This is a genomic window from Dulcicalothrix desertica PCC 7102 (genome assembly GCF_003991905.1).
Taxonomy (GTDB): domain Bacteria; phylum Cyanobacteriota; class Cyanobacteriia; order Cyanobacteriales; family Nostocaceae; genus Dulcicalothrix; species Dulcicalothrix desertica.
The window spans coordinates 46,329-103,999 of the sequence record NZ_RSCL01000019.1 but is presented as its reverse complement, the minus strand read 5'-3'; the positions used below and the strand labels follow the sequence as shown (position 1 = coordinate 103,999).

50 protein-coding genes and 7 pseudogenes (1 of these 57 only partly in view) are annotated in these 57,671 nt (G+C 38.0%); 16 read left to right on the top strand and 41 right to left on the bottom strand.

Annotation, left to right across the window (positions count from 1 at the left end):
• From DSM106972_RS33820 to DSM106972_RS33805, 4 genes are all read right to left on the bottom strand, one after another.
• Positions 1-1,593: the 5' portion of an efflux RND transporter permease subunit gene (locus DSM106972_RS33820; protein ID WP_127084809.1), read on the bottom strand. Its footprint begins 1,572 nt before the window's first position; only the first 1,593 of its 3,165 coding nucleotides appear in the window; its start codon is at positions 1,591-1,593; its stop codon lies beyond the left edge, outside the window.
• A gap of 85 nt (positions 1,594-1,678) precedes the next feature.
• The gene (locus DSM106972_RS33815) at positions 1,679-3,358 is read right to left on the bottom strand and encodes an efflux RND transporter periplasmic adaptor subunit (protein ID WP_127084808.1); all 1,680 of its coding nucleotides are present in this window, start codon (positions 3,356-3,358) and stop codon (positions 1,679-1,681) included.
• Between the two features lie 178 nt (positions 3,359-3,536).
• Entirely contained in the window at positions 3,537-5,471 is a 1,935-nt protein-coding gene (locus tag DSM106972_RS33810; RefSeq protein WP_127084807.1) for an efflux RND transporter periplasmic adaptor subunit, read from the bottom strand.
• Positions 5,472-5,689: 218 nt separating this feature from the next.
• Positions 5,690-6,415: a DUF305 domain-containing protein gene (locus DSM106972_RS33805; protein WP_127084806.1), complete on the bottom strand. Its 726-nt coding sequence runs from the start codon at positions 6,413-6,415 to the stop codon at positions 5,690-5,692.
• 278 nt (positions 6,416-6,693) lie between these two features.
• Between DSM106972_RS33805 and DSM106972_RS33800 the strand changes: the two genes are divergently transcribed.
• Positions 6,694-7,596: a polysaccharide deacetylase family protein gene (locus DSM106972_RS33800; RefSeq protein WP_127084805.1), complete on the top strand. Its 903-nt coding sequence runs from the start codon at positions 6,694-6,696 to the stop codon at positions 7,594-7,596.
• Positions 7,597-7,643: 47 nt separating this feature from the next.
• Here the strand turns inward: DSM106972_RS33800 and DSM106972_RS54080 are convergent.
• From DSM106972_RS54080 to DSM106972_RS33780, 4 genes and pseudogenes are all read right to left on the bottom strand, one after another.
• Positions 7,644-7,802, bottom strand: a pseudogene (locus DSM106972_RS54080) (glycoside hydrolase family 24 protein); the annotation flags it as partial.
• Between the two features lie 141 nt (positions 7,803-7,943).
• The gene (locus tag DSM106972_RS33790) at positions 7,944-9,254 is read right to left on the bottom strand and encodes a multicopper oxidase family protein (protein WP_127084804.1); all 1,311 of its coding nucleotides are present in this window, start codon (positions 9,252-9,254) and stop codon (positions 7,944-7,946) included.
• Positions 9,255-9,256: 2 nt separating this feature from the next.
• Positions 9,257-10,261 (bottom strand): DUF4396 domain-containing protein, encoded by a 1,005-nt coding sequence (locus DSM106972_RS33785; protein WP_127084803.1) that lies wholly within the window; start codon positions 10,259-10,261, stop codon positions 9,257-9,259.
• Between the two features lie 53 nt (positions 10,262-10,314).
• On the bottom strand, positions 10,315-11,013 hold the full coding sequence (locus DSM106972_RS33780; RefSeq protein WP_127084802.1) for a glycoside hydrolase family 24 protein: 699 nt from the start codon (positions 11,011-11,013) through the stop codon (positions 10,315-10,317).
• A gap of 336 nt (positions 11,014-11,349) precedes the next feature.
• On the opposite strand from DSM106972_RS33780, the gene DSM106972_RS33775 reads away from it, so the two are divergent.
• The 4 genes and pseudogenes from DSM106972_RS33775 to DSM106972_RS33760 all read left to right on the top strand — a co-directional run.
• Positions 11,350-12,600: a DUF305 domain-containing protein gene (locus DSM106972_RS33775; RefSeq protein WP_127084801.1), complete on the top strand. Its 1,251-nt coding sequence runs from the start codon at positions 11,350-11,352 to the stop codon at positions 12,598-12,600.
• A 10-nt stretch (positions 12,601-12,610) separates the two neighbouring features.
• Complete coding sequence (gene fldA, locus DSM106972_RS33770; protein WP_127084800.1) at positions 12,611-13,120, top strand: flavodoxin FldA; 510 nt, start codon at positions 12,611-12,613, stop codon at positions 13,118-13,120.
• An 18-nt stretch (positions 13,121-13,138) separates the two neighbouring features.
• Positions 13,139-13,336: a hypothetical protein gene (locus DSM106972_RS54075; RefSeq protein WP_127084799.1), complete on the top strand. Its 198-nt coding sequence runs from the start codon at positions 13,139-13,141 to the stop codon at positions 13,334-13,336.
• Positions 13,337-13,567: 231 nt separating this feature from the next.
• Positions 13,568-13,705, top strand: a pseudogene (locus tag DSM106972_RS33760) (transposase family protein); the annotation flags it as partial.
• A gap of 299 nt (positions 13,706-14,004) precedes the next feature.
• Here the strand turns inward: DSM106972_RS33760 and DSM106972_RS33755 are convergent.
• From DSM106972_RS33755 to DSM106972_RS33745, 3 genes and pseudogenes are all read right to left on the bottom strand, one after another.
• Complete coding sequence (locus DSM106972_RS33755; protein WP_233787936.1) at positions 14,005-14,604, bottom strand: oxidoreductase dimerization domain-containing protein; 600 nt, start codon at positions 14,602-14,604, stop codon at positions 14,005-14,007.
• A gap of 324 nt (positions 14,605-14,928) precedes the next feature.
• Positions 14,929-15,996, bottom strand: a pseudogene (locus tag DSM106972_RS33750) (ISKra4 family transposase).
• A 524-nt stretch (positions 15,997-16,520) separates the two neighbouring features.
• Positions 16,521-17,396 (bottom strand): FAD-dependent oxidoreductase, encoded by an 876-nt coding sequence (locus DSM106972_RS33745; protein ID WP_201800824.1) that lies wholly within the window; start codon positions 17,394-17,396, stop codon positions 16,521-16,523.
• Between the two features lie 280 nt (positions 17,397-17,676).
• Here DSM106972_RS33745 and DSM106972_RS33740 point away from each other — a divergent pair, with 280 nt between their 5' ends.
• A complete protein-coding gene (locus DSM106972_RS33740; RefSeq protein WP_127084797.1) occupies positions 17,677-18,030 on the top strand; it encodes a four-helix bundle copper-binding protein in 354 nt (117 codons plus the stop codon).
• A gap of 120 nt (positions 18,031-18,150) precedes the next feature.
• On the opposite strand, the gene DSM106972_RS33735 is transcribed toward DSM106972_RS33740, so the two are convergent.
• From DSM106972_RS33735 to DSM106972_RS33715, 7 genes are all read right to left on the bottom strand, one after another.
• The gene (locus tag DSM106972_RS33735) at positions 18,151-18,645 is read right to left on the bottom strand and encodes a DUF2808 domain-containing protein (protein ID WP_127084796.1); all 495 of its coding nucleotides are present in this window, start codon (positions 18,643-18,645) and stop codon (positions 18,151-18,153) included.
• Between the two features lie 78 nt (positions 18,646-18,723).
• Positions 18,724-19,188 (bottom strand): DUF2808 domain-containing protein, encoded by a 465-nt coding sequence (locus tag DSM106972_RS33730; protein WP_411675359.1) that lies wholly within the window; start codon positions 19,186-19,188, stop codon positions 18,724-18,726.
• Positions 19,189-19,367: 179 nt separating this feature from the next.
• Positions 19,368-19,643 carry a hypothetical protein gene (locus DSM106972_RS54070; RefSeq protein ID WP_233787935.1) on the bottom strand — a complete coding sequence of 92 codons (276 nt, stop codon included), beginning with the start codon at positions 19,641-19,643 and terminating at the stop codon, positions 19,368-19,370.
• Positions 19,610-19,762, bottom strand: coding sequence for a hypothetical protein (locus DSM106972_RS51690; RefSeq protein ID WP_158632925.1), 153 nt, complete (start codon positions 19,760-19,762; stop codon positions 19,610-19,612). Before DSM106972_RS51690 ends, DSM106972_RS54070 begins: the two co-directional genes overlap by 34 nt.
• A 2-nt stretch (positions 19,763-19,764) precedes the next feature.
• Positions 19,765-19,977, bottom strand: a complete 213-nt coding sequence (locus DSM106972_RS55515; RefSeq protein ID WP_325052241.1) for an alpha/beta fold hydrolase — start codon at positions 19,975-19,977, stop codon at positions 19,765-19,767.
• Positions 19,978-20,154: 177 nt separating this feature from the next.
• Positions 20,155-20,598 carry an alpha/beta hydrolase family protein gene (locus tag DSM106972_RS55510; protein ID WP_325052239.1) on the bottom strand — a complete coding sequence of 148 codons (444 nt, stop codon included), beginning with the start codon at positions 20,596-20,598 and terminating at the stop codon, positions 20,155-20,157.
• Positions 20,599-20,713: 115 nt separating this feature from the next.
• Complete coding sequence (locus DSM106972_RS33715; RefSeq protein WP_127084794.1) at positions 20,714-21,406, bottom strand: phosphatase PAP2 family protein; 693 nt, start codon at positions 21,404-21,406, stop codon at positions 20,714-20,716.
• A gap of 1,013 nt (positions 21,407-22,419) precedes the next feature.
• Here DSM106972_RS33715 and DSM106972_RS33710 point away from each other — a divergent pair.
• Positions 22,420-24,075: an IS1634 family transposase gene (locus tag DSM106972_RS33710; protein ID WP_127084793.1), complete on the top strand. Its 1,656-nt coding sequence runs from the start codon at positions 22,420-22,422 to the stop codon at positions 24,073-24,075.
• A gap of 370 nt (positions 24,076-24,445) precedes the next feature.
• Here the strand turns inward: DSM106972_RS33710 and DSM106972_RS33705 are convergent, their stop codons facing one another.
• The 8 genes and pseudogenes from DSM106972_RS33705 to rppA (DSM106972_RS33665) form a co-directional block, all read right to left on the bottom strand.
• Positions 24,446-24,916, bottom strand: a complete 471-nt coding sequence (locus DSM106972_RS33705) for a DUF2808 domain-containing protein (protein WP_127084792.1) — start codon at positions 24,914-24,916, stop codon at positions 24,446-24,448.
• Between the two features lie 292 nt (positions 24,917-25,208).
• Positions 25,209-26,531 (bottom strand): annotated as a pseudogene (locus DSM106972_RS33700) (TolC family protein); the annotation flags it as partial.
• A 188-nt stretch (positions 26,532-26,719) separates the two neighbouring features.
• Complete coding sequence (locus tag DSM106972_RS33695) at positions 26,720-29,584, bottom strand: cation-translocating P-type ATPase (RefSeq protein WP_127084790.1); 2,865 nt, start codon at positions 29,582-29,584, stop codon at positions 26,720-26,722.
• Between the two features lie 448 nt (positions 29,585-30,032).
• Positions 30,033-32,223: pseudogene (locus DSM106972_RS33685) on the bottom strand (efflux RND transporter permease subunit).
• Positions 32,204-32,425, bottom strand: a complete 222-nt coding sequence (locus DSM106972_RS33680) for a hypothetical protein (RefSeq protein WP_127084789.1) — start codon at positions 32,423-32,425, stop codon at positions 32,204-32,206. Before DSM106972_RS33680 ends, DSM106972_RS33685 begins: the two are co-directional and overlap by 20 nt.
• A 98-nt stretch (positions 32,426-32,523) precedes the next feature.
• Positions 32,524-33,282: a two-component system response regulator RppA gene (gene rppA / locus DSM106972_RS33675; protein ID WP_127084788.1), complete on the bottom strand. Its 759-nt coding sequence runs from the start codon at positions 33,280-33,282 to the stop codon at positions 32,524-32,526.
• A 106-nt stretch (positions 33,283-33,388) separates the two neighbouring features.
• The gene (gene rppB / locus DSM106972_RS33670; RefSeq protein ID WP_127084787.1) at positions 33,389-34,768 is read right to left on the bottom strand and encodes a two-component system sensor histidine kinase RppB; all 1,380 of its coding nucleotides are present in this window, start codon (positions 34,766-34,768) and stop codon (positions 33,389-33,391) included.
• Entirely contained in the window at positions 34,758-35,459 is a 702-nt protein-coding gene (gene rppA / locus DSM106972_RS33665) for a two-component system response regulator RppA (RefSeq protein WP_127084786.1), read from the bottom strand. Before rppA (DSM106972_RS33665) ends, rppB begins: the two co-directional genes overlap by 11 nt.
• A 325-nt stretch (positions 35,460-35,784) precedes the next feature.
• Between rppA (DSM106972_RS33665) and DSM106972_RS33660 the strand changes: the two genes are divergently transcribed.
• Complete coding sequence (locus DSM106972_RS33660) at positions 35,785-36,267, top strand: DUF2808 domain-containing protein (protein ID WP_127084785.1); 483 nt, start codon at positions 35,785-35,787, stop codon at positions 36,265-36,267.
• An 88-nt stretch (positions 36,268-36,355) separates the two neighbouring features.
• Here DSM106972_RS33660 and DSM106972_RS33655 read toward each other — a convergent pair whose 3' ends face one another.
• Together DSM106972_RS33655 and DSM106972_RS55940 are read right to left on the bottom strand one after the other, a co-directional pair.
• A complete protein-coding gene (locus DSM106972_RS33655) occupies positions 36,356-37,033 on the bottom strand; it encodes a tetratricopeptide repeat protein (protein ID WP_127084784.1) in 678 nt (225 codons plus the stop codon).
• Positions 37,034-37,333: 300 nt separating this feature from the next.
• Positions 37,334-37,540: a hypothetical protein gene (locus DSM106972_RS55940; protein ID WP_411675358.1), complete on the bottom strand. Its 207-nt coding sequence runs from the start codon at positions 37,538-37,540 to the stop codon at positions 37,334-37,336.
• A 137-nt stretch (positions 37,541-37,677) separates the two neighbouring features.
• On the opposite strand from DSM106972_RS55940, the gene DSM106972_RS33645 reads away from it, so the two are divergent.
• Positions 37,678-40,188, top strand: a complete 2,511-nt coding sequence (locus DSM106972_RS33645; protein WP_127084783.1) for a heavy metal translocating P-type ATPase — start codon at positions 37,678-37,680, stop codon at positions 40,186-40,188.
• Positions 40,189-40,469: 281 nt separating this feature from the next.
• On the opposite strand, the gene DSM106972_RS54065 is transcribed toward DSM106972_RS33645, so the two are convergent.
• Positions 40,470-40,619, bottom strand: a complete 150-nt coding sequence (locus DSM106972_RS54065) for a hypothetical protein (protein WP_233787934.1) — start codon at positions 40,617-40,619, stop codon at positions 40,470-40,472.
• Positions 40,620-40,946: 327 nt separating this feature from the next.
• On the opposite strand from DSM106972_RS54065, the pseudogene DSM106972_RS33635 reads away from it, so the two are divergent.
• From DSM106972_RS33635 to DSM106972_RS33625, 3 genes and pseudogenes are all read left to right on the top strand, one after another.
• Positions 40,947-41,325 (top strand): annotated as a pseudogene (locus tag DSM106972_RS33635) (phage terminase large subunit family protein); the annotation flags it as partial.
• 49 nt (positions 41,326-41,374) lie between these two features.
• Positions 41,375-41,791 carry a hypothetical protein gene (locus tag DSM106972_RS33630; RefSeq protein ID WP_233787933.1) on the top strand — a complete coding sequence of 139 codons (417 nt, stop codon included), beginning with the start codon at positions 41,375-41,377 and terminating at the stop codon, positions 41,789-41,791.
• A gap of 19 nt (positions 41,792-41,810) precedes the next feature.
• Entirely contained in the window at positions 41,811-42,098 is a 288-nt protein-coding gene (locus DSM106972_RS33625; protein WP_233787932.1) for a hypothetical protein, read from the top strand.
• A gap of 5 nt (positions 42,099-42,103) precedes the next feature.
• On the opposite strand, the gene DSM106972_RS33620 is transcribed toward DSM106972_RS33625, so the two are convergent.
• From DSM106972_RS33620 to DSM106972_RS33605, 5 genes are all read right to left on the bottom strand, one after another.
• Entirely contained in the window at positions 42,104-42,319 is a 216-nt protein-coding gene (locus tag DSM106972_RS33620) for a ParA family protein (protein WP_233787931.1), read from the bottom strand.
• On the bottom strand, positions 42,234-42,695 hold the full coding sequence (locus tag DSM106972_RS54060; RefSeq protein WP_233787930.1) for a hypothetical protein: 462 nt from the start codon (positions 42,693-42,695) through the stop codon (positions 42,234-42,236). Before DSM106972_RS54060 ends, DSM106972_RS33620 begins: the two co-directional genes overlap by 86 nt.
• Before the next feature lie 41 nt (positions 42,696-42,736).
• Positions 42,737-43,162: a HEAT repeat domain-containing protein gene (locus tag DSM106972_RS33615; RefSeq protein ID WP_127084781.1), complete on the bottom strand. Its 426-nt coding sequence runs from the start codon at positions 43,160-43,162 to the stop codon at positions 42,737-42,739.
• On the bottom strand, positions 43,147-43,455 hold the full coding sequence (locus DSM106972_RS33610; RefSeq protein ID WP_127084780.1) for a hypothetical protein: 309 nt from the start codon (positions 43,453-43,455) through the stop codon (positions 43,147-43,149). The genes DSM106972_RS33615 and DSM106972_RS33610 overlap by 16 nt, the downstream gene beginning before the upstream one ends.
• A gap of 655 nt (positions 43,456-44,110) precedes the next feature.
• On the bottom strand, positions 44,111-44,320 hold the full coding sequence (locus DSM106972_RS33605; RefSeq protein ID WP_127084779.1) for a type II toxin-antitoxin system HicB family antitoxin: 210 nt from the start codon (positions 44,318-44,320) through the stop codon (positions 44,111-44,113).
• Between the two features lie 717 nt (positions 44,321-45,037).
• Here DSM106972_RS33605 and DSM106972_RS33600 point away from each other — a divergent pair.
• Entirely contained in the window at positions 45,038-46,210 is a 1,173-nt protein-coding gene (locus tag DSM106972_RS33600; protein WP_127084778.1) for a site-specific integrase, read from the top strand.
• A gap of 417 nt (positions 46,211-46,627) precedes the next feature.
• Positions 46,628-46,800 (top strand): annotated as a pseudogene (locus tag DSM106972_RS52760) (IS1 family transposase); the annotation flags it as partial.
• A 24-nt stretch (positions 46,801-46,824) separates the two neighbouring features.
• Here DSM106972_RS52760 and DSM106972_RS33590 read toward each other — a convergent pair.
• From DSM106972_RS33590 to DSM106972_RS33570, 5 genes are all read right to left on the bottom strand, one after another.
• Positions 46,825-47,226, bottom strand: a complete 402-nt coding sequence (locus DSM106972_RS33590) for a hypothetical protein (RefSeq protein WP_127084777.1) — start codon at positions 47,224-47,226, stop codon at positions 46,825-46,827.
• A gap of 550 nt (positions 47,227-47,776) precedes the next feature.
• Positions 47,777-48,433, bottom strand: coding sequence for a tetratricopeptide repeat protein (locus DSM106972_RS33585; protein WP_127084776.1), 657 nt, complete (start codon positions 48,431-48,433; stop codon positions 47,777-47,779).
• A 205-nt stretch (positions 48,434-48,638) separates the two neighbouring features.
• Entirely contained in the window at positions 48,639-49,553 is a 915-nt protein-coding gene (locus DSM106972_RS33580) for a hypothetical protein (RefSeq protein WP_127084775.1), read from the bottom strand.
• A gap of 136 nt (positions 49,554-49,689) precedes the next feature.
• A complete protein-coding gene (locus DSM106972_RS33575) occupies positions 49,690-50,874 on the bottom strand; it encodes a S1C family serine protease (protein ID WP_158632924.1) in 1,185 nt (394 codons plus the stop codon).
• A 263-nt stretch (positions 50,875-51,137) separates the two neighbouring features.
• Positions 51,138-52,445 carry an AAA-like domain-containing protein gene (locus DSM106972_RS33570; protein WP_127084773.1) on the bottom strand — a complete coding sequence of 436 codons (1,308 nt, stop codon included), beginning with the start codon at positions 52,443-52,445 and terminating at the stop codon, positions 51,138-51,140.
• 259 nt (positions 52,446-52,704) lie between these two features.
• Here DSM106972_RS33570 and DSM106972_RS33565 point away from each other — a divergent pair, with 259 nt between their 5' ends.
• Positions 52,705-53,112 (top strand): AAA-like domain-containing protein, encoded by a 408-nt coding sequence (locus tag DSM106972_RS33565; protein WP_127084772.1) that lies wholly within the window; start codon positions 52,705-52,707, stop codon positions 53,110-53,112.
• A 350-nt stretch (positions 53,113-53,462) separates the two neighbouring features.
• Here DSM106972_RS33565 and grrM read toward each other — a convergent pair whose 3' ends face one another.
• Together grrM and grrA are read right to left on the bottom strand one after the other, a co-directional pair.
• Positions 53,463-54,641, bottom strand: coding sequence for a cyclophane-forming radical SAM/SPASM peptide maturase GrrM/OscB (grrM, locus tag DSM106972_RS33560; RefSeq protein WP_127084771.1), 1,179 nt, complete (start codon positions 54,639-54,641; stop codon positions 53,463-53,465).
• A 323-nt stretch (positions 54,642-54,964) separates the two neighbouring features.
• Complete coding sequence (grrA, locus tag DSM106972_RS33555; protein WP_127084770.1) at positions 54,965-55,303, bottom strand: GrrA/OscA1 family cyclophane-containing rSAM-modified RiPP; 339 nt, start codon at positions 55,301-55,303, stop codon at positions 54,965-54,967.
• A 448-nt stretch (positions 55,304-55,751) separates the two neighbouring features.
• Here grrA and DSM106972_RS52755 point away from each other — a divergent pair.
• Positions 55,752-57,671, top strand: a 1,920-nt coding sequence (locus tag DSM106972_RS52755) for a WD40 repeat domain-containing protein (protein ID WP_201800823.1), incomplete at its 3' end; no start/stop codon positions are given.

Genomic DNA, 57,671 nt, shown 5'->3' with positions numbered 1-57,671 from the left:
TTTACATAATCTTGCCAACCAAGGTTCTCGCTTTGTTACCTTGACATTTGGTAATAAAATTGCACATAAAGCTGGGGAAACTAATAATGATTCTAAACTAGAAATGACTACTATCACCAAGTAAGAAATACCCATTGGGGTAAATATTCGACCTTCGATGCCTGGTAAAGTGAATATTGGCGAGAAAACAATAATCCCGATAATCGTGGCACCAATTAAGGAATCGCGTACTTCTTGAGAACCTTCAAAAATGATTTCGAGTGGTGGTAATGGGTTAGAAGCAGTTTTATTTTCCCGTAGTCGGCGATATGTATTTTCACCGTAAACAATAGCATCATCAATCGCAGTACCAATTGCTACTGCCAAACCACCTAAAGTCATAGTATTGAGTCCAATACCTAACCATGAAAGTGCTAATAAACCGAACAGTAATGTTAAGAAAAAATCTAATAAACAGACTGTAAGAGTACGCCAATTCATCAGAAAAGGAATTAGAATTACTGCTGCGATAATACTACCTTGAATTAACGATGAACGAACGTTGTCAACTGAGGATTCAATATAACTATCTTGACGGAACGTCGTAGTAACTTTAATATATGAGGGTAATCCCGCTTTTATTCCCTTCATTGCTGTTTCTATGGATCGGGAAACAGTAGGAGTATCAACTAGCGGCTGTTTATTAACCATTAAAATAATTGCTGGTTTGCCGTTAAAACTACCATCACCGCGTTTAATGGCGCCTCCAATTTGTACATCAGCAACATCCTGTAGTCTAACAGGAACTCCATTGCGTGAAGTAATAGTTGATTTTTTCAAATCTTCAATAGATTCAATTCGTCCAATTCCACGAATTAACCTTTCTGTATCTGGTGTAATTAAATAACCGCCAGGTGCATTAACATTGGCGGCTTTTGCAGCATTAGTCACTTGCTCTAAAGAAACATTAAAAGCTGCTAACTTCGCTGGGTCAACTAATACTTGATATTGACGAGTATCTCCACCAAAAACTATTACCTGACTCACACCTGGAACTGCTAAAAGGCGATTTGTAACCTGCCAATCAACAATTCGCTTCACCTCCATTAAAGAAGTGCTGAGTGCTGAGTTCTGAGTGCTGAGTGTAGTGTTACTTGATTTGTTCTCGTCTTCGACAGTGAAGGCATATTGAACAACTAAACCTACAGGTGAGGTAGTCGGGGAAATTTGGGGTATTTCTACTCCAGGTGGTAATTTACTTGTAGCTTGTTGTAGCCTTTCGGTAACTAGTTGACGTGCCTGATAAATTTCTGTACCCCAATTAAATATTACCCTGACCGCAGAAATTCCCGCCGCACTCGATGAGCGAACTGCCGTTACTCCTGGTGTACCATTAATTGCACTCTCAATTGGTAAAGTAACTAAAGATTCTACTTCTTCCGGCGCCAGTCCAGGTGCTTCGGTTTGAATTTCCACTTGCGGGGGAGCAAACGGTGGTAGCACATCTAACGGCATCTGGGGTATGACGTAAAATGTCCACAATGAAACAACAATTGTAGCCAAAACAACGAGCCACCGTCGGTCAATCACCCACCTTACAATGTTACTAAGCATTTTATATTTTCGATTTTAGATTTGAAATTATAAATATCCGTGAAATCCGTGTCATCCCTTAAATCCATAATCCGATTTTGGATTACTATAACTTTTGGTCTGATTTATCAGAACTGGAAACAGAATGTGATGTGCTTGGTTGCTTGTGGTTATCGATATAAGGCTCAGTAGAGTAAGTAAAACCATCGTATTCAGGATGACCAACTGCTGCTATTGGTTTACGCATTCGACGACTCGACCAAAGACCACCCGCTGCAAAAGCACCAGCAATAACAACTACTCCTCCTACTCCCAACAGCCATAAAGGTATTGGTGCATTTGTTTTTATTTGGGTTGCTTGGATATTAGCTTCTTCTGTATGGTTATCCTCGGATGCTGCTTTCCCACCACCCCGTAGAGATTGTGCATAGAGTTGCGGCGCCCGTTGTGTAACGACTACATCGCCATCGAACAAACCACTTTTAATGGACACCATATCACCAGAAGTTTGACCTAAATTTACTTCCGTAGCTTGAAAGGCATTCCCATTTTGTACGTAGACTAACTTTTTCCCGTTTGCATCAACTATTGATGCTGCGGGTATTGCAATTACAGGCGCCGATGTTTTGTCTGTTAGTACATCAAGTTCGGCAAACATTCCTGGTTTCAGTTGCCCACCAGAGTTTTCGACTTCGGCTTGAACTGCAACGACTCGTGTTTCACCCTGTACGGATGTACCTACACGCGAAATTCTTCCAGAAAAGGTACGGTCTGGTAAACTAGAGACTTTTAAACTGACTCTTTGACCAACTTTTACTTTGTCTAAATCTTTTTCATAAATATTTGCCGTAGCAAAAACTCGACTATCATTAGTAATCGTCATTAATCTGCCACCCGCATCGTTAAAGGTTTGACCGAGTGTAACTTCGCGGTCAGCAACTCTACCTGAAATAGGCGCCGTCACTGTTACCAAACCCTTTGAGTTAGGAGCGTTACCAATTTGTTGCAGTCGAGTATTGTAAGTGCTATCACTGAGGCGCAATCGTTCCTGTGCTACCTGCACTGCTGATTGCCCGCGTTTCATTTGAGCTTCGGCTTCGATAACATCACGCTTACTACTAGCAGTAGTTAATTTAGCGCGTGCTTCTGCCAACTGAGTTTGAGATTCTAAAGCATTACGACGAGGTAAGGCGCCTGCATTCGCTAACTGGTTATCTTTACTAGATTTTTCGGCAGCAAATGATACCTGGCTTTGTGCAGTAGCAATTTCAGCGTTAGCTATTTGTACATAGCGTTGATAATTTTGTTGAGCTAATTTTAAATCTGTTTGTGCTTGTTGTAATGATGCTGTTGCGTCTGCACGTTTTTCTTGGGATTCAACGCGCAATGTCACCAAATCAGGACTTGTTACTACAGCAACAGGTTGACCTTTTGTAACAGTGGCGCCGGGTTCCACTAACAACTCAACTACTTTGGCGCCTGTTATTGGGGTAGTGACCTCTACTTTTTGGTTAGGTAACGTTTCAATTTGTCCAGTAGTCTTTATACCTACAGCTAGAGGTTGACGCTTGACTGTTTCAGTTTTAATACCAAGTCGGTTGGCAGTTTCGGCATCAACTTGTACTGAACTGGGTGTTCCTCCAGCGTCGCTTCCACTTTTAAATTCGTCACCATGACCGCCATGAGCTAAAACAAGTGTTGGACTTGCTAGTAACAACATACAACTAAGCGTGCCAGAAAGACAATGAATTGCTTTTTTTGGTTGGTTACGGTTAGACAGTCCCATCGCTTGTCAATCTCCTTTAGCTATCAGGTTCGGTTTACACTTTTGGCAAAGTTCGCAGTACACTTCGCATCAAAGAGTTTTTGAATGTTGCGAAATTGTACCACCTACTTTATAGTTTTACAGATGTGTATGAAATTAGGATGAAATTTAGAGCGAGGAGCATTTGCTCTGAGACTTACTAATCACGCTTATCAATAGTTACTGGTGTAGGAGACATACTAACCTGCTGCTTGTTATCCAAATAAAGCTCCGTTTCAGTTTCAAATCCTACAGACTCCTCAGAAGCACCGACTACTGCTAAACTGGAACGTTTACGACGATTTAGCCAGAAATTCCCACCCACAATACCTAAAGCAGTTATTATCGACCCTGCCCCTGCTGTCATTAACAGTAAGGGTACGGGTAAACTATTAGTTTTAATCTCTGTAGCGTCCGTATGGGGAGTAGCTTCTTCTTTATTTTCTCCTTCTTGAGCGCTTCCTCCACGTAAAGACTGTGCGTAAAGCTGTGGTGCGCGCTGGGTGACAATCATGTCACCGTCGAATAAACCACTTTTTATCTCAACCATATCGCCACTAGTTTGTCCAAGAGTGACTTCTGTAGCCTGGAAAGCATTTCCATTTTGGACGTAGACTGTTTTTTTGCCATTAACATCAACAATAGCAGAAGTTGGAATTGCTACAATATCTGTCGAGGTTTTGTCTGTAAGTACTTCCAACTCAGCAAACATTCCGGGTTTGAGTTGACCGCTTGTATTGTTGATTTGGGCTTGTACGGGCACAACTCGCGTTTCTCCCTCTACCACCGAACCAATGCGAGTAATTTTACCTTCAAAAGTGTTATTAGGGAGTGAAGCAACTTTTACCCTTACCTGTTGACCGTTTTTAACTTTGTCTAAATCTTTTTCATAAATGTTCGCCGTAGCAAAAACTTGATTATCATTGATAATCGTCATCAATCTGCCGCCTGCGTCTTGTAGCGATTGACCAATGTTAACTTCACGGTCTGTAACAGTGCCACTTATAGGAGCGGTTATTGTTACCAATCCTTTTGCATTCGCAGTAGTTCCCAATTGCTGTAACCTAGTATTATAAGTAGTATTACTCAAATTGATACGTGAATTTGCTACCGTCACATCAGATTGGGCGCGTTTTAGTTGTGCTTGTGCTTCTAAAACATCCCGGCGGGCAATCGCTCTCTTAAGTTGAGTTTGTGCTTCAGCTACGCGCGATTGAGAATCTCGTAATTCCCGTAATGGCAATTCAACTTCAGCCCTTTTAACTTCAGATTCGGCTTGAACAACTTCTGGACGGTTTGAAGCTCTAGCGAGTTCGGCTTTTGCCCTTTCCAATTTTGCTTGAGACTCTAGCATTTGTCGTCTTGGTAAGGCGCCTTTTTCTACTAGTTCCTGATCTCGGTCATATTGTTCTTGGGCAACTGCTACTTCTGTATTAGCTTGTGCTACGTTAGCATTTGCTATCTGCTGCTGACGTTTAAGGTTTTCTTGGGCAACTTTTAAAACTCCGCGTTGGTTTACCAGTGCCAAGTCGCGATTATATTGTGCTTGGGCTGCGGCTAATTGGCTACGTGCTTGTGCTATCTCAGCATCAGATATTTTTTCCTGACGGTCTAAATTTTCTTGCGCTAGTTTTAAATCGGCTTGTGCCTTTTGCAATTGTGCTTGTGCATCAGCTTGTTTTTCTTGAGAACCGACGCGTAACTCCACCAACTCAGGTGAAGAGACTACCGCCACTGGTTGACCCTTTTTAATTTTACTACCTGGTTTTACTAATAGTTCAACTACTTTACTCGTTAGCGGCGCAGTCACCTCAACTTTTTGGTCAGGCAAAGTCTCTATTTGCCCTGTACTTTTGATACCTATATTCAACCGCTGCTTTTTTGCAGGCTCAACTTTAATACCTAGCCGATTCGCCGTATCAGCATCAACTTGAATTGAGCCTGTAGTTTGAGCATCGCCTCCGCTTTTAAATTCGTTTCCATGCCCACCATGTGCCAGTACTACTGCGGGAGATGCAAGCAATGATAGGCTCAGAAGGGTGCTAGAAATATAACGAATTGCTGTAGATTGCTGAAAGCTGTAGGATTTAAGCATAATAGTCAATAATTTTATCTAAAGAAAACAATTATACTGATATTTGTCACGCAAGATGCAATGCCCGTTTCTTGTGCCTTTTTATGCACCTAATTACCAGTTTGACAGCATAAAATGAAATTAGGATGAAATCGAGGGTAAACGTTCGCAGAATTTTAATCGAACGCTACTCTCGATAGTCAAATTGCTATCAATTGCCTTTCCTTAAGTATCCTAGATTACTTTTTATACCAAGCTTGGCGCCACTGTTTCATTTGACTAATTTCTGCTTGTTGTGAGGAAATAATTTCAGCTGCGAGTTTCTTTATTTCCGGACGCTTCGATTTAGCGGCAGCATCTTTACCCATTGTTAAGGCGCCTTCGTGGTGAGGAATCATCGCATTAATAAAGCGCAAGTCAAACTCGTTGTCTGCGGTGCCTAAGTCCATGTTCATCATCATCGCTTGCATTTGCTCTGCGGGCATTTCTACAGTTTTGTTAAGCTTTGTATCGTAAGCTACTGGCTTACTTCCAGCTTTAGGATACCAAGCTTGGCGCCACTGCTTAAGTTCAGCAATTTCTTTGTTTTGAGCCTTAATTATATCGTTAGCCAGCTTTTTAATTTCTGGACGCTTTGATTTTTCCAGTGCTTGCTTCGCCATCATCACGGCGCCTTCGTGGTGCGGAATCATTGAGTCAATAAATCGCAAATCGAAATTTGCATCGGCTGGACCTAAATCCATTGACATGCTATGGTTCATGCCGCCATGATTCATACCATCATGATTCATGCCACCTTGAGCCATCTGCTTATCGGTAGTTTCAGTTGCAGGAGTGGAATTATCTGATTGAACCTCGTTTTGGGATGCAGTTGTGGAACAAGCAGCCAAGGCGCCACTAGCGAGAGTTGCCGTAGCAATCAGGCTGAATGTAAAGAATTTATTTTTGAGATTAGAGAGTTGCATAGATTATGATTTATGATTTCTAAATTAGATTGTAAAATCTCCAGTTGGGTGGAGAGTCAACCTGTAGAATGATTTAATTTGGATTGCGCCCACCTTATTACCTAGTTTCGCAGCCAAATATGAAATCAGGATGAAATTAGAAGCTATCTCAGGTAACACGGCATTATTGCTGTAATCAAAGTTTGTTTTTTTCTACTTGACTAGTTCGACTGATAAGGATACTGTTGTGGGCGCCACATATTTTAAACATTTGTCTTTCAGGTTAAAGGAAGGTTAATATGGCAAATCGGAGTTTACTTCTGAGTGCAGGTATAATATTTATCCCTGTAGCCGCTTTACTAGGAAGCCTTGGTATTGGTCACATTTTACTAAAAGGTACTGATAAACATCAGATACAAAGCAAATATACGGCAGTACTGAGTGCCCAAGCTGCGTCAAAGAAGCAAAGTTTAGCGTTGGAAGTCAAGCCTGTTGCACCAACACCAGTTATTTTCTCGGTGCCTGAAGAGTTTCGGGGTACAGTGACTAGTCAAATACAGCCACGAGTAGAAGATAAAGTTATTGCCCTAACTTTTGATGATGGTCCTGCACCGAAGTACACGCAACAAATATTAGAAATTCTTAAACAAGAAAATATCAAGGCAACGTTTTTCTGTGTTGGGGAGATGGTGCATTATTTTCCCCAACTAGCCAAGCAAGAAGTAGCAGAAGGCCATGTAATAGGTAACCATACTTGGCATCACTGGCTGCAAAAAATGAACTCCCAAGTAGCAGCAAACGAAATTGAATCGACGGCAACAGCTATTTTTGAAGCGACGGGAGTTAAAACATCTTTATTTCGTCCACCTTACGGCGCCCTCAATAATGGTGTAGCTGATTATGCGAAAAAGAATAATTACGCCGTTTTGATGTGGTCAGATGACTCTCAAGATTACCGTCGTCCTTCAGTAGCGCGCGTTGTAAATAATGTACTTCGGGAAGCAAAACCAGGGGGCATGGTGCTGATGCACGATGGTGGTGGAAATCGCACGCAGACAGTTGCAGCTTTGCCAAAAATTATTGCTAATCTTAAGCAGCAGGGATATCGTTTTGTAACTGTACCACAATTATTAGCAATACAAGCACAAAAAGCAACGTTGACAACAGTAACGCCGTCGCATCAACCGAACCAAGGTACATAGCAGGTTATAAATTACTTTGGCTCGTGGAATGCTTTTACATCCGGCATTCATTTTATTTTTGCTGACATCAATTCTTCAGTTAGCACTTTTTTATAAATCTTAGATAATTTAGGTGTAACTGAATTATTTTCTATACCGTATCCCAAACTTGTCCAAGTACCAGACAAAATCTGCAAAACTTGGTTTAGTTTTCCTTGTTTAAGTAAATTTTACTTTTGGTTATGAATTTAATGAGTCTAAAGGTGTCCGCGATGGTAAATTTGTTGAATTTTTGAAAAACTCTGCCAAATATACTCATATTGAAGTCAAAAATGTCTTTTTGTAATAGTATTTGCAGTTTTGTAAACTTAGGTAACGTTAATTACCATCATTAAGCCACCACCACCTTGCACTTCAACGTTGTCGTTAGTCGTATGGTGAGGAATATGGCAGTGTAGCAACCACTTTCCCTTTTGCCGTGCCGTCCAGATTACGTCGTAGCGTTCCCCAGGCGCCACATTGATCGTGTCTTTTTCAATTTGGGCAGCAGCAGGTACTGCATTACCATCAGTTTCAACAATTTTAAATGGACCACCGTGAATATGCATCGGATGTATAAAGGCATTATTCGAGCCAATGAAGCGAAAGCAGATCTTCTCGCCGACTTTCGCGTTTATTATTTCGGTAGAGGGATAAGCTTTACCGTTAATTGTGAATAAGTTCGGTAGTAGCCCTTCCATTGGCATTGCTGGGAAAGTGTAGCCTTGTTTGAAAGTCCACTCCTGAAGCTGGACTACAACATCTTTATTATAGGCAGGGATATTAGTTTTATCCTTCGGGTCGATAATCAACGCGCCATACATCCCTAAAGTCTGCTGACGATCTACGTCTTTATGTGAGTGATAAAAGTATGTACCCCGTTGCTTTGCCGTAAACTCGTAGTTATAACTTGCACCAGGTTCAATAGGTTTTTGGGTAACATCGGCTGGACCATCCATTTTGTTCGGTAAAATCATGCCATGCCAATGTACAGTAGTGGCATCAGGTAAATTGTTCTTAACCACAATCCGAACCTGATCTCCCTCAGTGATTCGAATACGCGGCCCTGGTATTTGACGGTTGAAGGCATAAGCAGCTACCTGTTTATCTGGTAAGATATTCCATTTGATCAAAGAGGCTTCAAGGTTGAAGACTTTCACACCGTTCTCTATTTTGGGTGTCAGGACTTGATCACCCACGGCTTGGGATGGAGCAGTATAGGTAATTTTTGTGAGATCCACTGCCGACATGTCTTCCATCGCTTCCTGACTCATATCTGAGGTCATAATCATACCGGGTGGCATAACTAAACCGTTCATTTGAGTAACACTACTCATAGGCGCCGATGGTAACGATGAAACTGTTGCAGGGGCTTTAGCTTTAGTTCCACTCATATTCATTCCAGGCATTGAGTCGTTGTTGCCCATATTCATCTCAGGCATTGACCCATTGCCCATATTCCTGGCGCCCATCGTGAAGTCGCCGTATAATGCAGCAATTAGCACACCAGCAGCTAGTGCCAGTAGTGTTAAAAGCGTTACGGCCACAAGTTGCGCTCGCGTGGCTTTGGGTTTCATATCCATGCCTTCGTGAGGTTTAGTGCCGTGAGCATTCAGATTCTTGTTCTTATGGGTTTTCATACTTACATTCCTTTCATATTTTGCATATCAACATCAGAATCTATTTCTTGAACGTTCTTATGTGTAGAAGCGTTTGGGGCAATTATTTCACCAGATGTCTTTGCAATTCGTTCTGCTTCCATAGCTAGGCTGTGTCCACCTCTACCCAAAGCACGCACAGTGCCCATGCCATGCTTGAAACCTTTTGCTACGAGCCACATATTGACTGGAAAAGCGACGACCATACCTACTAGTGTTGCAAAAGACATCACGCCCCAGAAGCGGATCGAAGTTGCCTCCATTGCAGTTGTATCACTGCTCATTAGGATTACCATCACTGGGATCATTCCAGCCATCACACTATTCATTGATAACCATTCGGGTATAAATGAGCGCTTTATGGCTGTAAAATACGATCCGCCGAGCATATCTTTCATAAACAAAGCTTGGAAAATAAGTAGCCCAAAAGCAAAGCCAAAAAGGTATTCCGAGATTATATCGAGCCACATTGGTAAACCAAGGGTCGTAGTGATTACCGCTGCTACAATGATGCCAGTTGCATCGCCCGCCAAACAATGAATAGTTGAACCCAAAGTCTGCTTCCACAAGGGTTTGATAAACTCTTCGTGCTGACCTGGTGCTGGCTCTTTACATGATAGAATATAGAGCGCGGCACCAATTAATCCGGTGTAAAGTGTCACCAGTAGCCAACCCCACTTCATAACTGTTAGCTCGGGGTTGTTTGTCAACGCATCCCAAGCTACGTAAACCACAGATAAAGCTGTTAAAACGAACCAGATAACCAGGATATTGTCAAGCCAAGTCCAGGTTTTGCTCTGGGTCATGCTCATATTAGACATATTCGCATTAGGAGAAGGCTGTGGCTGGATAACTGGTTGCGTAGTCGAACTATGCTGTATTTGCTGAACAACTGGCAAATTTTGACTTAACGTCAGCTTAGGCGTAATGAAAACCAATAAGACTGTTATCAAAAACGAAACCATCCATAAAACTGATTTTGGGCGCATATTTACCTTCACATTATATTTTTTGAGAGTAAACAGTTTTAAGTCATGAGCAGCTAATTTGAAGAAGATGAATTTGTTTGAGCCAATTCTTGGGCTAATACTTTTTGATAAACCTGTGATAGTAAAGGTGTAATTGAATTATTTTCCTTGCCGTATCCTAAGCTTGTCCAAGTACCAGACAAAATCTTTAAAACCTGATTTAGCTTTCCCTGTTTGAGTAAAAGTGCTATGTCTACTTTCCAAGCATCACGGTCATTGAGCCAAGCGTATACAACTTTATCTTGAGCTTGTGGTGTAAAAATAGTGTGGTTTATACTTAAATTTTTTGGCAATTTACTGTGATATTTTTCAGATTTTTCTTGCCAAGTTACGGTTAAAATTTGATACCTTCCAGCGGCTGTGCTACATTCTCCTTGATGTAAACCGGAAACAATCTTGACGCATTTGTTGGGGTGACGGCTGAAATCAGAAAAATGCTCACCACCATAGATTTGGGTGTAAGGATTAATGTCTTGGGACTCACTAGCTGAAATAGTTCGCATTAACGCTCTAATATAAGGGTCGCCTCCTTTCATAACTAAAAGAGGAGTGTATTCATTAATACCCTTTGTCTGACGATGGTTTAGTCCATGCCAAATAATAATTACTAAAATTAGACAGAATACTCCAATAATTATTGCCTGCCATTTAACTTTGGTTAAGCTTTTAATTCGTAGTATTATAGCTAACTTTAGTAAATTTTCAAAGTTCATATAACTTTATTTAGAGTATTTTTTTTACTAACTATATATAGTCTTTCATATTTTTATGAAATTAAAGTGAAATATTTGTGTAATAGGCTTTTAAATTAGCTATGCATATTAAAATGAAATTAAGATGAAATTTTTGTATGTCGTTAGAAGTAAATTCTTATCACTCCATTAGAGAGATGTAGATACATTTACAACCTTTTATGTTGAATGCTCAGAAGCTTTCGATGAAATTTTTACAGCAATAATGTAAGTTGCTTAAGTAAATCAATTTTGATTGGCAACGCTTTGCTTGCTGTAAGCCTAATTATTCCAAATTAAAAATGAGAGGATGAACCGATGTCAAACAGCGATACCATAAGACAGAGTTTGAGCCTAAATCCTACTTGGTCAAGCTCTCAGTCTATTTTTGAAGAACTTAACTTTAATATAAAGTCATCACTTCCAAGTTTTACGCTAACTGCCAATGAACGCTCCGCGCGTTTTGATGTACGTTTTCTACAAGAAACGATAGGACACCACATGATGGCTGTAGATATGGCTAAGTTGAGTGTGGACAAAGCAGTTAATCAGGACTTGCGCGACCTTAGCCAAAATATTATTACTACTCAAAGCCAAGAAATTGAAACGATGCAATCCTGGCTAAAAGACTGGTATGGCTTAAGTTATGAACCTGAAATGAAACCAGGTGATCAGCGAATGCTAGATCAAATGGCAAAGTTGAATGGCGCCGATTTTGAGATCGATTTTATGCAGGAGATGACCGACCATCACAAGTCAATGCTAAGTGACGCTGTTCCTTGTGTAAGTCGTGCTGGACATACTGAATTATCTGATTTATGCCAAAACATAGCTAAAACCCAAAGCAGTGAAATTAACCAGATGCAAACATGGTTGAGCGAGCGATATGGCATAACTGATGATAACAGTATAATGGGTATGTCAATTTCTGGCACTACGGATTATAGAAATAATTACAGTAATAATTATGGTCAAATTGTCAACGGGGGTTTTGAAAACGGCGATTTTACTGGATGGTCAGCAACTGGAAAGGCTATGCTTGAAACCTCCAACTTTGGTAGTGAACCATCCGAAGGAAAGTATTATGCTGCATTATCAACCCAATTCGATACGGTTCCTAGCTACGATATTGAATCATTTTTAAACTTACCATATGGAAGTTTAAAATCTTTAGGTAATGGTAATATTGATGAAGGTTCTGCAATGAAGACATCATTTACAGCTAAAGCTGGAGATGTTTTAAGTTTTGATTGGAATTTTATGACCAACGAAAAGGACTCAACTCTTGCTGGTGATAATAAAGACTTTGGTTTTATAACTCTTAATTCTTTACCATACAATGCAACTGATACTTCCTCATCACTTCAAACATCTCTAACACCTTTCTCAGATGAAACGGGCTTCAAAACTTTATCTATCGAAATACCCTTCACTGGTACTTATACTTTAGGTTTAGGAGTAGTAAATTTAGGAGACCCCATTTATGATTCAGCTTTTGCAATTGATAACGTTAAACTTTTGTCTGTCTATGACCAAAATTCTATATCAAAAATGACATCTAATACATAGGGAGTAGAAAATGGCTAAAATTGCTTTATTTTTCGGCACTCAAACAGGCAATACTCAAACAGAGGCTGAAATAATTCAGAAAGAGTTTGGAGGAGAAGTAGTATCTTTGTATGATGTTTCCAAAACTGAACCAAGTGATTTTGACAACTATAATTATATAATTATAGGCTGTCCTACATGGAATATAGGTGAATTACAAAGCGATTGGGAAGATTTTTACGATGAGCTAGATAATGTAAACTTTAGTGGTAAAAAAGTAGCTTATTTTGGAGCAGGCGACCAAGTTGGTTATCCTGATAGTTTCCAAGATGCGATGGGAATTTTAGAAGAAAGAATCTCAGAACTGGGTGGTGAGACGGTTGGCTATTGGTCTACAGATGGTTACGAGTTCAATGAATCTAAAGGTGTCCGCGACGGTAAATTTGTCGGTTTAGCACTTGACGAAGATAATCAATCTGATTTAACCGATGAAAGAATCAAAGACTGGGTTGGCAAACTTAAGTCAGAGTTTGGCTTGTAGAGTAAAATTTTAGTCTTTGTGACCGCCTTTGTATGTGATGTAATAAATAATGCACCAGTTTTAACCGAGGCACATTTAGGAATTGCTATTGGCACCGGAACAATGTTACGGCTCCATTTTGTATTATATTATATAGTTAGCCATCCTCGGTTTCGTCAGGGCAAACGCATCTTAAATTGGCTTTGGGCAAGGAATAGCGGTCAAACGACAGCGTAGATTCCATTCAAATATAACTATCAACCATTAATCAACTATTTAACTATATTCAAATTTAATTAAATTATTATTAAATAACAATTTCTGTTAATACATAAATACTACAAGCAAATAAATAAAGGCGAAGGGTATGGCGTAGCTATGCCCTAGCCACAGGCGCCGAAAATAATATGGACATGTGATGGTAATCTTTAAAAAGATTTTTTAGGTGCAGCTATGACTGATTTAATAATGGAACCGAAACAAAAGCGAACAATATCGGATTTTTTTGAAAATATAAAAGGCCCAAGAATAGAACGTACTAAGCGACACAAGTTGATAGATATAATTACGATTGCGATTTGTGCGGTTATTTGTGGGGCCGAAAATAACGACTAATTGGCTGATATTTTGGGACTAAATTTATAACGAGTTTAGAAAATTTTAAGTCGTTAGAAATGTCAGTAAATTTGTAACTATTTCTGTAATAATTCTTTCTGAGAATCAACAACAAGTGAATTTCTAACTGATTAATTAGAAAATTTACAGAATTTATAGTGATTATTTATCGTTAAAGATACTATTTACATTTTTGCAAATTTTTTATAGGCGCCTGTGGCTGGGGCATTAAATTATGATAAGTATATTCAGTATTTTTTGGGTCAAGTGTTTCTTGATTTACAAGTAGTTTAATTTTTGAGAGTAAAGAACTCTTCCGCTGCCGAAGGATGAATACCAATTGTTGTATCGAAATCTTTCTTGGTAGCACCCTTCCGAATAGCAAGTCCAAGACATTCAATAATCTCGGCAGCATATTCACCTACCATATGGGCGCCTAGCACTAAGTTTGAGTTACCATCTACTACTAATTTAATTAAAATTTTATGCTCTGGTTCAGCAATACTATCGAAAAGAGGCTGGAAACTTGAGCGATAGCAGCGTACAGATTCCCCATATCTATCTATTGCTTCAGCTTCAGTCAAGCCAATGGTAGCAGCTTCTGGTAGAGAAGAAAGTGCTAAGGGAATACACTCCAAATTTACGGTTCGAGGCTGATTAGCAAATACGGTATTTGCAAAGGCGCGACCAGAAGCGATTGCGACAGGAGTCCAATGTGGTCGATTAGTACAATCTCCAACTGCAAAAATGTTTCTTTGAGAGGTACAGCTATATTCATCTACTGCAATCGCCTCTTGTTTTACTTCTATACCTGCTTTTTCCGGGAGCATCCAGTTTTGGCAGAAACACCAAAACGAGCGGGTGCCGAGAGATAAGTACTCTAATTTCAAGCATAGTTAGTTATAATACTCACCACAAATACTACAAAATTAACTCAAACCTTACTCAATTTTACACATCTAATTAATAATTATTTTCAATATATACTAAATATTAACCAAAAAATAATACTAACAAAAACTATATTCAACACAAAGCGGAGGTTATAAGCTTCAGCTTGTAACGACGCCACGGCGCCTGAAATCAAAGCATAAGAATCTGTTGATACTGTAAAATAACAATACAGCATCATGATTTGTTTGCAATATTTCTATATTTTATGAATACCAGTGTGCAGTAACGCTCATGCTTCTGGGCTGTTATAAAGATTAAATTCAAATGTTAAGTAAACCGTTTAAATAGGCGCAACGCACTCCTAAAATTTGGTTAACACTCCCAATATTCCACTTTGCCCCAGAAATTTTAATTCTTCTTCCGATTTGTTTAATTGCAGATTCTACGGCTCCAGAACCAATAGAAGATATTCCTTCAGCTTGATAATAAGCGTAATTGACAATCCTTGATTTATGCTTGTCAATATAGGCAATAAAGTTTTTCGCTTGTTTGCCCTTTAAACCCATAAATAAAGCTTTAGTTTCATCAACAGAACCTTGCCATAAAAGAGTCTCAGCAGCTTTTAAACGTTTTAAAGAACCACCAACTTTATAAAGATTTTCTTTTAAGTGGTACCAATCTAATATTTCCAATCGCTGAAACTCGGCTGTCCCTAATTCTCTGGCTAGATTCCAAACTCCGTCGTGCCCATCTCCTAAACAAACTAATGGATTTACTAATGGCTGACTGTTGACATAATCAATTAATGATTGGTTATCATGAAAAAACGCTGCAGTCGGGAATTCCTTGAAGACGAACCGCCTTATAATCTTTCCAGTCAAAGCCATATGCAGGTTGTCCACGTAGCCTTACTTTACCCCCATCTACACTGACTTCTGAAATACTTTGTTTTGCTTGTGGCAATTGAAATTCAGATTCTAAAACTAGTTTTTGTTGTGTTGAATGCCCAACTTTAATACCCGTTTGTGCTTCAAGCTCTATTTCTGCATTCTGGTATGATTCATTCGCCGATATTCTTAAACACAACTTTTGAAGCAATGGGCTTAATCTACTTCTTGGCTTTAATCCAAGTTTTTCTAATTGCTTCGATTTTAATTTAAGTTCTCCAACAACACTTTTAATTTTCCTTTTCTTACCTATTTTTGTTCCAGTTGTTTCTTCAATAAAAAAAGGGCTATTTCTGGACTTACATACTCTAAAACTTGACTACGTACAGTTTTTTCTATACCTTCAAGGTCTGTCAAATTAGTTTTATCTGCTTCTTCATACAATATTTTTGCAACTTCTTTTAGGCAAGCATTAAGGCGTTCTAATTTATCTTGGTTCATAATGGTTTATGCACGCTTTTACTGATTGTCAGCATTATCTCATAATTAAGATATTTTTATCAAGAAGGCTCTTGATAGGAGGCATTTGTCATTCGTGAATCTAGCTCCTATTCTCTGCCCGTAACCTGCGTTGAACAAGGGTATAAAACTCTACCTTCGCACCCGGTGCTTACAATTTCCGCGCGTAGGGACATGAAGGTTGGGGTTAGAATCCCCAACGAAAAAGTTCATAAAAGCCCTCTGATATGAAGGCTTCTGCCTTCTTCAAGCGTCAGCTTCCAAAACATTTTACAATATCAAGGATTTATGAATTTAATTATAGGCGCCGTGGCGTCGTTATAAGCTTTAGCTTATAACCTCCGCTTGTGTTGAATATTGTTTTTGTTAGTATTTTTGTTTTAGTTAATATTTAGTAGATATTGAGAATAATTATTAATTAAATTCGTAAAGTTGAGTAAGGTTTAAACTAATTTTGTAGTATGTGTAGTGAGTATTATAACGAACTATATTTAAGATTAGAGTAATTATCTATTGGCGCCCGCTCGTTTTGGTGTTTCTGCCAAAACTGGATGCTCCCCTTTTTCCAAATCTAGACCACTCAAATTAGGAACACGATCTGTAACGCAAAGAACGGTGTTTACAGTTATGGTATCTTGGTTATCTCCTGATAAAGTCAACCGTAAACCATCTTTTACTTGTTCAATTTTTTCGACATTAGTATTGCATAAAACTTGAATTCCATTCTTAATCATACTTTCTTGAACCGTAGTCTGAATATCTTGATCACGATTCGGTAGAACAAGGTCTTCTGGCACGATTAAAGTCACTTTTGAAATTAAACCATTCATGCTTCCAGCAAACTTTACAGCTATCTGGTCGCTGCCAATAACTGCTAAATGCTCAGGTTGCTGCTTTAATTCAAACATTTCACGTGATGTAATGGCATATTGAATTCCCGCGATGTTTGGCTTGACAGCTTCAGCACCTACCGCTATCAAAATTTTGTCAGCTGTAATTTTACGTCCTCCAACATCTAAAGTATGAGCATCTAAAAATTTAGTTTGTCCGTAAATTAGTTCTACTCCTGCTTCATTAAGGTGTTGAATATGTAACTGGCTCAGATGCTCAATAGCCTTATCTTTCGCTGCCATAAATTGTGGCCAATTAACGCGACGTTGAACTTTGCCCCAGCCATATTCGTCAGCATCATCAAAAACCTGAGAAAAACTAGCAGCATAAACCATCAGTTTCTCTGGAATACAGCCATGAATCACGCAGGTTCCGCCGACCTTATCTCGTTCTGCAATTGCCACCCTTGCGCCATGAGTAGCTGCAAGTCTAGCAGCAGAAACTCCTCCTGGTCCGGCGCCAATTACAAATAAGTCATAATCAAAGCTCATAACTATTAACCCTGCTTATAATAATGTTGTTCCCTATATATCTACTTTTCCACATTGAAATGAAATCAACATGAAATCCTGTTACCGAAACGACAAAAAATCTAAAATAAATAGTTATACATACACAAATGAAATCAGCATGAAATTTTTCTATTCCATTCGTAACAAATATTTCTTATGCCATTAGGAAGACGTAACTATAGCTAGCAATTTCTTACTGTAGCGGCAAGGAGGCATAAATACTGTCTCATGCAAAATTTATCAATTTAGGAGTCAAATTATGACTACAACAACTCATCAATCCCAGCTTGAAACCTGCATTCAAAACTGTCTTGATTGCTTGCGTGACTGCGAATATTGTGCAAGTGCTTGCTTAAATAGCGACATGGTAAAAATGATGGTTCAATGTATCAAGCTATGCCAAGATTGTGCTGATACTTGTACCCTTTGCGCGCGTTTCATGTCTCGTAATTCCGCTCTTCATGCTCAAATGTGTAGTGTCTGTGCTGAAGCTTGTGACCGCTGTGCTACAGAGTGCGAAAAACATAACAGCGAACATTGCAAACGCTGCGCTCAATCTTGCCGTCGATGTGCAGATTCTTGCCGACAAATGGCGAAAGCAATGGCTGCATAAGTAACTCACTTATGATAGATGAACGCTGGCTGTCGCTATCTAAAACGGCAATCAGTGTTCATTTCTCAAGATATAATAATACAAAGGAACAATTAGTTACACGTCTAAATAGTATTTATACTAATTATTATTGACACGAAATCTTGCTATACCTATTTGTATACTTGTATCACTATTCACAGATTTAGCAAATAAACGGTAAACTGGACCGTTGCCACGAAGAGGCTGTCTAATATTTTTGATATCAATTTCTAACTTGCTGTTAGGAGATACTGGCTCGTTAAATGCTAGTATGATAGTCTTCTCATTTATAGAAATGTTAGCATTAACTTTTTGCCCATTATTTCCACTAACGACGACATCTTTAAGCTTGTTACTCCAGTTAATAGTTTCTGGGACTGCAATACTAATTTGAGATATACTCTGACTATTTTTAGGAATATGTACTCGTAAGGTGTGTCTGACATTACTCCATTTTGTTTGAGGGAATTGATAATTACCATCAACATGGGGAAGTATACCGTTGTCATAACTAGCACTTGCAGGTATGGAAGGAATGATAAGTGCAGCAAAGATAGCACATACAAGAGTAGTGCTAATCAAGGATTTTTTCATAGTAGCTCTTTAGTGTGTTGTTTAATTAATACTGATGTTTTTTTTAGATGAAATCCAGTTACCTAAGAAGTACGAAGACTAAAAAGTTTTGAATGTAGCTACACCCATTGGAATTTCTGTATCGCTACCAACAACTTTAGCTGATAGCTTATAAACAGAAGCTGCGCCAGATGTTGGTTGTTGAACTCGGTTAAGATTAACTAAAAGTTTAGTATTCTGGATTACCTTGTCAGGAAAGTCTATAATAATTTGTTTCCCATTCGTGGAAATATTGATATCCACTTTCTGACCTGTAGTATCTATTACTTCAATATCACTACTTACAGCGACAGTAGATGGAGTCTCAATAATTAATTGAGAAAGTGGTTTATCATTTTTGGGGATATGCAATTGAAAACTATGTTTGACAAGGCGCCAGCTATTCGTAAAAAGTTGAAATTGATTATCAATAGTTGACGATTGATTATCATCAGTTTTAGCAAAAGCGTAGTTAACATTTGCCAGTATAACTAAACTAATTAGCAGTGCGCCCGTATAACTCACTCTTGTCTTCATCTCAGATGTATACATGATAACTATATCAACTAGCCGCAAGATTCATTTTGTGTTTGTGAACCTTTACTTCATAAGTGTGACAGGTAGCGATGAAATTAGGATGAAATTTTGGTGAGTTTACAAAAATTAAAATTTACTCATTTGTACTCTTGTCTATTTTGTATTTATTAATTGTGGCTATGATGATGAATATCAGCGTGAGAATGAGAGTGGGTGTGATAAGTAGTCGCTGTGTGTGAGTGAAAATGAGCATGAGATTCGCTTAAAGAAATTCCTTCGGAATGCTCATGGTGATGGTGTTCATCGTGACTATGTTCGTGTGAGTGCGAAACCGGATAATGAAAGTGTTCGTGAGAATGCTGGTATGGGTAAAAAATAATTTGCACAATGGCTAGCAATACCAAACCAATCAAACTTCCGTATACAAATTCTGTTTGTACCAAATGACTTGTAAGTAAACTGGACTTTCATTATGAACGGCGCCATTAGTAAGTTTCTGAAGTGAGCTATCTGAACATACAAGCGCGCGCATACGTTCGTCAGAAATTTCAATATCAGACATAATTAAATAAATTTCTCCTCTATTAAGATTTTGTATAGATTAACGTCAGCTTCCACTAAACAAGCATGACCGCTATGAGGTAAAGTTATTAAATGAGAATTTGGAAAAATAGATGCTAAACGTTGCGCCTCTGCAATTGAAGGTAAAAGCCGATCTCCTTTACTAGCAATTAACAACACAGGCTGGGTAATTTGAGATAGTTTTTTTTCGTTCATATCAAACTCTCTCATTAAAGATAGACGCTGATTCGCTGTTTTTTTCGGCGCCGAACGAGTTGAATTTAGTAACGCTTGCCTAGCAGCAAATGAAAGTTTCTTTAAATGAGCTAGGAAAGGTAAAGCTGCAAATGATGAGATTTTATAAAAAAAAGTAGGTGTAAAAGCAAATAAAAGTCAGCCGAACTTGAGCCAAGGTACCCGATTAAACGAAGATGCAGAGTTAATTAAAATAATCTTTGTAAAATAATTGGGGTATCTTTCTAAAACCTTCAGTGCTAAACAACAACCAAATGATTCGCCACAAAGGTAAATATCTGAGCGTGGTATTTTTGCTAATTCTATCTCAGTTAAAGATACCACTTCAAGAGCCATGTTGTCGCAATTGGTTAGGTTATCTGGTGGAATTACAAAACAACGAACATCAAAAGCAGTTTCTAAACCTGCTGTTTGAATACGCATCAGTTCGTTTCCAGTTTCATCCATCCCTGGCAAAAATATAAATAGCGGATGGTGCGGATTACACGGTTGGGGAGTTAGGAAATAAGAATAACTGCTTTTAGAGTCCATTGCTGCCATTATATATTTTGAGGTTTTGATAGTGCCTGTAGTTCTTCCCAACTGTAGTGCCTTGGTAGTTCAATTGGTTTACTGTTGGCGCCAATCGATACGCTAGTGTTCCTCCACCTGCTCCCGTACCAATTATAATAATGTCATAATGTTCTGCGATATTTTTTTATAAACTAGCTTGTCTCATGCGTTGTAGTTTCAACATTGTAATACATATTGTCAGCCACAAGAATCCAACTCCATAGCCTGCTATTATATCTGTAGGCCAGTGAACTCCTAGATATAATCGACTCAAACCAATGGCGCCAATTAAAATTACGGCTATCGTATAGGTAAGTATAGAAAATTTAGGATAGTGAAAAGCTAATAGGTAAGCAATAAAACCATATAAAACCATCGAACCAATTGCATGACCACTGGGGAAACTAAAAGATTTCTCTGTTACTAGTTGATTCCAAAGCTGTGGACGAGGTTTTGAGAAAAATAACTTTAAACCTGTATTTAAAATTAGCCCACCTAAACAAGTAAGTATAAATATCATTATCTCTAAACGATAGCGGCGCCACCACAGAATAGCTAAAGTAATAAAAGTTACTATTACTACTGTAGTTGGACTGCCTAGATTAGTGATGAACAACATTAGCTTGTCAAGACCAGGATTACTAAATTGATGTAACCACAGTAGAAAATTTGTATCAAACTTGAAAGCTTCTTTCTCTAAAACTTCTTCTGCTAACTTGGCTACAATGAATAAAATTATTAAACAAACAGCGAGACCAAATGTACCAAGAGTCGCAATTAAAGTGACTAAACGCGGATGTATATGACGTAACCAAAAGCGTGAAATATTTCTGAGCATAATTGATATTTCTAAAGCCAGCTACAATTTACAACTTATATGAATTAATAGTAAAGAAGTCGGAAATATTTTTGAAGACATAATAAGTTTTATGTAGCTTAGGATTCATTGTAATTTCTTTAATAAATAGGCTTATTAATGTATCTAGATACACTAATAAACCAGACAATAGTGTGGATGGATGTTAAGGCATAAACATCTAATAACTACTATAGGAAATCAAAATGAAATTGTGATGAAATTTAGTGATTAATATAGCCCACATTCCGCACTTCAGAATGTCGCATCAAATATTACATAAATACTGACTATTATGAGTAAATATAAATACTAAGATAGTTTAAGTAAGCTGATATTTTGCGTCTAACGAGAAAACTCGTAAAAAGCAAATAAAAGCGCACAAATATAACAGCAATCAAAAAATATCTACTAAGTATAGCTAATAATAAACTTTATCTATAAGTATAGTAATATTACGCAAAACGCTATTTTCTAAAAATAACTACTGGTGGCGCCTACTCTTAAGGAGCTTGTGTAATGGGGAGCATCCAATGAATGGAAGGAACATAATTATTCGGCGCCAGAAACCTTACTATATGGTTGGTCTAAAAAAGCCTATCTGCCATTCATTGGACGCTCCCGTGTAATGGAGTGTTTTAGCCACTACCAAAAAGCGTCTGTGTTAGGTAGAAGCCGTACCGCGCAAACAGAAAATTGGATCTATACCATATGAGATTGTTGTGTATTTTATTTGACGCACTTATTGAAACTTACCTCGGCTTGTACGCAGTTAAGATTATGACATTAAATTTAAAAAGTGCAAAATATGAGTAAGTAAATATTAAGAAATATGCTTGTATTATGAGCTAATTAATATGTTAGATAGCTTATGAATAGTTGATTTTAAGCTTTTTACAAAACGCTCATATACATTATTTTGGTGTGCTTTACGCGCACGTGATACCACTCGTGAGACAATTAAAAAAACTCAAAAATATTTGAGAGGTTAAAAAATGTCTCCAATATCAGAAGCAAAAATTAAGAATATCGACCACCTAGGAATAGTAGCAGGACTAATTGATGAAATAGGAATAGTTGAAACAATTAATTCTAAATTAGGAATAGATTCTCGTGAGAAGATTGCAGCAGGAATATTAGTCAAAGCTATTTTAATCAATGGATTAGGATTTGTATCAAGACCGTTGTATCTATTCAGCCAGTTTTTTGATGATAAAGCAATCGAACTATTATTAGGAGAAGATGTAGAAAGTGGTTATTTGAATGATGATAAAATTGGAAGAGTCATGGACAAACTATATAAATATGGATTAAATAATCTGTTTATAGAAATTGTTTTATCAGTGATTAAAAAATTTAAGATAGATACGAAATATTCACATTTGGATGCAACGTCATTCCATCTACATGGGGAGTATAAAAGCGACATTAATCAAGAACAACAAGAAGAAATCAATAAAGAAAGACCAATATTTATAACGAAAGGATATTCTCGCGACCACAGACCAGATTTAAAACAATGTGTTTTAGATTTAATAACGAGTAGTGATGGAGATATACCATTATTAATGAGAGCAGGAGATGGTAACGAAGCAGATAAAGCGGTATTTGGAAAAATTTTAGCAGAGTTTAAAAAGCAAATAGTTTTTGATAGTATTATGGTCTGTGACAGCGCATTATATAGCCAAGAAAATCTCAAATTAATTGAGCATTTAAAATGGATAAGTCGGGTACCGATGACAATTAAGAAAGCACAAGAATTAGTTCAGTCTGTAAATACAGATGAAATGAAAGAGATAGAAGAGATAGAAGAAATAGATACAGAGGAAAATGAGAAAAGGGCATATCAAAATTTAGTGGGATACAAGTGGAAAGAAGAAATAGTTAATTATGGTGGTGTTAAACAAATTTGGCTAGTAGTAGAAAGTCAAAAAAGAAAAAATAGCGATTTAGAAAAGCTAGATAAAAAACTAAAAAAAGAAAAAACTAAAGTCGAAAAGTTGCTCAAAGATTTGACAAAAGAAGATTTTGAAACTCCAGAGCAAGCGCGGTATAAATTAAAAGGAGTTAACAAAAAGTTGAAATTATTTGAAATTAAAGAAGTTCAACTTATTGAAAGTAAGTCAAAAGAGAAGAAAACTATTTATAAAATAGAGGGAGTGGGTCATGAAAAATTAGAAGAGATAGAAATACGAAGAAAAGAAGCCGGGAGATTTATTTTAGCAACAAATTTAGTTGATGACGGCGAAAAATTAAAACCAGAAGAAATTATTACGACATATAAAAATCAACAGTCTTGTGAACGAGGATTTAGATTTCTAAAAGACCCCTTATTTTTTGCCGATAGTTTTTTTGTTGAAAACCCTGAAAGAATCGAGACAATGCTATTTTTAATGTCTTTATGTTTGCTAGTCTATAACCTTGGTCAAAGGGAACTTAGAAATAGCTTAAAAAGAATCAAAATCGGAATTAAGAACCAATTAGGAAAGCTAACTTTATCTCCGACATTAAGATGGGTATTTCAATGTTTTCAAGGAATTCACCTTTTAATTTTAGATGGTGTTAATCAAATTGTTAATTTAACATCTGAACGTTATTTTATTTTGAGTTGTTTACCATCATCTTGTCAAAAATATTATTTAATTTCTTAAGTTAAACAAGATTTTAAAAGTAAATAAAAATTTATCAACATTCAAAGGAACAGTAATTGCTCCTAAAATTTTAGTGCTTATATAATTTATTTTATGGGTTAAATCTTTTATCCTTTATTATTTATTCTTAAAAATATATTCGTTTAGCACTCTATTTGTTCATCATCCTAATTTTTTACTTTTTCCTTGCTTGTAATCTTTTGTACTTCAACTTGAAGTGCGGAATGTGGGATAATAGTAGTGGCGCCTAAAAATAAGTTTTTTTGTATAAACTAAGCATATCTACTCAATGGCAAGGGAAAAAGTTAAAAAGTAGGGTGAATGATGGTTGTGCATTCACCCTACTCATATTACGGATACTAATTAACCATTAGCTACCGTAAGTTTGAACTCGTGCTAAACCAAGTGAACTTTCTTCCTTGATTCCTACTTTCTTGACAGATACTGGATAATGCCAGGTTTTTTCATACCCTGGAGTACTAACTCCCTTCATGTTAACTGATAAAGATGTTCCAGGATTTACTGCTTCTGAAAATGCAACAGTTACTTTTTTATCATTAATAGAAACTGTGGCAGGAATTTTTTGACCTGATTTGTTTCTTACTTCTACACCTCGATTAATTTTCACATCTTCTGGCAAGTTAATCATCAATTCAGAAATAGCTTTGCCTTGGACGTGAATATCAAATCTATGAGTAGCATCAGAATCTTGAGCATAGTTAGGAATAGCGGCACTATCGCCTAAATGTGAGACATTCGCATCATTTAGGTTCCCTGCAAAAGCTGGAGCAATGGATGAAATTACTAAGGTAAAAGCAGCAGCATAAACTAACTTGTTCATTTTTATTATCCTGTTGAATTGATTTGAATTAATGTTTTGTTCGCAACCTCTATATTTTTATTATGATATCTACTAATGAAATTAAGATGAAAAATTTCATATTTAAATTCAAATAAACTTATAAAAAATTTAATTTTATTAAGTTATGCTTATAACCCTTTTTATTAAAAAAAAGCCTCTAACTCTCTCTGTTAAATTAAAAAGAATAAGAGGAAAAAGTATAATAAATAATAAATACTTAACTTATTTACGAACTTATATTAGCTAAGTTTTGGCTTGTCTGAACATGATATTACTTTAAATTTGGACTACTAATAGATTTTTGCAAGCCTGCTAAAGCACGATTGTAATCTAATATAGCCCTAACCCTGTTACCCTCAGCCCTAGTAAGCTCAGTCTCTGAAGCAATAACATCTGTTTGAGTGCCTACACCAGCTTGGAATCTAAGTCTTGCTAAAGTTAAAGCTTCTTTAGCTTGATTTAAAGCAACAGTAGCAGTTTGAACGTTACTTAAATTAGATTGCAAATTACTGTAAGATTGTTCTACTTGATAACGAATTTGGTTACGTTGCTCACCAAAACGATTTTCGGATATCGCAATATTAGCTTTCGATTGAGCAGTTCTTGCTCTTGCGGCGCCTCCATCAAATAAATTCCAATTTGCTCTAACACCAAGTGAGTAACCATCGGTAATGCCAACCCTGTCATTAAACACATCTAACAAGTTGTAACTAGCAATCAAACTAACTTGTGGTCTAACTTCTGAATTTGCCAAGCGTCGTTGCTGTTCGTTAATGTTACGTTGCGCTAATTGCTGTCGCAGTTCTGGACGATTTTGAAATGCCAGGATAATACTTTCTTCAAGTGTTTGATTCCACAAACCAGATAATCTCACAGCATCTGCGGCACTGATATTTGCCGACTGCGGTAAATTTAATCTGGCTGACAGGCGCCTTGCTGTAACTAACTGCTGACTAATACTGTTAGTTAATTCTTGTTGAGCATTGGCTAAGTTAACTTGAAAACGCAGAACGTCAAATCGAGTACCGACACCAGCAGTTTCTAATGCTTGAGCATCTTTTAAACTACGTTGCGCGTTCTCGACGGCAGCACGGTTAATTCTTACTTGTTCATCAGCTTGTTGCAAATCGTAGTAATCAATAGCTACTTGGAGGCTAATTTCTGCTGATAAACGCTTCACATCTAATTCATCGAAACGTAATTGTTCCTCTGCGGCTCGAATCCGGGCTGACCTTGCACCATTCGTATAAATGTTGTAGCTCAACTGTGCTGCACCAGAAAAATTTGTACTCGCTGATTCCTCTCTTGTCGGTATGCCACTTCGAGAGCCTAATTCAGCGGAAAGTTGACCGCTTGCAGTTTGTTGGCGCGAGATATCCGTACTCAAACCAACATTGGGATATAAAGCTGCTTGTGCTTCACGTAATGCCGCACGGCTGCGTTCAACAGTTAATATTCCTATTTGTAACTCCCGATTATTACGCCGTGCTAGTTCCAAAGCTTGCTCTAAAGTAATGGGCTGAGTGAATTGAATTTTGACTTCTTCTGATTTAGTCGGAAACTGTAAAGGATTTGAATTAGGATTGAGGTTGTCAAGTGAAGTTGAATTAGGAGATGCAAATTGAGATTGTGTTGACTGAGATATTGTTTGGGCTGAACCAATAGTAACATTACTTAATACAAATGTACCACTAATGCCTGCAATAATTAAGTAACGGTACTTCGACATAAATTTTGACTTCTAAGATAAAATTACAGTGCGAGATGTAGTTGATATTAGAATTAAACTTTGTAAGTTATCTTTCGCTCTTGTCGAAAATGCTTAATAAATAACTTTTCTAATTCAATCCAGACAAATACCAAAGCGCTGCATCCAATACAAATACCTAGTTCTGGCAAACTTAACAAGTGAGTGTTAAAGAAGCTACGCAGGGGCGCCACATATATTAACATTAGCTGTAAAACAGTTGTCAATGAAATCGCAGCAAGTAAGTAAGGATTGGAGAACGGATTGAGTTGTATAGTTAATTGTGTGTTGGAACGAATCGCCAGCGCATGACCCATTTGTGCTAGACACAAAGTAGTGAACACCATCGTTTTCCATCTTTCAGGGTCGCCTGATTGTTGAGTATAGTTATAAGCCCACTCCATTAGAGCAATAGTAATAAGTCCAAGGATAATGCCAATGCGAATAATGTAAAATCCTAATCCTCGTGCGAATATACTTTCATGAGGGTTGTAAGGAGGACGATTCATTACGTCAGGTTCAGGAGATTCCATCGCTAAAGCTAAGGCAGGTAAACCATCGGTTACTAAATTCATCCAAAGTATTTGTAGTGGTGAGAGGGGAGTTTCACCTAAGCCAATCAGAGAAGCTGCTGCTACTGTCAAAACTTCGCCAATATTGCTGCCTAATATGTATTTAATAAAACGACGGATATTATCGTAAACTACTCGTCCTTCTTCTATAGCTCTAATAATAGTTGCAAAGTTATCGTCAAGTAGTACCATATCACTTGCTTCTTTGCTTACATCAGTTCCTGTAATGCCCATTGCAACACCAATATTTGCTTGCTTTAGGGCTGGTGCATCGTTTACACCATCTCCAGTCATCGCTACTAATTTGCCTTGATTTTTCAATGCTTCAACAATTCGTAGTTTATGTTCAGGAGAAACACGAGCATAAATGCTTACTTGATTAACTTGCTGCTCTAATTCAGGCGCCGAGAGTTTTTCCAATTCTTGACCGCTAAGAATCAAATCACCTGGTTTGGCAATCCCTAAATCGTAGGCAATAGCTTGTGCTGTTAACTGGTGGTCTCCGGTAATCATAACTGGGCGAATACCTGCTTGCTGACATTGAGCAACAGCTGCTTTTGCTTCTGGTCTTGGTGCATCAAGCATTCCGACTAATCCAATCCAGATTAATTCTCGCTCGGTTGTTTTTTCGTCTAATAATGTAGTAGGCACAGTAGTATCTAAGGGTTTATAGGCAAATCCTAGTACTCGAAGTCCTTGACTTGCCATTTGGTTATTTTGCTCAAGAATGTAAGCACGTTTTTCATCATTCAGAGCAAAAGAGCTTTTTGTACCAACGTAATCAGATGTGCAAAGCTCTAATATTAACTCTGGCGAACCTTTTGTAAACATAATTAACTGTGAGTCAGGCGCCTGATATTCCTCCTGGGCAGATAAGATTTGTGTTAATTCTGTTTGGCGCCTTTGGCAAATAACGCTCATACGTTTGCGTTCAGAAGAAAAAGGAAACTCTGCAATGCGGGTAAACTGATTTAATAGTTTTGCTTGTTGCATACCAGCTTTACCTGCAACAGATAACAACGCTCCCTCGGTTGGGTCTCCTAAAATTTCCCATTCTGAATGCTTTTTCTGTAATACAGCATCATTACAAAGCACACAGGCAAATAATAGTTGTTCAAGTTCTGGATAATCTTTTGGTTCTATAGATTTAATATTTTTGTCTTGATTGGAAGTAGATAATTCAAATGTTCCTGTAGGAGCATAACCATCTCCAGTCACCCTAATGCTATTACTAGATACATTAATCTGCTGTACGACCATCTTGTTTTGAGTAAGTGTGCCTGTTTTATCTGAGCAAATCGTAGTAACTGAGCCTAATGTCTCAACTGCTGGTAGTTTGCGAATTAAAGCTTGATGACGTACCATTCGCTGAGTACCAATAGCCAAAGTTACCGTAATTACAGCAGGCAAACCTTCTGGCACAACCGCCACAGCCATACTCAAAGACACTTTTAGTAATTGGTCAAAGTGTTGAAAACTACCTGTCCGTACAATACCACCTATAATTACAACAGCGACTAATGCAAGTGAACTTGTTACTAAAACGTTTGCTAACTGTGACATTCGCTGTTGTAAGGGGGTTGGTTGGGCTTCAACAGACTGGAGCAAAGCCGCAATTTTACCAAGTTCAGTTTGCATCCCTGTTGCAGTCACAAGCATTTTTGCCCGTCCTTGAACAACCTCAGTACCTTGATACACCATATTTATACGGTCTCCCAAGGAAGCGTCTTCAGGTAAATGAAGAGTAGAATCTTTATGAACTGCTTCTGCTTCCCCAGTTAAAGCAGCTTCCATCACTTGTAAATTTTGTGCTTCTAACAAACGACCATCTGCGGCTATTTGCATTCCTGTTTCCAGAAATACAATATCTCCTGGCACTAATTCCTTTGCTGGCAACTCAAAAATTTTGCTGTCGCGTAAAACTCTGACTCTGGGTGAACTAAGGCGTTTGAGAGCTGCGAGAGCTTTTTCTGCACGACTTTCTTGTACAAAGCCAAGCAACCCGTTAAGAATAACAATAAAGGATATTGCGATTGCATCTTTAGGAAAATCACCAGAGCGCAAATCTAGAATCGCTGAAACTACTGCTACCGCCATCAGCATCACAAGCATGATATTGGTAAATTGGTCAATTAAAATAGATAAAGGTTTACGACCGCCAAACTCCTGTAATTCGTTAGCACCGTATTCGTGTAATAATTCCGACGTTTGTTTAGAAGTCAATCCAGTGTCTGGGTTGCTTTTTTGTACTGCCAAAGCTTTCTCAATTTCTAAGGAGTGCCAAGGTTTGGCTGTACTCGGTGCAGAGTCTGGTAATTTAGGTTTCATCTTAGTAGCTAACTGATATAGTGATTCACGCCTATACTTAGATTGACAGACATTGATGAAATTGGGATGAAATTTTAGCTGCTTGAAAGATGTATTATACTTCTCTGCAATTGCTAAACTACTCATCCTATATCCAACCGCGAAAAAGTCCTTAAGTTAGCATCATATATCAATAAATATATTGGAATAGCAATAGGTAACAATATCACCAGTAAGCATAAAAGAAAGGCAATTATCCGAACAATTGCTGGACGCTGGGCTAAAAGGCTTAAGTTATTTTTCATACTTTATTTTCACATACACAGTCTTAGGCGGGTAATTATCGCACCTACGATACCATCCCCAAAAGCTTAAAGCAACGTGTATTGGCAATACTATAGTTAAGGTAAAACTACTGTATGGCAAGGGTTTTAAGAATTAGTTTAATTTAGATCGCGTACAAATTTGTCTACATGTGCATAAAAAATTGTTGCTCTTTAACTTCTTCTTGTTTTTTGGGGAATAAAAACTTACCAAACTTAGCGTATAAAGCAGGTAACACGACTAAGGTTATCGCTGTGGAAGTGAACAAACCACCAAATACAACTATCGATAGTGGTTGTAAAATTTCTTGTCCGGGTCCACCCTGTAATACCATCGGCGCCAAACCCAGTGCAGAAGTTAAAGCTGTCATTAAAATTGCGTTGAGTCGTTCCATTGACCCTTTGACAATTACATCTTTTAATGGCATACCTTCGGCATATTTACTATTATAGTTATCTACTAGTAATAAACCGTTACGAGTTGCTACCCCAAATAACGAAACAAATCCAACTAACGATGCAACAGAAATTACTCCACCAGTCAAAGCAACGGCAATTACACCCCCAACTAAACCAATCGGTAAGTTAATCATAATCATTGCGGTAGAAGGAATAGATTTAACCGACAGATACATAATGACGGTGATTGCAACAAACGCAATAACACTAAAAACTAAAATATTTTGCGTTGCGCGTTCTTCAGCTTCAAATTGACCTGCATATTGAATAAAATAACCTGGGGTAACTTGCACATTACGTTTGACCTTGTTCTCGTTTAGTAATTGTTACATTTGGTAATAAAATTGCACACAAAGCTGGAGAAATCAATAAAGATTCTAAACTAGAAACTACAACTACCACCAAATAATAAATACCCATTGGCGTGAAAATTTTTCCTTCAATTCCCGGTAAGGTAAAAATAGGTGAGAAAACAATAATCCCAATAATCGTGGCGCCAATTAATGAATCGCGGACTTCTTGAGAACCTTCAAAAATAATTTCTAATGGTGACAATGGGTTATCCGAAGTTTTATTTTCCCGCAGTCGGCGATAAGTATTTTCACCATATACAATTGCATCATCAATTGCAGTACCAATCGCGACTGCTAAACCACCCAATGTCATGGTATTTAATCCAATTCCTAACCAAGATAGTGCAAGTAATCCAAATAGTAATGTTAGAAAAAAATCAAGTAAACATACTGTCAGAGTACGCCAATTCATCAAAAAGGGTATCAGAATTATCGCAGCAATAATACTACCTTGAATCAAAGATGAACGAACGTTATCAACAGAAGATTCAATATAACTATCTTGGCGGAATGTAGTAGTTACCTTAATATTCTTTGGCAATCCTGCTTTAATTTCCCCCATTGCTTTTTCTACCGCACGGGTGACAGTCGGAGTATCAACTATCGGCTGTTTATTCACCATGACAATAATTGCAGGTGTACCATTAAAACTGCCATCACCGCGTTTAATTGCGGCGCCGATTTGCACATCCGCGACATCCTGCAACCTCACAGGAACAGCATTACGAGAAATAATAGTTGATTTCTTTAAATCTTCGATTGATTCGATTCTACCAATACCTCGAATTAATTTTTCTGTATCTGGCGTAATGTAAAAGCCACCAGGAGCGTTAACGTTTGCTTTTTGAGTTGCTTGTGTAACTTGGTCTAATGTTATATTAAATGCGGCTAATCTTACTGGGTCAACTAAAACTTGAAATTGTCGTTCATCACCACCAAAAGTTAAAACCTGACTAACCCCAGGAACAGCTAAAAGCCGATTTGTCACTTGCCAATCAACGATTCGACGAGCTTCCATTAAAGAAGTGCTGAGTGCTGAGTTCTGAGTGCTGAGTGTGCTATTACTCGATTTATTATTTTCTTCGACGGTGAAAGCGTATTGTACGACTAAACCAACAGGGGAAGTAGTGGGAGATATTTGTGGTGTTTCTACTCCTGGAGGTAGTTTACCTGTAGCTTGTTGTAGTCGTTCGGTGATTAACTGACGTGCTTGGTATATCTCAGTATTCTGGTTAAATATTACTCTTACCGCTGAAATACCTGCTGCACTCGATGAACGTACAGCAGTCACTCCAGGTGTACCGTTAATTGCACTTTCGATTGGTAAAGTTACTAAAGATTCTACTTCCTCCGGCGCCAACCCAGGCGCCTCCGCTTGAATTTCTACTTGGGGTGGTGCAAAAGCAGGAAGTACATCTAATGGCATAGTCGGGATGACATAAAATGTCCAAAATGAAACAAGAATTGTAGCTAATACAACGAGCCAACGCCGCTCAATCACCCACCTAACAATATTTCCAAGCATTTTCTATTTTTAATAATTTAATAAATTTGATTCCCAAAGCCAATGGTTGTTGTTTTACCGCTTCAGTTTTAATTCCTAGCCGTTGGGCTGTTTGAGCGTCAACATTTACTGGACTATTGGCATCACTTCCCCCCTGAAATTCACTGGCGCCACTATGGTCATGTCCTGCACCTGCTTTTAGCAAGTATGGCAGATGATGCAATTTTATTTAGGTAACGGTTAAGCTGTGACATCGACAGAAAATTCCTTTTTTATCCAGAGGAGTTAATAATCGCTGTTTTGGTAAGAGGTTAAGAATGTTTAACCGCTTACTTTACAGTCTGTCATGCTCGGATGAAATTCGGGTGAAATTTTAAAGCGATAAGAAGAGCTTGGTATAGTTTCAATTGGGTTAGTGCAACCAGAATTAATTAACTTTTGCCGCAACGCGCGTATTTGAGTTGCGGCTACACAGCTACAGCTTTCTGAATTCATCTTCTGTAAATAAGCGCGAATTTCATCACCAGCAATAATTTGATTTGGATGCTTCATCAAGTATTCTAGTACGTGAAATTCTTTGTGAGTAAGAGAAATTTCTTGTCTTTCAAAAGCTTGATTCTGACTCTTTATCGTACTGCTATTGTAATCTAGAGTTAAATTACCAACAGTTAGTTGTGTTTGTTGACATTGCCCAAAACGCCGTTGTAATGCCTGCAAGCGTGCCACTAGTTCTGTCATGCTACATGACTTGAGCAGATAATCCGAGGCGCCTGCATTTAAACTTTGGACTTTTTCTTCCACCTTATCTTTGGCTGTGAGCATCAAAACAGGTAAAGGATTATTATTTTCTCGCAACCGTTGACATAATTTCAAACCTGTTACACCAGGTAACATCCAATCGAAAACAGCCAATGCGTATTGAATATTTTCTAGATATACCCAAGCTTCTGCTCCATCAGTTACCCAATCCACTGAGTAATTCTGCTGCGTTAATGCTCGCTTGACAGCGGCGCCGAAATCAAGGTCATCTTCTACTAATAGAATAGTGGTGTTAAAGTTTTCTTGTTGCGAAATAAGCATAGTTTGTAAAAAAGTTATCCCTAGTACTAGCTTGACAAAAATTAATGAAATTGGGATGAAATTTATGCATTTTCAAGCTTTTAATCGGTTAATGCTTGAAGGTATATCAACCTAATGGTTCATCGGTACTCACAGGAGGGAGTCGCACAATAAAATTACTCCCTTTACCCAGTTGACTTTGGACTTCGATACTTCCCTTGTGTGCTTCAACAATAGCTTTTGCAATAGCTAGTCCCAGTCCAGAACCACCACTACTACGAGAACGGTTACTATCAACGCGGTAAAATCTGTCAAAAATTCGCACATGTTCAGCAAGTGGAATCCCAATACCTGTATCTTTAACTTCAATTACTGCATCACCGTTGCTGCGTTTGAGAGTTACATTAACGTAACCGCCATTTTGAGTATATTTAATTGCATTTGCAATCAAGTTGGAAATTAGACGTAAAATCTGGTCTTCATCTGCCAGCACATATAAAGGTTGTGAATATTCCAACGATGAACTTAGCTGTAAATCAGCATTGCTTGCCAGCGCTGAGAACTCTTCCATCACATCGTTAATTAAATCATTGAGACAAATTTGTTGTCTGTCCGTAACCTGAGTTTTTTGGTCAAATCGTGACAATAGTAGTAAATCTTGTACTAAACTAGAAAGTCTCAAGTTTTGGCGCCTGATGGATATTAAAGTATCGCGTGCCTCTTGTTCCGATAAATATTCTAAATCAAGTATAGTTTCAACGGTAGCGTTTATTGCTGCTAAAGGAGTTCGCAGTTCATGGGAAGCATCAGAGGTAAACTGTTGCATTTGTTTATACGACCTATCAATTGGCCGCATTGCTAACCCAGCTAACCACCAACTCGAAGCACCAACTAAAAATATAGAAGTTGGCAACCCAAAAGCCAAGGTTAGCTTTAATGCAAGAAGACGATTATCCAATTCTTTCAGGCTGCGTCCTACTTGTATATATCCCCACGTCCGATTATCCTGGGTGTGTAGTTCTAAAGACTTTTGACTGTAACGGTTGCCTTGTGCATCTCTAAGCGTTTGCCATACGTTCGTTCGTATAGTTGATGGTAGTTGATTTGATTTGAGTCCAGCTACGGCAATTACTTTAAAAGAAGTATTAACAAAGCGAATATAGTATTGTTTATCTTTATATACTGGGCTAAATATACCATGACGATTGTGAGCTTGTTGGCTGTGGCTGGGAATTTGTTGATTGGAACAACCGGAGTTAGTTATACAAAGATTGGGTAAAACTAATTCAATAACTGGTTCAATTTGACCGGGTTGTTTTAAATTCGGCTCAATTACACTATGTAATGTACCAGTAACAGATTCTAGTTCTAAATCAATTGATACCAAGTACGCACGAATCATTACCTGGTATACTACAAGACCACATAACCCTAAAATTAGAGCCATAACCAATGCATACCAGGCAGCTAGGCGCCAACGAGTTTTATTAAAAAGTTTAATTTGCATTGGTAGGATTAAAGCGGTAGCCCATACTGGGAATAGTCTCGATTAGTCCGTCGCAGTTATGCTCTGATAATTTGCGTCGCAGCAGTCGAACTTGTGCAGCAACCACATTACTAACTCTTTCTGCACTCAAACTATACAGATGAGTTAAGATTTGGTCGCGCGTGACTATACTATTGGGGCGTTTCATGAAATACTCTAGAAGATGAAATTCTTTTTTTGTTAAATTAATTACAGCTTTATTACCATCAGGTTTTTGGCAATAGACAGCATAATTAGTGTAATCTAAAATTAAATTACCAACTTGTAGCTCAGGCGCCTGTAAATTTGGGCTTCGACGCTGTAAAGCCCGTAATCTGGCTAGCAATTCCTCCATCCCGAACGGTTTTGTTAAATAATCATCGGCGCCTGCATCTAAACCAGTAACCTTGTCAGCCATACTATCTTTAGCTGTTAACATCAAAATTGGTAAAGAATTACTACGAAGTCGCAAACGCTTACACAATTCTATACCTGACATTCCTGGTAGCAACCAATCGAATATTGCAACCGAATATGAACTCCAGCTAGTTTCCAGACAGTACCAAGCTTCATCTCCATCAGTCAGCCAATCAACAATATACTTTTCCTGATGCAATTTTCTTACTATCGATGCACCTAAATCTGGCTCGTCTTCAACCACTAATATTTTCATAACCAGTATATACAGTAAATATATTAGTATTACATTGGGGAATAGCTGACATTTACCTCAACCTAATTTAGTATTGCAGAGCTTGATGAAATTAGGATGAAATTTTCGCACCCGACGGTGCCCTGACTGCCGTTTATAAAATCGGTCTTAAATTATATCATAAAATTTTCTGATTGCAACTATAAATAAATTTGATGCTTGATTTATTCACGATTCTATAAAATTTCACTCAAATTTCATCCGAGCCTGTCAAAGTAGATGTTAACAGATAAAAGTGGCTCATAACAAAAGCAGCGATTTATTACTAACACAGTAGGAATTAACAATGAAAAAAGGATTATTTTTAGCTTTAGCAGTCTTCTCTACAACTGCCTCTTTCTTACCTGTCAACTATGCCAATGCTAATGAGAGTGGTGCCTTACCTTACATTAGCGGGAATCATAACTTTCCTCCTAACCGTTGGCACGTAGTCAGACATACATTCGAGATAAAAAATCCTAAAAATAGCAAGCAAATATCTCAAATTATTATCCAAGTTCCTGAAGTCGTCAGATGGAGTAATAATCCTAAAGATATAGTTATAGCTGATGGTAATGGTAAAAAAGTTAATGCTGATGTAACTATTAAGGATAAAGCTATATCACTTGCGTTTGCAGAACCTATCGCCTCTAATTCACAGTTAGAAATAGATATTAAAAAAGTTAAAAGAGTTACACAGGGCAATGGTCCAGTCTATCGTCTGTTTGCTAAATTTGATGGTAGTGATACCGCAACTCCTATCGGTATAGCAAGATTTTGCAAGAAATAATTTCAATATATAAAATGCTGCCTAACTTAATGTTTAGGTTGGGTGACGCTGCGTGTAACCCAACCTACGAGTATGAAAATTAAAGGCTTTACCTTTTAATTTGCTGAAGTAAAGTTTGCGTTTGCTGATAAGCTTGGATATTTCCTTGTTGCTGGAAAAGACTTGCTGCTTTTTCTAAATCGGCAGTAGCGCTTTTGGTATTTCCTAGAGCATATTGTGCAAGTCCTCGATTACCATAAGCATCGGGTAACTTGGCGTTAATCGCTAACGCTTGGTCAAACTGTGATATGGCTTGTTTATGATTTCCAAGTCTATAGCTGAGAAGACCTAAGTTGTAGTAGCCATCAACAAACTTAGGGTTGATTTTGATAGTTTGGTTAAAATCCGCAACAGCGGCATTTACATTTCCTAATTCAGCATATAATGTCCCCCTGATATTATATGCTTCAAGATGTCCGGGACTTAACTTTACAGCTTGGTTGTAGTCGGCTAAGGCAGCTTTGAAGTCGCCAAGTTGTGCTTTTGCTTGCCCTCGTAGGCAATATGCTTCTGAATATCCTGGTTTTAACTGTATTACTTGGTCAAAGTCTGCAACGGCGCCATTAAAGTTACCTTGAGCAAGCTTTTGTACGCCTTGATTGTATGATAGTTGAAAATTTGTCCTTTCTATCGGCTGTTTTGGCGCCTGTGCCATCCCAACTACGGGTATTGCACATAACACACTACTGATTCCGAAAATTCCGACAGTTTGTTTAAAAAAGTTCATGGTGCGTTTCTCCGCTCCAGGGCATTTTGAGGCACAATTACACCGAACTGTCCCCACGACCTCTATTTTAAACTATTTAAATTAGCAGCGTATATAATTTAGATAGATAAAATAGTTTGTAACAGCAACCATACATTTAAGCAAACAATTATAATTACTAATCCAAAAATTTCTAAAAATTAAGCTTTTAAGCCTTTTAAATCCTCTGCTAGAATATTGTAGAGATTAAAAACTGTACTACGCGTTAAACTATAATAAATTTTCCTTCCTTCACGACGATATTTAACTAAACGCATCACTTTAAATAGACGCAGTTGATGACAGTCGTAAGCGGCTTGGGTCTACCAGTAATGCAAAAACTTCTGCCATTTCTTGTGCTTTATCTACAGGCAAAAGTTTTGGCATTGATGTACGTACACTATCAAGATGCACTAAATGCTCATCACACTTAGGAGCATCCGAGATTTGATACTTATGTACGTTTTTCTCATAAACAGCTTTTTTCACCACTTATCTTGATTAAAAAAAATGATTATTGCTCTATTATATCAAAATTGATAAATATTAACAATTGAATAATTGCTCAACTATTGTGATAAAGTAAGGTAAGCAATTATCTTTTTGTCAAACTTTCTTAAAAACCTATGAGCCAAACACCTTCGCTTAAATCCCAGCAGTTTCGAGTCACTGGCATGGACTGCGGAAGCTGCGCGAAAACTATAGAAGTCGGTTTACAGCAATTGGATGGAGTTGCAGAAGTTGCAGTCAGCTTTGCAACTGAGAAAGTTAAAGTTTCCTACGACACGGATAGAGTAACAGAAGTTGCGATTCATGACCGGATTAGAGCGTTGGGTTATACGGTTGAGACGAGTAGTACATTCGATAAAGACGTACATTCTAATGTTCATGATTATGGTCATAAACACGTTCATAATGGTGCCTGCGACCATAATCAGAATCACGAGCATAAATCTGAAATAACTGGGGCAAAAACTTTCAGCGCTTTGATTCATGGAATGGACTGTGGAAGTTGTGCAAAAACTGTGGAAGCTGGTTTACAGCAACTTGGGGGTGTTTTGGATGTATCTGTTAGCTTTGCAACCCAACGGCTACAATTATCCTATGAACCGCAGTTAATTCAGGAAGAAACTATTTGCGAGCGGATTAAGCATTTAGGCTACACAGTTGAGCAATTTATTGATATTAATTCTCATCATCATGACCATCATGAACACAAAAATCCCAAACCTGCACAACGAACATCAACCTGGGAATTCTTTGTTTATAACCGTCGCGGACAAAGTGTAATTTTGGCGGGAGTCGGATTAGTTTTAGGTTTAATTGCCCAAAAACTAGCATTACCGATTTGGATAGCACGTGCGTTTTATGGTGTTGGCATTATAATTGCTGGTTACCCAGTAGCACGCGCGGGTTTGTTTGAATTACGCATACGGCGTGCCGACATGAATGTGCTGATGAGTATTTCGGTTATCGGCGCCATTCTTCTGGGAGACTGGTTTGAAGGTGCTTTAGTCGTTTTTCTATTTTCGTTGGGTAGCACGTTACAACTTTTTAGTATTGGTCGCACTCGCAACGCGATTAAAGCTCTGATGGATTTAACGCCAACAACAGCCACTGTCAAACGTAATGGTAAAGAAGTTTCAGTAAATATTGAAAGCGTTCAAATTAATGAAATTATCACTATTCGACCGGGACAGCGGATTGCGTTGGATGGGTTAGTCGTTTCTGGTTTTAGTGCTGTTGACCAATCGCCAATTACAGGAGAGTCAGTTCCTGAAGATAAAGATATTGGTGATATCGTCTATGCGGGGACAATGAATCAAACTGGATTTTTAGAAGTTAAAGTTACTCATATTGCTAGTGATACTACTGTCGCCAAGATTATTCATTTGGTGGAAGAAGCACAAGAAAGCAAGGCGCCTTCACAACAATGGGTAGATAAATTTGCTGCAATTTATACACCGATTGTAATTTTAATCGCATTGACGATTGCTTTAATTCCACCTCTAGCATTTGCCCAATCTTTTAATGTTTGGGTATATCGTGCGCTGGTAATGCTAGTGATTGCTTGCCCGTGTTCATTGGTAATTTCTACACCAGTTTCTATTGTAAGTGCAATTGGCGCCGCAACAAGGCAAGGAGTGTTATTTAAAGGTGGTCATGCACTAGAAACAGCCGGTCGGTTGCAAATTCTTGCATTTGATAAAACTGGTACAATTACGCGCGGGTTGCCACTTGTTCAAGGAATTTATAACACTGATAAAATTAGTGCCGAGATGGTGCTATTAATTGCAGCATCGTTAGAAGTGCAATCTGAACACCCTTTAGCTAAAGCAATAGTAGCAGAAGCAAAAAATAGGGGTATGGATTTAGCGACACCCGATAACTTTAAATCATTTACTGGACAGGGAATTTGGGCAAGCTTGGGAGAACAAATTTATGTAGTTGGCAACCGTCGTCTATTTAAAGAAGTTGGTATTCCAATATCAACTGAAGCCGAATCTATATTAAATAAAATAGAAACCCTTGGACAAACTCCTGTGTTAGTAGGGAATGACAAAGAATTTTTAGGCGCCATTAGACTAGCTGATGGATTAAGACTAGAGGCAACCGAAGCATTACGACAACTTAAGCGAGTCGGGCTAAAACAGTTAGTGATGCTAACAGGAGACAGAAATGTTGTAGCACAACAAATTGCTCAATCTGTAGGAATTGACTCCTATCGCGCAGAGCTACTACCGCAAGATAAATTAAATGAAATTCAGCAATTACGACGTACCGGAATAGTTGGCATGGTTGGTGATGGTATAAACGATGCCCCAGCGTTAGCTGCTGCCGATATTAGCTTCGCACTAGGTACGATTGATATTGCATTGGAAACAGCAGATGTAGTACTTGCAGGAAGTGACTTAAGAAAGCTTGCTTACGCAGTTAATTTGAGCCGTCGCACAGTATCTGTGATTCAACAAAACGTTGTGTTTTCGCTTGCAAGTAAAGGGTTATTTTTATTATTGGGTACTTTTGGTTTTGTCGGGTTAGCAGTTGCAGTCTTGGCAGATACAGGAAGCTCTCTATTAGTAACAGCAAATGGAATGCGGTTGTTTAAGCTTAAGGACAATAAGTTTGATGTTTAGATATCAGTTATAATTTCAACACAATCTTTTTACTCACACACAAGGTCTGCAAATAAAATTTACTCCTTGTTGAAATAAACTTAAGAGAAAAGATAAAAGTTACAGTAACGCGCACGTTTTAACTAAGCTGACGCGCATCTAAATTTAATATTTTGCAGCCTAAGCTACTTATAGCAAGGCTTCTGATCAAAAAAAATAAGTGCGTAACAGCTTAAACGTATACAAGAACAGAACTTTTACCAATTAAGGTCGTAATTCAAGGTATTAACCCAAGTTGCGGGTTATCCTCCTCCGCGTGCTTCGCACGCGGAGTCGGTACAGGCGCCCATCACAAATTGGGTGGATGTAAATAGCACAACCATGTCAGCTTTACCCATAAATTTCTCAAGATTTGTAACAAAAGTTTGCTCAACGCTTATTCGCTGAATCATAAATGTTCCACCAATTGGCTTTCATACCGCAAGAGCGGCGTAAGCCGAAAAAAATTAGTGTACGTTATCTAAATCTTTTTTTACCTTCATTTCTTTTTTCATAAAAGTGACGTAATGTTACAACGCTTTATAAATTGGCAGGCGCCTGCTAATTGTAGAGCAGAAAATACGCGCTTCTAGTTAGCGCAGTTTGTGTTGACTATTCCTCCACTGTCATGCACTTAGCAACTTGCTTAGACAAAGGTTTCGTCCATTATTTAGTTTTGTTACTAAAAATATGAAACCTTTACTAGATAAGGCACCTAGAATTCAGATGCGTTTGACCTGGGTAACAATACATTTTACTGGGGGTATCGTCGAACCGATGGTACTAAGATTGAGGAAAAAATACCAACAGGTGCCGAGAAGTGTTTTCTTGTTGGGTAAATTAGAAACAATTGACTACGCGCAAAACTTGGAATCACAGCCATCGGTTGATTTAAACCAGATGCTGGTTCAAATTCGTAGCGCAAGTGAGCCGTATTCTTTAGCTCAAGCTCAGTTATTATGAGCGCGCGGATACTCTGACCCGGTAAAACAGATGGCGCAACTGGGAGATATTCGAGCCAAGATAAAACAGCTTTCTGAAGAACGGCGCCAGTATTTACAAGGGATGAAGGAAACAGTCAAACCTGTTTACACAGATAAAATACAACCCAAATCTTAGGGGGTGATATTTATGTACGCTCTTCTTTGCTGCTGCGACGATTTGTATATTGCTTTCTACATTTAATGTTGTAGCAGCAGTGCATCGTACACCCGTGCGTACTGTTATGTCCGAATCATCGCGGACAACTGTGGTTCAAATGCAATCACCTGGAGTTGGTGTGCATTGGAGTAGTGCAGTAATATTTGCAGCAGGATTTGCTTGTTTTTTAAGTTGGGGTTTGTCAGATTACAACAATTCTCTAGATTCACTTGAACATGAATCTTCCAAGGAGCAACCCGATGCTAATAAACATAAAGCAACAAACCTTCCTAAAAATGTAGTACAGTTTTCACCGCGCGTAATTTCTCCAGTAAAGCCAAATCAACCAGGAGTACTTTTTCCGGAAGAGTTTTTTGCTCAACTTGAAGATTCTGAAGACTATTGGGCTAATGACAACCAGCCTAAAGATAACCATTCTCATTAAATTTTGAGGACATATTAACATGACTAAGAACCGCCGTAGTTTTGATGTTGACTATTCTGAAGGGGGAGCAATTATGCCGACAAACAGGTTGCAGAATATGCTCAATCAAGTACAGCAACAGGGTAGTATTACATCACAATCTGGTTATCCTAATGTAATTGATACCGAGGTAGTTCAACCAATAGAGGTAAAACATATTACGTCACCAGTCTCAAATAAAGCAGTAATTCCACGAATTGAGATACTGCCATTAGGCTCCAGAGCGCTTAGTAACCCTAAAGAGGGTGGAGAGTCTATAAGAATATAGTCAAATTAGTCAAGTACATCATCAAGCACAAGTTTCAGCCGCATCCGGTTATCGACTGTCATATCTTGCATGATTTCTCGCTCAGTAGCAGCTAAATCTTTATTGGTAGGAACTATATACATCCCGTTAATCGGATTATCCCATATATGTAGAGGCGCCCGTTCGGTAATGGCGCCGTAGATATTTTGCTCTGGCGTTATTTTTTCTCCCCCAAGTCCCATGAAAGCAGTAAGTGATGCTTGTGGATCCATATCTATAAGTAGTACTCGGTGGTACTAGTCTCTCGGCTTTTCGCAAACTACTCCAAGCTATTTGAGACTCGGCAGTCATTGGGTCAAGAAAAGCAAGCACCTGAGTATTTTCAGGGTCGCTTTGTATTAATGCCCAAGCTGCTTCATGTTTAAAACCTTCGCTATCAGAGTTGACGAGTATATCTAATAAAGTATTTACAGCTTCCGTATTGTCTGGCTGAACTTTTACAATACCCACGGCAAACAAATAGCGAAGTTCCTCAGTTTGAGCAGTTCGCAGTTTATTTAACAGCATAGGGAGAACTGCTTGATTATCTGGGTCAATTTTGACTAAACACTCAGTCATATTCCACAAACTACATCTATCGGAGGCAACTGCAATTCTCTCTAATAAAATAGCGTATCGGCTTCTTTATTACCAATGTATTTTGGAGATATCGTCGCGAGCAAACGAGATGCTTGCCAGATTGTATTTACAGTTCGATGGCTGTCAAAGATGTTCAGTAGGGTTTTGATGATAGCAATGTTATCTGGGTCTATTGCAGCGAGAGATTCTGCCGCATATATGCAAATATTATCACAAGAATTGCGATGTAAAAATTCGACCAAGGCAGCAATAGCTTTTGAATTACCATTCGCAATTTCCCCTAAAGCCGTAATCGCGCAGATACAGACATTTTTATTCAGGGTCGTTTGCACTTCTTCAATCAAGCTAATTATTACCGCTTCATTCCCAGAGCCAACTTCTTCCAACTCACGAATTAAGTAATAGGGTGTATCTTGATTTGGAGAGAATTTTAGTAGTAAGACCAAAGCTGCGATAGCCGTAGGATTCCTGGATTTAACAAAGCCAAATGTTTTGCAGCAACTCTCAAAACAGAGCGACTATCGGTACTATGGAGCAATTCAATATAGGCGCCGATAACTCGCTGCTTATCTGTTAAAGGGATTACTTGCCTTGCTGCTTCTACCAAAGGCTGAGGAAATATTGCCCAGTCTTGCTTGCTGGAGCGAAAATAACCATAGCCCCATTTTAGTACTTGCTCGACAATTTCGTCTCCCATATGGCATTCAGGGAAATACGCCAAAGCTTCAGCAGCAAACAAATAAGCGCGATAGTAATAAAAATTTCCACATTTATCCTCTTCGTATGTCAGAGCTTAAATAAACTCTTCTTTTTCCTCTTTGGATACATTCTTATTACCGAACCAGTGTAATATTTCCGCTCGCGAATCAAGGTCGAATATGCGGTAAACCTTTGTATCTAAATTCTGGAGATTGACAAAGAGAGTAATAGAATCATGCATCGCCTCCTAACCACTTGAAGGCAGTGGTAACTATAGGAACTATTTAGTATGGTACTGCACCTATTAGCGTTTTGGCAAGAGAATAAGTTGAAGTTGTTGACCGCATTATAGGCGCCATATCTAAATGGCTTCAAAGTGAACTGAACGCGCGCGCACCATAAGCAGTTCGGTTTACACTACTATTTATTCCGGAAAACCGAATCAAATATCGACTGTGAATCAACTTACAAGGTCTTTTGAGTATCAAAAAGCGCACTACTTCATTAATTATCGATAAAAATATGTTTGAAATATATTTTCAAGCGCACGTATTTCATCCTGATACAACGACAGCCACTATGGATACGTTTATGGTAGATGCACCCTGATAACAACGGCGCCTTTCATTTTTATATTGATTGGCGCCTTTTTATTTTTTGGGTTAACATTCACACGTACTTTGGCTGTAATTTAATTAAGCAGCTTTACTAAACGTCGGTTTTGGAAGTTCTTCGCCCGTTGCTTCATAAGCCATAATTAGAGACTCTAAAGCTTCAGCCCCATTTGCAACGGCTTCCGAATAAGTACTACCATGAGTTCGCCAACGCTGTCCAGGAAAATCTGGAAATCCGACCAAGAAACAGTTATCTTCTTCTGACCCAAGTACGATTTCCTCAATAACGATAACTTAAAATAAGCATTTCCTTCTATCTAAGCACATTTACGCAATTATTTGAAATAAAAAGTACTAAATCTGATTGATTGCTATAAGCATTCGTTTGAACAAGACCTACTTGTTTCTTGATGATGAGCAGAGAACTAATGAAGGTGAGCAGAGGAATAATACTACATATTGTATTATTTAAGTATAAATAGTCTATTTTAGATAATTGCGTTGTTAATATTACTTGTTTTAAAACTCAGTTTTTAAGGATTTAAGCTTTTATATCAATATTTCTAAGCTATAAAGGTATAAACTGGGCTTTAATACCAGTAACTAATATTGCATATATTCATGTAATACAAATTTTCAAAAATCAAAGGTGAGCAGAGGAGTAATTGGAGCAGTAGTTGCAGAATTGATAAAATTGGGGTAGTATTGGGGTAATTGGTTTGCGCGGAGCCTGAAAGTACCGAGAAATTGAGGTTACAGGAACACTGAAAATCCTCGTGTCACGAGTTCAAGTCTCGTTCCTGGCATAAACGACGAAAGCCCCGTGAAACAAGAGTTTCCGGGGTTTTTTAGTATCCAAAAAAGTCCATTTCAGCCATTCCCAATGGTGTAAGTTTGGTGTAATTTTATCCCACGTTGGCCGTTTTTGGACGTAGTTAGACTAATTTTGGGGGTAAATTGGGGGTAATCAGTGGCGCCCTGATTAACCCGATTTATAGGAGTTTCGTAATGACTTCTCAAACTAAAGAATCTAAATCGCCCAAAGGAACCGTCCAGGTTAAAAGCTCGAATGAACGGTTGCAACTTGTGTTTCGCGTCTGCGGCAAACGGTACTATCTGTCTACTGGATTTATAGATTCTGTTGCCAACCGCAAAGTGGCGATGGCAAAGGCTCAACTAATTGAGCTAGATATTTTATCTGGTAATTTTGACCCAACTTTAGCGAAATATAAGCCAGAAGCTTTACTGGCTAAGGTTACACCACCAATTACACCAGTTGTAGAAGAAGTGGCGCCGTCGCTGGTTGATTTATGGGAAAGTTACACCGAATTTAGGCGCCCAGGTTTATCCCCAAGTACTTTGGCTAAAGATTATAAAAAAGTCGCACGCTGTATTAATGTGCATCTTCCGGTTAATACATTAGATAAAGCAGTGGTAATCCGCAATTGGCTAAACGCGAACAGGAGCCCGGATGCATCGAAACGAATGCTGACACAATTATCTGCTTGCTGTGATTGGGCTGTTAAATCTGAGTTAATCAAGGAAAATCCCTTTGAAAATATGGCTAGCGATATAAAGTTACCAAAGGGTAGTAGGGAAGATAACGATATCAACCCCTTTAGCATTGAAGAGCGTGACCGCATTATTGCAGGATTCCAAAATAGCGCGCGTTACAAATACTATGCTCCCTTTATTGAATTTCTGTTTATTACAGGTTGCAGACCATCCGAAGCTGTTGCTTTGCAATGGAAGCATATAAGTAATGACTTTCGTACCATTCGGTTTGAGCAAGCAGTGGTAGTTTCTGAGTCTGGACTAGTTTGTAAGAAAGGTTTGAAAACTCAGAAGAAACGAACTTTCCCTATTAATGAGCGTTTAGCTGCATTATTGAAATCGATTAAACCAAGTGGCGCCTGTAGTGATACAAAAGTATTTCCTTCACGTGAAGGAACTTGGATAGATACACGCAACCTCAACACAAGAGGCTGGACAGCAGTTATTGAAGAGCTAGATGGTATTGAGTACAAGAAACTTTACCAAACCAGGCACACTTTTATCACACTGGCGCTTAGAAATGGGATGGATGTTAAGGACGTAGCGAAGCTGGTAGGTAATTCACCAGAAATTATCTATCGACACTATGCAGGGCAGAGTCGAGAGATTATTGTACCGAATTTCTAGTATTCCTTCACTACACAGATTAAAATTTGTGTAGTGAGGTAAGCTGAAATAAATACGCCAGCTTGCCTCCATATATGGCTTAACTCTTGCATAGGGGTGTCGGCACCATCAAAGCTATTACTGATGTTACATTGTAAACTTAGCTACTTTTTAATTATTTTTTAAGTGTTTATATTGAGAAAAAATCGAATTTTTACTTTTATGACTGGTATATAAATTGACTTCATTCTAGACAGCATCTTGTTTTCATTCTCCGAACGGTAAAAATTGGCGTTCGGGATTTTACAAATAAATAGTCAGATGGGATTAAGGATAGCTTTAATGCTAGTAACAACTATTTTAGTCTCTTGGTTATTAAAACGAGCATGGCAAGAGTTTAAAAGTAATTTATCTCTAGATTTTAGTAATAATTTTAACATAATAAGCAAAACGTATATGACCGGAATAGAAGGGGAAAATACACGTTTACGTCATTATATGAGCGCGTTTGCATCTAAAAACATTGTGTTATCATTTTCTCAGTAGATATGCTTAACAACTCAGTTAAATTATTACTAAATCACCTTAAGTATAGAGAAATACCTGCCTAAACGTTAATTCATCCCGCGTTTATGCTATGCCGATTTTTTGTTAGTACACGAAGAGGGATTATGAGGGATTATAGTGTATATACCATCGTCTTTTATATGTTCCCCTGTATTGGGTAGGTATATACCATCGTCTATATGCTCAAAAGGTTTTTTTGCATATATACCATCATCGATGGATGGAGAAGGATGAGTATTTGAAGTTGGTTTTTCACAGTCAATAATTTCTCGATTTACAGCAGGTTTGATTACTTTATTAACTTTAGGTTTGGTATAATTAGCTAAGTTTGTTTCTGTTACAATAGCTCCATTATTAGGGGAAATACTCTCACCTATTTTATTGTCACTGCAAGCTGCTAAAGGATTTAATGCTATTACAGGAATAAGAAGTGCGAAGAATTTTCTGGTTTTGTTTATATTGTTAAACATATTGGTGTTTGCGCTCTGAACTCGATAGTTTCATCAAACACCCTTGCTATAGGAGATAGACCCGAAGATATTTGAGTTATATTTTACTTCCCTACGAATTACTTCGAGTTCCTTCGAGAAATATATAAATTTGCCATAAGTTTTGGTAGGTTGCCATCACTATATCTATTAAAATCTTCCCAACCCCTTCTCTACGACGATATAGAAGAGCGAATGGTAGGTCTGACCCCTCGTTTCACACAAATTGACGGGTAGAGACCGTATTAACCCGGTCAGTACGTAGGTCTGAAATGACGCATTCATTGCCCAGACAAATTATGGATGTGATGGGCGCCACCCCTGATTCGCTCTTCTGTATCCTATGAGGGAAGTGGAACGATACTATAAGGCTTTTAAAGCCTCCAAGCGCTTGCCGAAGCGGTACAACACGTGAACGGGGAGAGGTTTGGAGAGGGGTTTCATGTATATTTTTAGACTTTTTAAACAACCTGTTAGTATAGAACGGGCAAGGATGCCCATTCCACAAGATGGTTAATTTAATTTTGCACAACTACTGTGATTGCCACTCCTTTAACACTTCCTTGGTAAAAGGATTCTGACCCGCGCGCAGTGCTTTTACCCACCCTTGCAATTGTGCTTTACTTTGTTTATCATCAGCTTGAGCAATGTATACCTCAAAGTCGGATATGGCACCTTTGTAATCCCCCGTTAGCGCCCTTGCTAACCCGCGAATAAAGCGAATATTACGATTATTCGGGGCAAGTTTAACGGCTTTTTCACAGGCAAACATTACTTCTTTAGCTGATTCATTTAGGCTACCTTGATAACAAAGCGTATTCCAAGTGTCAGCATCAATTTGCACTTGCGGGTCGAGTTTTTGTGCAGAGTTATAAGCGGCTATCGCATCTTTTAACTGAAAATTAACTGTAAGCTTGTAAATAATACCAGCATACCACTGTTCTGATGTTATATCTCGATTACCTCGGACGGAAAAATCAAGGGAAGTACAAGCAAACCCCTCTGCTTTGAGTTTATTCATTGTCCGAACTATTAAACTGGTTTTACCCATTTGGCGAGAGTTAAAAATATAACAGAATTCTCCCGCATTTAAACTGTGGTAAAGGTCAAAATCTGCTTGTCTAACAACATAACTAGGAGCATTTTCCCCTAGACTGCCTCCGACTTTATACTCATAATTTTCTGTCATAATTAATTCACTATATATATAAATTACGTAGGGTGTGTGAAAGCCATTACAATCAATTAAGGTAACAAAAAATTAAACTGCTTTCACGCATCATATACTTATATCTAAGCATGACCTGATTTGAGTTCGACGATGAGAAATTTGAGTTAGCTTCGACTTTTGGCTAATACTAATAATATATAAGGGGGGCTAAAAGTCTTATAAATTAATCTTTTGTACGGAATGCGAGATAATGAGGAAGCTTGCGAAAGATAAGACCACAGTTTAAGTAAGATGAACCCGGACGCATAATGTTACCAACCTTTGAATTGAATAAGTAAGTTGAGCTACCACCATCAATCGTTATAATATCGCTTCTGGCGCCTAAGTCACGTAATAATGCAGCAGCTTGATTTAGCGTAGCTTTTTTTACAGTCAAAATTAATAACATGTTACTGTTTACCCCGTTTTCACTCAGCGTACTGATGACGTGATACCTATTTATTTGATTATTGGCTAATACTTTTGCTGGATGGTCGCTATATTGATAGCTGACGATGGCATTTTTTACGTTAGCTCCGTTTAAAGGCGCCCCACTGGTTGAGTTATAATCTGTAATATAAGCTTCTTGGTCATTCCAAACTAAGGCTTTTAGTTGGACTTGACGGTAAAATTTATGTTTTGGATTACTAATTGGCCCATAAGGACTACTACCTGCGGTGATAATTTGACCATCAAGTTTGATAGGAAACGATAACTGAGTACTTAGTTTGTATTGTTCAAAGAAAGCACAGTTAATCATCGAGAACAGTTGTTTTTTATAAAGCTGTTGATATTGATGATTTACTTGCGAAAACAATTTCATTTCAAAAAAAGGACTATCACCAACACCTTCACCTTGATAATATTTACCTTCACCTAAACCTAAATTATTTACATTACCTATTAATTGGTCGATTTGCAACTTCCGTAGGTTAAGGATTTGTAGATAAGCATTATATCCATTTACAGTTGTTTTATATAAAGCGGCGCCATCTATGATGTGTATAGGTTGATAGTTTAAGTATTGACTGCTTCTGGTGTTATTAGTAGTAAGAAGTAATTCGGCAAGGCTGTTGTTAGATAATTGAGTTATATTCATAATTTAATAAATGTTTTTGAACTTTTATGAATAAGAGAAACATAAGCGTTATTATTAGTCCTACTTTGATAAAAGTTTTGCCTTATGTTTCTCCAAGTTGATGATGTTATAAAAGCAATCATTTGTACTTGCCTTCTTACTTAGCTGCAACAATTTTTTCTTGAGATTCTTGAATGAGCTTATCTACTTCTGAATGCTGGGGGAATAATCTCTTGACAGTTTCTAATTTTTCAATTGCTTGAGCATATTGACCTTGATTGTAAAGCTGCAATCCCTCGTTGTACAATTTGTCAACTGCTCCTTGTTCATTACTTATAGCAAGTTGTCGCACAAATTCCATAATTGTATTGCTGGTGACTGCAAAGCCAATGCCAGAGATATTTTTTGAACCAAAGGTTGTAATACCCACTACTTCGCCTTTTTCATTAAGAACTGGACCTCCTGAGTTACCATGTGTAACAGCAGCATTAAATTGTAATACTGGTGAACCATCAGATAACTGTTTTTCTGTGGAAGAAATTTCGCCACTACTAATTGTCGCTTCTGTTTCAGATTTAGAGTTTAAGGCGCCAAGTTGAAGAGATGGATATCCAATTGCAATAATTTTATCTTGGGTTTTTACTTGCTCGGAATCAGCTAGTTTTAAGACAGGAGCATTTTTGATTTGTACTTTGACTACTGCTACATCCTTACCTTGACCAACGGGGGCGCCAGATGTTTGAATGTCAAAAGGCAAATAGTTACCGTTAGGTAATAGTACATTATTAATTGGTCTAATATCCGCATTTTGAAAGTTATTTCTAATTTCTTGTACAGCTTGAGGATTGCTTGAAAGTTCGTCAGGGTTTACGCCAACATCTTGAGCAACTTCCTGAATATATTGTTCATACAATGCTTGTTGACATTTTTGAGGGTTTATACTTGCTTGAATGACATGAGCATTTGTAACGATGTAACCATCGGAACTGACGAAGAAACCAGAACCCGTTCCACCAGCAGAAACTTCGTAAATTTTAGTAGAACCCTTGTAACTAAAAGGAATTTGGGCAGCGCAAGCACTAGCAAGTTGAACTACAGCAGGTTTGGCTAAATCACCTACAGATACTGATTTTTGGCTAGCTACTGTACTGCTTGGTCGAGCAGGGTTATTACTTTGGTTGGTTGGCTTAGAGAGTGTTTCTGCAATTGCAACTCCATCATCGCGATTATTAATCGCACTTGTTTTTTTAGAACTGCAAGCTGTGAGAAGATTTACTGCCAGTAAAGAAGAAGCAAAGAGAACGAATAATTTTTTGTTGCTTTTGTTTGTGTGGCGTTGCATATTGGTGTTCCCTGAATTTGATGATTTCATTGAACACCCTTGGAATAGGAGATAGACTCAGAGATATTTGAGTTAGATTTTATTTTCTACGACTTCAGCGCTAATAATTCGAGAACACTTTTAGTTTCTGCTCCCAACCACAATATAACGAGGCGCCCATCCTTGTAGGTTGGGTGGTACACAAAGGCAGGCAGGGATGCCAGCTCCACAAGAAATGTATTATTTTAATCTGTACCTCATGTGACGCGCGAACCGCTATAATATTACTTTGAGAAATATTGCCGATATAATTCACAACTTGGCAAAACTTCCTTGTCTTGTACTTTTATTAACCCCAGAGCATTTAATTTCGAGCAAGTCTTTTTATTTAATTGCGTCTGCTGCGTATTTGTAATTACCTGTTGCATTCCCTCTTCTAGTTCAGGATGCTGTTCCAATATTGACTCAATTCGCCGTAAATAAGTACTATATATTCCTGTTGTAGTCGGCGCCTCTTGTAAAAGTTGAGTCAACGTTATATCCTCACAGGCAACATGATATAATGCTAACCGTACTAAAAACGGATGTCCTCCTACCATAAACATGAGTTGCTGAGTTTCTGTATCGCTCCAGTTAAGTTTGTAAAGATGTGCTAAATGTTGCACTTGTTCTTGTGTAAATTCTGGTAATTCTATAGGTAAACCAACGTTAAAAGGCGATTGGTTTAAATTTATTGGTATATAAACTTCTGTAGAATGGACTATTACTAACCGTAGTTGCTTCCAAATCGTGCGTTGTTTACCTTCTTCGTGGAGTACACGCAGTAAACCAAAAAAGTCTCCAGAAATTTCTGGGTATTCAAATACTTTATCAACTTCATCCAAACCTAAAGTAACTGGTTTATCAATTTTTGGGAGCAAATACCGTTCAAAATAATCTTGACAGCACAGGTTTCCACCCATGATATCAGCTAAACTCCAGTATTCGTCCAGTTGAGGAGTTAAATTTAATGCTCTGGTGACACTGACACAAAACCATTTCAGAAACGTATTAATATCGCTAAAACAATTTGTTGCGGCTGCCTGTAGACTTAAGTATATAGTTTCCGAACCTTGTTGCTCTGCTGAATGGAGTATTCTTGATAGTAGAGAAGATTTGCCCATTTGTCTAGGCGCCTTAATCCTAATCAAAGAACCAGGTCTAGTAATTTCCTCGTAACATCGCTTCTCAATTGGCGGACGTTCTATATAATAGGGAGAAGTTACTTCCATTTGTCCCGCTGGATATTCAAGGGTATTCAATGGAGTTGTTGTTGTATCAGTTTTTGATGGAACCGGTTTAGGAAATTCATGACCATTTAGATGACTTGATTGGTTAGGAAAACTAGCATAGTCTCGCCAATCTAGACCTAATTTCTCACAAATTTGAATAAATATCCTTCGGTCTACTGGTCTACAATTAACAAAATTACTAATCGTCGATGCAGAAAGTTCCAAAGATTCTGCAAAATCCTGCTGGCTGTAAAATTCGCCATGTATACGTTGTAGAATTCTTTCGTGTTGATCTCTCTGCAAGATAACCGAGCGTGCCATAGTAGTTTGTTTTGCACTACAAAAATGATTTTACAAGATAACTATATTATTGGTAAAGCTAGCCCTAAGTCCAAGATAACTCAAAATTCTCATTACTGAACTTAACTTAAGTTATGTTTTGATATAAGCTCCGGGTGCGTTCCTTCAACGCCACTTGCTTTATGCCGGGTAACCCGTCCAACGCAGTGGCTCCCCAACCTACAAGTAAGTTTTTTGGTTTAAGTAAATAACTTTATTTTTTATATACGGTGAATTAAATATGACAAATAATTATGAGTACGAAGTAGGAGGAAGTTTAGAAGAAAATGCCCCTATTTACGTTATTAGGCAAGCAGACACTGACCTTTACGAAAATTTAAAAGCGGGAGTATTTTGTTATATTTTTAACTCTCGCCAAATGGGTAAAACTAGTTTAATAGTTCGGACGATGAAAAAACTCCAAGCTCTTGGGTATGCTTGTACATCGCTTGATTTTTCTGTGCGAGGTAGTCAATGGTACGCAGGAATACTTTATAAGCTTGTAATGAATTTTAACATTGGGAACCCGTCAGAATATCTCCATAATTGGTGGCAACAAAGAGGCGCCATTACTCCTGTGGAGCGTTTGGAGGATTTTATCGAAACAGTGTTATTAACATCTATCCAAAGTAAGATGATTATATTTTAGCATTGGTTGAAGGGCACCAATGCATTTTTCTCCAAGTTTGGGGAGTGGTAGGATGGTATTTATAAAATCGACAAAAGAAAGCTCTGGATTTTTGCCATTTTTTACAGGCGCCCGGAGCGCGCTGTTTGTTGATAATCAAGCATGATAATTACCATGAAAATTTAAGCGCCAATTTTAACCGCTACGCCTCTACCAAATTAACTGCTCCGGCTTTGAACCGGATAAGTGTGCTACCATACGAACATTACACATTGTCAAAAAGTCCTTCTGTACCAGATAAAATTGTTGGTTTCCTCCCCTTGAAAAGGGGAGGATTAAGGTGGTGGGGTAAATTCGATTATTTTATGGTGCTAACCATGAACTTCAAGCTTTTCCAAAATCACATCTGTGATGATTTTTTGATAATATTTACATGCCATTGTTTCAGATGAACGCATAGTACCATTTTCCCAGTACTTATTGCTAGTTGCACCTCCACCGCATATCCCAAAATATTGGCAACTGCTGCGGCATAATTCAACTCCTGCAGTGACATCAGTATACATGCGTTGAAATTTTTCTGTAAAGCAAACTGACTCGAGAGTATCCTGCATTATATTACCGAGGATAAAATCACCATAAATCTCTGTTTTTACTCCCAGTAATTCGGGATCAAAGGTAGAAAAATTCCCTTGACTATCAATATTAAGGATTGCAAATGGTGTGTTTAAATCTCTCTTATTAATTCTCTCTCCTGTATAAATGAAGCCACAAAGCTGTTCAAACTCTCGTAGTTTGAATTCACCATTTGTTTCGACCACTAACTCCCAGAATCGGTTAATAAAGTTACGAAAGCGTGTTTCGGTTTCTGAGCTTTTTAATGACGAAGATTTATTTAAACCTTCAATTTCTTCTATATTGAAACCAACTTCAGTAATGCCATTATCCCAGAAAAACTGAAATATTTCGTTAGGGTAGTCTAATGATTCTTGAGTAAGAACTGCAATAACATGAACATCAATACCATTTTTTTGTAAGTAACTTATTCCCCTCATAGTACTAGCGTGAGTACCTAAACCTGTTCTGGTTTTGCGATAGGCATCATGTAAAAAAGAGGGTCCATCTAAGCTTACACCAATATCAATTTTATGCTTAAGGAATAAATCACACCAACTTTGGTTAATTAACGTGCCATTGGTCTGAATTGTCTGAGTTATCAGACATTTTTTATCATTACATTCATCAACTACTTCATTAATTTTATTAATAGCCGTATCATAAAATGAAATTGGCACTGTTAACGGTTCTCCTGCGTGCCAACATACAGTAAGTTCCTCTCCTAGGAAACGGCTAGATAATATTTTTTTAAAGAGCGGCTCAATTAAATTCAGGTTAAATTGTTTTTTGGACTCACGGTCAGGCAAATAACAGTAACCACAGTTTAGATTGCAAAAAGTGGTTGCTTGAATAACGACTAAACCGAGGGAACCATAATTTTCCCAATTTGGTTGGACGGTGTTTTGAAAAATCGATTCTGGATGAGTATTCATAATTACAATTTCCAACATAGTTTTGTATAACTGCTATTTTTAGTTTGCCTATAGGGATGCAATTTAAATCTATCCCTCTTTTAAAAAACAGAAACTTTCTTTACATTCAGTAGAAATACAATCGCATTTCTCGGGCGTTTTTATTACTTTCAAAATCAATTGAAGATTTGGCTCTTGTTTGTCTTTTTCCAAAGTGATATAAGAGGGATAACCATCTCAGGACTTACACAAAGAAACCAGATTTTTAGCATTTGATGTGTAAGTCCTGTATTTATTACAGCAGTTTATAAGCTGTGGCAGGTTACAAGCTCGCTGGCATAGTGTCAACCCATATTACGCCATTGATTAACCCAACCATTTGACCAATTACGCCAACCATTTCGACCATTTTTCCAATTTTGCCAACCATTTGGCCAATTACGCCATAAATTCCCCCAAGCCATTTTTGTAGACTCTGTAGAAGAGATTGCTTGAGATTTTGGGTTAACTTGACCTTCTCTAGTCCTCACTGCCTCTGTGAGCGTTGTCAATCGTTCATCAATAGTTCCTGCTTGCACTCCTACGGACGATGGAATAACTGTCGCACTTGCTTCAATTGGCGTTAATGATGGTAATAACGATATTAAAATGCCTACAACACCGATTTTTGAAATTGATTTCATTGAAAATACCTCATAGGTTTGTTGAATTCGATGATTCCATTAAACACTCTTGGTATATGAGAAAGCCTATGAGTTATTTTAGTTAAATTTTATTTGCTTACGACTTTCGCTCGATTTAGTTCGAGAAATATTGGCGATATAATTCACAACTTAGTAAAACTTCTTCACTTTGTATTTTTACTAGACCCAAAGCATCATGATGGGCGCCACCCGCAAATCGCCAGCAGTATTGTATATTTTTTATTTATATTGCCGTAGGATGACTGAGGGCGCCAAAGTTAGTCAAAAGTCGAAGATAACTCAAATTTCTCATTGCTGAACTCAAATGAGGTTATGTTTTGATATAAACGTAGGGTGCGTGAAAGCTATTACAATTAATCAAGGTAACGAAAAATTAAACTGCTTTCATGCACCTACTTACGTAATTTATATACACGGTGAATCAAACATGACAAACAATTACGAGTACGAAGTAGGAGGGAGTTTAAAAGAAAACGCTCCTAGTTACGTTGTTAGGCAAGCAGATTCTGACCTTTACGACAATTTAAAAGCGGGAGTATATTGTTATATTTTTAACTCTCGGCAAATGGGTAAAACCAGTTTGATAGTTCGGACGATGAAAAAACTCCAAGCAGATGGGTATGCTTGTACATCGCTTGATTTTTCTGTGCGAGGTAGTCGAGATGTCAAGTTAGAGCAATGGTACGCAGGAATACTTTATAAGCTTGTAGTAAATTTTAACATAGGTAATCCGTCAGAGTATCTCCGTAATTGGTGGCAAGAAAGAGGCGCCATTACTCCTGTGGAGCGTTTGGAAGAGTTTATAGAAACAGTATTATTAACATCTATCCAAAGTAAGATTATTATATTTATAGATGAAATAGATAGTATTTTGAGTTTAAGCTTTTCTACGGATGATTTTTTTGCTTTAATTAGAAGTTGTTATCAAAAGCGTACCTTAAACCCAGAATATGATCGGTTAACTTTTGCTCTAGTAGGAGTAGCCACCCCAGGTGACTTAATTGGCGATAAAAGGCGAACACCATTTAATATTGGTAAAGCCATTGGACTAGACGGGTTTAAAGAAAGCGAAATTGAGCCATTAGCAAAAGGATTTTCAGGTTATGTAGAGAATCCTTTGGCTTTAATGCAAGACGTTTTAGCTTGGACGGGTGGACAACCTTTTTTAACGCAGAAAGTTTGTCAGTTATTAATACAGAACCCCACCCCTAACCCCTCCCCGTTCACGCAGTGGCCGCTTCGGCAAGCGGAGAGGGGAAAAGAGGAAAATAAAATTTTTGGCTGGGTAGAGTCCATTATTAGAAGTAAAATTATTGAAAATTGGGAAAGTCAAGATGAGCCGGAGCATTTAAAGACAATACGTGATAGGTTGCTGTTAGGAGAGCAGATAGCAGGGCGTTTTTTAGGATGGTATCAGCAAATACTGCTTTTGGGACATATATCTGCTGATGGGAGTATAGAACAAATGAGATTTCGGTTAACGGGTTTGGTATTTAAACAGCAGGATAAAGTAAAAGTTTATAACAAAATATATAAATCTGTTTTTGATTTGAAATGGGTTGAGAAAGAATTAGATAAACTACGCCCTTATTCAGAAAATTTTCAAGCATGGATTGCTAGTAACTATCAGGATGAGTCACGGTTATTGCGAGGACAAGCTTTGCAAGATGCTTTACGTTGGGCTAATGAAAAGAACTTAAGTAATGAAGATGCTAAATATTTAGCTGCTTCTCAGGAATTAGAGAAAAGAGAACTTGAAGCAGCTTTAGCGGTTCAAAAAGAAGAAAGCAGGATATTAGCACAAGCGAATGATACGTTAACTATAGCTTCCAAGAAAGCAAAACGTCGAATCCGTTTGGGGAGTATAATTTTGGGTGTATCTCTAGTAGCGGCAATAATTGCAGGTACTTTTGCAGGTACTGCCGAGCTACGGCGCCAAGAAGCTACAATAGTCACAACATTGGAACAATCATCAGCGCAATTGTTGCGCTTACCAACATCTTCTTTAGTCTTGGAAAATTTAATTGAGGCAATGCGACCAGCGAGACGATTAAGAAAATTAGTTAAGGATGGTCATTATTTTAAAGATTACCCTACTATTAGTCCCGTATTAGCCTTGCAGACAACTCTAGATAATATCCGAGAAAAAAATCAGCTAGAAGGAAGTTCGGTTGTATTTAGCCCAGATGGTCAGACTGTCGCTACTATTTCAGAAAACAACACTGTGAAGTTATGGAACTTAAAAGGTTTAGAAATTGCCACTCTCAAACATCAAAAAGGGGTCAAAAACGTAGTATTTAGCCCAGATGGTAAGACTGTCGCTACTGCTGAATGGGACGGTACTGCA

What these genes read in the sequence shown, in the direction of transcription:
- DSM106972_RS33815 (WP_127084808.1), bottom strand. Translation starts at nt 3,358, where the DNA reads ATGGGACTGTCTAACCGTAACCAACCAAAAAAAGCAATTCATTGTCTT.
- DSM106972_RS33810 (WP_127084807.1), bottom strand. Translation starts at nt 5,471, where the DNA reads ATGCTTAAATCCTACAGCTTTCAGCAATCTACAGCAATTCGTTATATT.
- DSM106972_RS33805 (WP_127084806.1), bottom strand. Translation starts at nt 6,415, where the DNA reads ATGCAACTCTCTAATCTCAAAAATAAATTCTTTACATTCAGCCTGATT.
- DSM106972_RS33800 (WP_127084805.1), top strand. Translation starts at nt 6,694, where the DNA reads ATGGCAAATCGGAGTTTACTTCTGAGTGCAGGTATAATATTTATCCCT.
- DSM106972_RS33790 (WP_127084804.1), bottom strand. Translation starts at nt 9,254, where the DNA reads ATGAAAACCCATAAGAACAAGAATCTGAATGCTCACGGCACTAAACCT.
- DSM106972_RS33785 (WP_127084803.1), bottom strand. Translation starts at nt 10,261, where the DNA reads ATGCGCCCAAAATCAGTTTTATGGATGGTTTCGTTTTTGATAACAGTC.
- DSM106972_RS33780 (WP_127084802.1), bottom strand. Translation starts at nt 11,013, where the DNA reads ATGAACTTTGAAAATTTACTAAAGTTAGCTATAATACTACGAATTAAA.
- DSM106972_RS33775 (WP_127084801.1), top strand. Translation starts at nt 11,350, where the DNA reads ATGTCAAACAGCGATACCATAAGACAGAGTTTGAGCCTAAATCCTACT.
- fldA (WP_127084800.1), top strand. Translation starts at nt 12,611, where the DNA reads ATGGCTAAAATTGCTTTATTTTTCGGCACTCAAACAGGCAATACTCAA.
- DSM106972_RS33745 (WP_201800824.1), bottom strand. Translation starts at nt 17,396, where the DNA reads ATGAGCTTTGATTATGACTTATTTGTAATTGGCGCCGGACCAGGAGGA.
- DSM106972_RS33740 (WP_127084797.1), top strand. Translation starts at nt 17,677, where the DNA reads ATGACTACAACAACTCATCAATCCCAGCTTGAAACCTGCATTCAAAAC.
- DSM106972_RS33735 (WP_127084796.1), bottom strand. Translation starts at nt 18,645, where the DNA reads ATGAAAAAATCCTTGATTAGCACTACTCTTGTATGTGCTATCTTTGCT.
- DSM106972_RS51690 (WP_158632925.1), bottom strand. Translation starts at nt 19,762, where the DNA reads ATGTCTGATATTGAAATTTCTGACGAACGTATGCGCGCGCTTGTATGT.
- DSM106972_RS55515 (WP_325052241.1), bottom strand. Translation starts at nt 19,977, where the DNA reads ATGAACGAAAAAAAACTATCTCAAATTACCCAGCCTGTGTTGTTAATT.
- DSM106972_RS33715 (WP_127084794.1), bottom strand. Translation starts at nt 21,406, where the DNA reads ATGCTCAGAAATATTTCACGCTTTTGGTTACGTCATATACATCCGCGT.
- DSM106972_RS33710 (WP_127084793.1), top strand. Translation starts at nt 22,420, where the DNA reads ATGTCTCCAATATCAGAAGCAAAAATTAAGAATATCGACCACCTAGGA.
- DSM106972_RS33705 (WP_127084792.1), bottom strand. Translation starts at nt 24,916, where the DNA reads ATGAACAAGTTAGTTTATGCTGCTGCTTTTACCTTAGTAATTTCATCC.
- DSM106972_RS33695 (WP_127084790.1), bottom strand. Translation starts at nt 29,584, where the DNA reads ATGAAACCTAAATTACCAGACTCTGCACCGAGTACAGCCAAACCTTGG.
- rppA (WP_127084788.1), bottom strand. Translation starts at nt 33,282, where the DNA reads ATGCTTATTTCGCAACAAGAAAACTTTAACACCACTATTCTATTAGTA.
- rppB (WP_127084787.1), bottom strand. Translation starts at nt 34,768, where the DNA reads ATGCAAATTAAACTTTTTAATAAAACTCGTTGGCGCCTAGCTGCCTGG.
- rppA (WP_127084786.1), bottom strand. Translation starts at nt 35,459, where the DNA reads ATGAAAATATTAGTGGTTGAAGACGAGCCAGATTTAGGTGCATCGATA.
- DSM106972_RS33660 (WP_127084785.1), top strand. Translation starts at nt 35,785, where the DNA reads ATGAAAAAAGGATTATTTTTAGCTTTAGCAGTCTTCTCTACAACTGCC.
- DSM106972_RS33655 (WP_127084784.1), bottom strand. Translation starts at nt 37,033, where the DNA reads ATGAACTTTTTTAAACAAACTGTCGGAATTTTCGGAATCAGTAGTGTG.
- DSM106972_RS33645 (WP_127084783.1), top strand. Translation starts at nt 37,678, where the DNA reads ATGAGCCAAACACCTTCGCTTAAATCCCAGCAGTTTCGAGTCACTGGC.
- DSM106972_RS54065 (WP_233787934.1), bottom strand. Translation starts at nt 40,619, where the DNA reads ATGATTCAGCGAATAAGCGTTGAGCAAACTTTTGTTACAAATCTTGAG.
- DSM106972_RS33625 (WP_233787932.1), top strand. Translation starts at nt 41,811, where the DNA reads ATGACTAAGAACCGCCGTAGTTTTGATGTTGACTATTCTGAAGGGGGA.
- DSM106972_RS33620 (WP_233787931.1), bottom strand. Translation starts at nt 42,319, where the DNA reads ATGGGACTTGGGGGAGAAAAAATAACGCCAGAGCAAAATATCTACGGC.
- DSM106972_RS54060 (WP_233787930.1), bottom strand. Translation starts at nt 42,695, where the DNA reads ATGACTGAGTGTTTAGTCAAAATTGACCCAGATAATCAAGCAGTTCTC.
- DSM106972_RS33600 (WP_127084778.1), top strand. Translation starts at nt 45,038, where the DNA reads ATGACTTCTCAAACTAAAGAATCTAAATCGCCCAAAGGAACCGTCCAG.
- DSM106972_RS33590 (WP_127084777.1), bottom strand. Translation starts at nt 47,226, where the DNA reads ATGTTTAACAATATAAACAAAACCAGAAAATTCTTCGCACTTCTTATT.
- DSM106972_RS33585 (WP_127084776.1), bottom strand. Translation starts at nt 48,433, where the DNA reads ATGACAGAAAATTATGAGTATAAAGTCGGAGGCAGTCTAGGGGAAAAT.
- DSM106972_RS33580 (WP_127084775.1), bottom strand. Translation starts at nt 49,553, where the DNA reads ATGAATATAACTCAATTATCTAACAACAGCCTTGCCGAATTACTTCTT.
- DSM106972_RS33575 (WP_158632924.1), bottom strand. Translation starts at nt 50,874, where the DNA reads ATGCAACGCCACACAAACAAAAGCAACAAAAAATTATTCGTTCTCTTT.
- DSM106972_RS33570 (WP_127084773.1), bottom strand. Translation starts at nt 52,445, where the DNA reads ATGGCACGCTCGGTTATCTTGCAGAGAGATCAACACGAAAGAATTCTA.
- DSM106972_RS33565 (WP_127084772.1), top strand. Translation starts at nt 52,705, where the DNA reads ATGACAAATAATTATGAGTACGAAGTAGGAGGAAGTTTAGAAGAAAAT.
- grrM (WP_127084771.1), bottom strand. Translation starts at nt 54,641, where the DNA reads ATGAATACTCATCCAGAATCGATTTTTCAAAACACCGTCCAACCAAAT.
- grrA (WP_127084770.1), bottom strand. Translation starts at nt 55,303, where the DNA reads ATGAAATCAATTTCAAAAATCGGTGTTGTAGGCATTTTAATATCGTTA.